This window comes from Streptomyces sp. NPDC045695 (genome assembly GCF_056432025.1).
The window spans coordinates 50514-105394 of the sequence record NZ_JBWKJU010000016.1 but is presented as its reverse complement, the minus strand read 5'-3'; the positions used below and the strand labels follow the sequence as shown (position 1 = coordinate 105394).

At 71.8% G+C, this 54881-nt stretch carries 55 protein-coding genes and 4 tRNA genes (1 of these 59 only partly in view); 28 read left to right on the top strand and 31 right to left on the bottom strand.

The features are described from left to right. Window positions 1-769, bottom strand: partial view of a GTP pyrophosphokinase gene (locus AC07DU_RS24905; protein ID WP_479113643.1) — the 5' portion only. The gene continues 212 nt to the left of window position 1, outside the view; 769 of the gene's 981 nt are visible here — the first part of the coding sequence; the start codon lies at window positions 767-769; its stop codon lies off the left edge, out of view. Window positions 770-853: 84 nt separating this feature from the next. Further along, entirely contained in the window at window positions 854-1168 is a 315-nt protein-coding gene (locus AC07DU_RS24900; protein ID WP_453373220.1) for a 4a-hydroxytetrahydrobiopterin dehydratase, read from the bottom strand. Between the two features lie 1078 nt (window positions 1169-2246). Between AC07DU_RS24900 and AC07DU_RS24895 the strand changes: the two genes are divergently transcribed. After that, window positions 2247-2807, top strand: a complete 561-nt coding sequence (locus AC07DU_RS24895) for a hypothetical protein (protein ID WP_479113641.1) — start codon at window positions 2247-2249, stop codon at window positions 2805-2807. A gap of 208 nt (window positions 2808-3015) precedes the next feature. On the opposite strand, the gene AC07DU_RS24890 is transcribed toward AC07DU_RS24895, so the two are convergent. Further along, window positions 3016-3090 (bottom strand) — tRNA-Val (locus AC07DU_RS24890). A 21-nt stretch (window positions 3091-3111) separates the two neighbouring features. Between AC07DU_RS24890 and AC07DU_RS24885 the strand changes: the two genes are divergently transcribed. The 3 genes from AC07DU_RS24885 (at window position 3112) to AC07DU_RS24875 (ending at window position 5748) form a co-directional block, all read left to right on the top strand. After that, a complete protein-coding gene (locus AC07DU_RS24885; RefSeq protein WP_479113709.1) occupies window positions 3112-4440 on the top strand; it encodes a hypothetical protein in 1329 nt (442 codons plus the stop codon). Window positions 4441-4974: 534 nt separating this feature from the next. After that, entirely contained in the window at window positions 4975-5499 is a 525-nt protein-coding gene (locus tag AC07DU_RS24880; RefSeq protein WP_453373265.1) for a DUF4383 domain-containing protein, read from the top strand. Between the two features lie 33 nt (window positions 5500-5532). Then, a complete protein-coding gene (locus AC07DU_RS24875; RefSeq protein ID WP_453286528.1) occupies window positions 5533-5748 on the top strand; it encodes an FmdB family zinc ribbon protein in 216 nt (71 codons plus the stop codon). A 106-nt stretch (window positions 5749-5854) separates the two neighbouring features. Here the strand turns inward: AC07DU_RS24875 and AC07DU_RS24870 are convergent, their stop codons facing one another. Genes AC07DU_RS24870 through AC07DU_RS24855 form a run of 4 tightly spaced genes read right to left on the bottom strand, consistent with a single transcriptional unit; the run spans window position 5855 to window position 11113 of the window. Then, window positions 5855-6517 carry an O-methyltransferase gene (locus AC07DU_RS24870; RefSeq protein WP_479034580.1) on the bottom strand — a complete coding sequence of 221 codons (663 nt, stop codon included), beginning with the start codon at window positions 6515-6517 and terminating at the stop codon, window positions 5855-5857. Continuing rightward, entirely contained in the window at window positions 6514-7335 is an 822-nt protein-coding gene (locus AC07DU_RS24865; protein ID WP_360899106.1) for an HAD family hydrolase, read from the bottom strand. Before AC07DU_RS24865 ends, AC07DU_RS24870 begins: the two co-directional genes overlap by 4 nt. Continuing rightward, window positions 7332-9914 (bottom strand): phosphoribosyltransferase, encoded by a 2583-nt coding sequence (locus AC07DU_RS24860; protein WP_479113707.1) that lies wholly within the window; start codon window positions 9912-9914, stop codon window positions 7332-7334. Before AC07DU_RS24860 ends, AC07DU_RS24865 begins: the two co-directional genes overlap by 4 nt. A 32-nt stretch (window positions 9915-9946) precedes the next feature. Next, the gene (locus AC07DU_RS24855; protein WP_479113638.1) at window positions 9947-11113 is read right to left on the bottom strand and encodes an HpcH/HpaI aldolase/citrate lyase family protein; all 1167 of its coding nucleotides are present in this window, start codon (window positions 11111-11113) and stop codon (window positions 9947-9949) included. Window positions 11114-11307: 194 nt separating this feature from the next. On the opposite strand from AC07DU_RS24855, the gene AC07DU_RS24850 reads away from it, so the two are divergent. Then, window positions 11308-12075 carry a TerD family protein gene (locus AC07DU_RS24850; RefSeq protein ID WP_479113636.1) on the top strand — a complete coding sequence of 256 codons (768 nt, stop codon included), beginning with the start codon at window positions 11308-11310 and terminating at the stop codon, window positions 12073-12075. Between the two features lie 64 nt (window positions 12076-12139). Here AC07DU_RS24850 and AC07DU_RS24845 read toward each other — a convergent pair whose 3' ends face one another. The 6 genes from AC07DU_RS24845 to AC07DU_RS24820 form a co-directional block, all read right to left on the bottom strand. Beyond that, the gene (locus AC07DU_RS24845) at window positions 12140-12880 is read right to left on the bottom strand and encodes a TerD family protein (RefSeq protein WP_360899115.1); all 741 of its coding nucleotides are present in this window, start codon (window positions 12878-12880) and stop codon (window positions 12140-12142) included. A 110-nt stretch (window positions 12881-12990) separates the two neighbouring features. Continuing rightward, window positions 12991-14106 carry a DUF475 domain-containing protein gene (locus AC07DU_RS24840; protein WP_479113634.1) on the bottom strand — a complete coding sequence of 372 codons (1116 nt, stop codon included), beginning with the start codon at window positions 14104-14106 and terminating at the stop codon, window positions 12991-12993. 25 nt (window positions 14107-14131) lie between these two features. After that, entirely contained in the window at window positions 14132-14707 is a 576-nt protein-coding gene (locus AC07DU_RS24835) for a TerD family protein (RefSeq protein WP_069920148.1), read from the bottom strand. 96 nt (window positions 14708-14803) lie between these two features. Then, window positions 14804-15379, bottom strand: coding sequence for a TerD family protein (locus AC07DU_RS24830; RefSeq protein WP_008739115.1), 576 nt, complete (start codon window positions 15377-15379; stop codon window positions 14804-14806). 102 nt (window positions 15380-15481) lie between these two features. After that, entirely contained in the window at window positions 15482-15940 is a 459-nt protein-coding gene (locus tag AC07DU_RS24825; protein WP_360899123.1) for a peroxiredoxin, read from the bottom strand. A 155-nt stretch (window positions 15941-16095) separates the two neighbouring features. After that, on the bottom strand, window positions 16096-16527 hold the full coding sequence (locus AC07DU_RS24820) for a DUF3052 domain-containing protein (RefSeq protein ID WP_030711344.1): 432 nt from the start codon (window positions 16525-16527) through the stop codon (window positions 16096-16098). A gap of 470 nt (window positions 16528-16997) precedes the next feature. Here AC07DU_RS24820 and aceE point away from each other — a divergent pair, with 470 nt between their 5' ends. Further along, window positions 16998-19730 carry a pyruvate dehydrogenase (acetyl-transferring), homodimeric type gene (gene aceE, locus AC07DU_RS24815; protein ID WP_360899127.1) on the top strand — a complete coding sequence of 911 codons (2733 nt, stop codon included), beginning with the start codon at window positions 16998-17000 and terminating at the stop codon, window positions 19728-19730. 72 nt (window positions 19731-19802) lie between these two features. Further along, window positions 19803-20615, top strand: coding sequence for a potassium channel family protein (locus AC07DU_RS24810; protein ID WP_479113632.1), 813 nt, complete (start codon window positions 19803-19805; stop codon window positions 20613-20615). On the opposite strand, the gene AC07DU_RS24805 is transcribed toward AC07DU_RS24810, so the two are convergent. Beyond that, window positions 20596-21036, bottom strand: a complete 441-nt coding sequence (locus tag AC07DU_RS24805; protein ID WP_479034597.1) for a peptidase inhibitor family I36 protein — start codon at window positions 21034-21036, stop codon at window positions 20596-20598. The two genes, AC07DU_RS24810 and AC07DU_RS24805, sit on opposite strands and share 20 nt — an antisense overlap. A 381-nt stretch (window positions 21037-21417) precedes the next feature. On the opposite strand from AC07DU_RS24805, the gene AC07DU_RS24800 reads away from it, so the two are divergent. From AC07DU_RS24800 to AC07DU_RS24790, 3 genes are all read left to right on the top strand, one after another. Then, a complete protein-coding gene (locus AC07DU_RS24800) occupies window positions 21418-22107 on the top strand; it encodes a TetR/AcrR family transcriptional regulator (RefSeq protein ID WP_479034600.1) in 690 nt (229 codons plus the stop codon). A 105-nt stretch (window positions 22108-22212) separates the two neighbouring features. Then, complete coding sequence (locus AC07DU_RS24795) at window positions 22213-23442, top strand: alpha/beta hydrolase (RefSeq protein WP_479113705.1); 1230 nt, start codon at window positions 22213-22215, stop codon at window positions 23440-23442. Between the two features lie 74 nt (window positions 23443-23516). Then, the gene (locus tag AC07DU_RS24790; RefSeq protein WP_360899139.1) at window positions 23517-24359 is read left to right on the top strand and encodes a DUF4429 domain-containing protein; all 843 of its coding nucleotides are present in this window, start codon (window positions 23517-23519) and stop codon (window positions 24357-24359) included. A gap of 40 nt (window positions 24360-24399) precedes the next feature. Here AC07DU_RS24790 and AC07DU_RS24785 read toward each other — a convergent pair whose 3' ends face one another. Next, entirely contained in the window at window positions 24400-25419 is a 1020-nt protein-coding gene (locus AC07DU_RS24785) for an aldo/keto reductase (RefSeq protein ID WP_479034603.1), read from the bottom strand. Beyond that, window positions 25416-25808 (bottom strand): MerR family transcriptional regulator, encoded by a 393-nt coding sequence (locus AC07DU_RS24780; protein WP_360899145.1) that lies wholly within the window; start codon window positions 25806-25808, stop codon window positions 25416-25418. The genes AC07DU_RS24785 and AC07DU_RS24780 overlap by 4 nt, the downstream gene beginning before the upstream one ends. A 69-nt stretch (window positions 25809-25877) precedes the next feature. Here AC07DU_RS24780 and AC07DU_RS24775 point away from each other — a divergent pair, with 69 nt between their 5' ends. Beyond that, complete coding sequence (locus tag AC07DU_RS24775) at window positions 25878-26696, top strand: serine hydrolase domain-containing protein (RefSeq protein ID WP_453373267.1); 819 nt, start codon at window positions 25878-25880, stop codon at window positions 26694-26696. A 26-nt stretch (window positions 26697-26722) separates the two neighbouring features. Here AC07DU_RS24775 and AC07DU_RS24770 read toward each other — a convergent pair whose 3' ends face one another. Continuing rightward, the gene (locus tag AC07DU_RS24770; protein ID WP_360899148.1) at window positions 26723-27379 is read right to left on the bottom strand and encodes a pirin family protein; all 657 of its coding nucleotides are present in this window, start codon (window positions 27377-27379) and stop codon (window positions 26723-26725) included. A gap of 81 nt (window positions 27380-27460) precedes the next feature. Here AC07DU_RS24770 and AC07DU_RS24765 point away from each other — a divergent pair, with 81 nt between their 5' ends. From AC07DU_RS24765 to fabF, 5 genes are all read left to right on the top strand, one after another. Beyond that, window positions 27461-28678: a PucR family transcriptional regulator gene (locus AC07DU_RS24765; RefSeq protein WP_360899151.1), complete on the top strand. Its 1218-nt coding sequence runs from the start codon at window positions 27461-27463 to the stop codon at window positions 28676-28678. A gap of 89 nt (window positions 28679-28767) precedes the next feature. Beyond that, window positions 28768-29685 (top strand): ACP S-malonyltransferase, encoded by a 918-nt coding sequence (locus AC07DU_RS24760; protein ID WP_479113630.1) that lies wholly within the window; start codon window positions 28768-28770, stop codon window positions 29683-29685. A 19-nt stretch (window positions 29686-29704) separates the two neighbouring features. After that, on the top strand, window positions 29705-30709 hold the full coding sequence (locus AC07DU_RS24755; RefSeq protein WP_360899157.1) for a ketoacyl-ACP synthase III: 1005 nt from the start codon (window positions 29705-29707) through the stop codon (window positions 30707-30709). Window positions 30710-30765: 56 nt separating this feature from the next. Further along, the gene (locus AC07DU_RS24750) at window positions 30766-31014 is read left to right on the top strand and encodes an acyl carrier protein (RefSeq protein ID WP_360899160.1); all 249 of its coding nucleotides are present in this window, start codon (window positions 30766-30768) and stop codon (window positions 31012-31014) included. Window positions 31015-31092: 78 nt separating this feature from the next. Further along, window positions 31093-32358, top strand: coding sequence for a beta-ketoacyl-ACP synthase II (gene fabF, locus AC07DU_RS24745; protein ID WP_360899163.1), 1266 nt, complete (start codon window positions 31093-31095; stop codon window positions 32356-32358). A gap of 93 nt (window positions 32359-32451) precedes the next feature. Here the strand turns inward: fabF and AC07DU_RS24740 are convergent, their stop codons facing one another. Continuing rightward, window positions 32452-32946, bottom strand: a complete 495-nt coding sequence (locus AC07DU_RS24740; RefSeq protein WP_360899166.1) for a DUF3145 domain-containing protein — start codon at window positions 32944-32946, stop codon at window positions 32452-32454. A 249-nt stretch (window positions 32947-33195) separates the two neighbouring features. Between AC07DU_RS24740 and AC07DU_RS24735 the strand changes: the two genes are divergently transcribed. Beyond that, window positions 33196-34092, top strand: coding sequence for an SGNH/GDSL hydrolase family protein (locus AC07DU_RS24735; protein WP_479034612.1), 897 nt, complete (start codon window positions 33196-33198; stop codon window positions 34090-34092). A 97-nt stretch (window positions 34093-34189) separates the two neighbouring features. Here the strand turns inward: AC07DU_RS24735 and AC07DU_RS24730 are convergent, their stop codons facing one another. Continuing rightward, entirely contained in the window at window positions 34190-36631 is a 2442-nt protein-coding gene (locus tag AC07DU_RS24730) for a beta-glucosidase (RefSeq protein WP_479113627.1), read from the bottom strand. Between the two features lie 177 nt (window positions 36632-36808). On the opposite strand from AC07DU_RS24730, the gene AC07DU_RS24725 reads away from it, so the two are divergent. Further along, window positions 36809-37396: a TetR/AcrR family transcriptional regulator gene (locus tag AC07DU_RS24725; protein ID WP_360899263.1), complete on the top strand. Its 588-nt coding sequence runs from the start codon at window positions 36809-36811 to the stop codon at window positions 37394-37396. Between the two features lie 5 nt (window positions 37397-37401). Continuing rightward, on the top strand, window positions 37402-38115 hold the full coding sequence (locus AC07DU_RS24720; protein WP_479113624.1) for a carbon-nitrogen hydrolase family protein: 714 nt from the start codon (window positions 37402-37404) through the stop codon (window positions 38113-38115). A gap of 7 nt (window positions 38116-38122) precedes the next feature. Here AC07DU_RS24720 and AC07DU_RS24715 read toward each other — a convergent pair whose 3' ends face one another. Continuing rightward, entirely contained in the window at window positions 38123-38458 is a 336-nt protein-coding gene (locus AC07DU_RS24715; protein ID WP_453373255.1) for a winged helix-turn-helix transcriptional regulator, read from the bottom strand. 97 nt (window positions 38459-38555) lie between these two features. Here AC07DU_RS24715 and AC07DU_RS24710 point away from each other — a divergent pair, with 97 nt between their 5' ends. Further along, the gene (locus AC07DU_RS24710; protein ID WP_479113622.1) at window positions 38556-39446 is read left to right on the top strand and encodes an imine reductase family protein; all 891 of its coding nucleotides are present in this window, start codon (window positions 38556-38558) and stop codon (window positions 39444-39446) included. 27 nt (window positions 39447-39473) lie between these two features. Here the strand turns inward: AC07DU_RS24710 and AC07DU_RS24705 are convergent, their stop codons facing one another. The 3 genes from AC07DU_RS24705 to AC07DU_RS24695 all read right to left on the bottom strand — a co-directional run bounded on the left by AC07DU_RS24705 (window position 39474) and on the right by AC07DU_RS24695 (window position 41914). Beyond that, entirely contained in the window at window positions 39474-40301 is an 828-nt protein-coding gene (locus AC07DU_RS24705) for an EI24 domain-containing protein (RefSeq protein WP_479113620.1), read from the bottom strand. A gap of 103 nt (window positions 40302-40404) precedes the next feature. Continuing rightward, window positions 40405-40827: an organic hydroperoxide resistance protein gene (locus AC07DU_RS24700; RefSeq protein WP_360899186.1), complete on the bottom strand. Its 423-nt coding sequence runs from the start codon at window positions 40825-40827 to the stop codon at window positions 40405-40407. Between the two features lie 64 nt (window positions 40828-40891). Continuing rightward, a complete protein-coding gene (locus AC07DU_RS24695; protein ID WP_360899189.1) occupies window positions 40892-41914 on the bottom strand; it encodes an NADP-dependent oxidoreductase in 1023 nt (340 codons plus the stop codon). 96 nt (window positions 41915-42010) lie between these two features. Here AC07DU_RS24695 and AC07DU_RS24690 point away from each other — a divergent pair, with 96 nt between their 5' ends. Then, window positions 42011-42433: a MarR family winged helix-turn-helix transcriptional regulator gene (locus tag AC07DU_RS24690; protein WP_360899192.1), complete on the top strand. Its 423-nt coding sequence runs from the start codon at window positions 42011-42013 to the stop codon at window positions 42431-42433. 72 nt (window positions 42434-42505) lie between these two features. Here AC07DU_RS24690 and AC07DU_RS24685 read toward each other — a convergent pair whose 3' ends face one another. Continuing rightward, window positions 42506-43216 (bottom strand): SCO2400 family protein, encoded by a 711-nt coding sequence (locus AC07DU_RS24685; RefSeq protein WP_479113618.1) that lies wholly within the window; start codon window positions 43214-43216, stop codon window positions 42506-42508. A gap of 78 nt (window positions 43217-43294) precedes the next feature. On the opposite strand from AC07DU_RS24685, the gene AC07DU_RS24680 reads away from it, so the two are divergent. Continuing rightward, window positions 43295-43873 carry a hypothetical protein gene (locus AC07DU_RS24680; protein WP_479113616.1) on the top strand — a complete coding sequence of 193 codons (579 nt, stop codon included), beginning with the start codon at window positions 43295-43297 and terminating at the stop codon, window positions 43871-43873. A 55-nt stretch (window positions 43874-43928) separates the two neighbouring features. Here the strand turns inward: AC07DU_RS24680 and AC07DU_RS24675 are convergent, their stop codons facing one another. Then, window positions 43929-44639, bottom strand: a complete 711-nt coding sequence (locus tag AC07DU_RS24675) for an esterase/lipase family protein (protein ID WP_479113614.1) — start codon at window positions 44637-44639, stop codon at window positions 43929-43931. Window positions 44640-44850: 211 nt separating this feature from the next. Here AC07DU_RS24675 and AC07DU_RS24670 point away from each other — a divergent pair, with 211 nt between their 5' ends. Beyond that, a complete protein-coding gene (locus tag AC07DU_RS24670) occupies window positions 44851-45888 on the top strand; it encodes a rod shape-determining protein (RefSeq protein WP_360899204.1) in 1038 nt (345 codons plus the stop codon). Then, complete coding sequence (locus tag AC07DU_RS24665; RefSeq protein ID WP_479113612.1) at window positions 45885-47447, top strand: GAF domain-containing sensor histidine kinase; 1563 nt, start codon at window positions 45885-45887, stop codon at window positions 47445-47447. The genes AC07DU_RS24670 and AC07DU_RS24665 overlap by 4 nt, the downstream gene beginning before the upstream one ends. A 60-nt stretch (window positions 47448-47507) precedes the next feature. Here AC07DU_RS24665 and AC07DU_RS24660 read toward each other — a convergent pair whose 3' ends face one another. Next, window positions 47508-47948 carry an Lrp/AsnC family transcriptional regulator gene (locus AC07DU_RS24660; RefSeq protein WP_360899210.1) on the bottom strand — a complete coding sequence of 147 codons (441 nt, stop codon included), beginning with the start codon at window positions 47946-47948 and terminating at the stop codon, window positions 47508-47510. A 69-nt stretch (window positions 47949-48017) separates the two neighbouring features. Here AC07DU_RS24660 and AC07DU_RS24655 point away from each other — a divergent pair, with 69 nt between their 5' ends. After that, the gene (locus AC07DU_RS24655) at window positions 48018-48671 is read left to right on the top strand and encodes a LysE family transporter (protein ID WP_360899213.1); all 654 of its coding nucleotides are present in this window, start codon (window positions 48018-48020) and stop codon (window positions 48669-48671) included. A 95-nt stretch (window positions 48672-48766) separates the two neighbouring features. Next, window positions 48767-50212 carry a carboxyl transferase domain-containing protein gene (locus AC07DU_RS24650; RefSeq protein ID WP_479113610.1) on the top strand — a complete coding sequence of 482 codons (1446 nt, stop codon included), beginning with the start codon at window positions 48767-48769 and terminating at the stop codon, window positions 50210-50212. 36 nt (window positions 50213-50248) lie between these two features. On the opposite strand, the gene AC07DU_RS24645 is transcribed toward AC07DU_RS24650, so the two are convergent. Then, window positions 50249-51511 (bottom strand): MFS transporter, encoded by a 1263-nt coding sequence (locus tag AC07DU_RS24645; protein WP_479113608.1) that lies wholly within the window; start codon window positions 51509-51511, stop codon window positions 50249-50251. A gap of 215 nt (window positions 51512-51726) precedes the next feature. Between AC07DU_RS24645 and AC07DU_RS24640 the strand changes: the two genes are divergently transcribed. Next, a complete protein-coding gene (locus AC07DU_RS24640; protein WP_360899222.1) occupies window positions 51727-52884 on the top strand; it encodes a carboxylate-amine ligase in 1158 nt (385 codons plus the stop codon). A gap of 155 nt (window positions 52885-53039) precedes the next feature. Here the strand turns inward: AC07DU_RS24640 and AC07DU_RS24635 are convergent, their stop codons facing one another. The 4 genes from AC07DU_RS24635 to AC07DU_RS24620 form a co-directional block, all read right to left on the bottom strand. After that, a complete protein-coding gene (locus AC07DU_RS24635; protein ID WP_479113606.1) occupies window positions 53040-53552 on the bottom strand; it encodes an SMI1/KNR4 family protein in 513 nt (170 codons plus the stop codon). Window positions 53553-53874: 322 nt separating this feature from the next. Next, window positions 53875-53948, bottom strand: a tRNA-Ile gene (locus AC07DU_RS24630). Window positions 53949-54137: 189 nt separating this feature from the next. Beyond that, window positions 54138-54210 (bottom strand) — tRNA-Asn (locus AC07DU_RS24625). A 5-nt stretch (window positions 54211-54215) separates the two neighbouring features. Then, window positions 54216-54288, bottom strand: a tRNA-Asn gene (locus AC07DU_RS24620). Window positions 54289-54433: 145 nt separating this feature from the next. Here AC07DU_RS24620 and AC07DU_RS24615 point away from each other — a divergent pair. Then, window positions 54434-54736, top strand: a complete 303-nt coding sequence (locus AC07DU_RS24615) for a YtxH domain-containing protein (protein ID WP_360899243.1) — start codon at window positions 54434-54436, stop codon at window positions 54734-54736. Window positions 54737-54881 lie beyond the last annotated feature (145 nt).

Genomic DNA, 54881 nt, shown 5'->3' with positions numbered 1-54881 from the left:
GATCGATCCACGGCAATTCCGAGATGAATTCCGACACCGCCGTCTCGCTCGCGCGGTTGCGGTCCGGGTACTGCCGCCGAAACAACGCCCGCACCGTATCGCTATTGATGGCCGAATCGAGGATCTCCTCACTCTGGAGGACCTCCCGCTCGGCGCGGGCTGCCGAATGTGCGGCGTCCCGGTTCAGTGTCTGAAACTGCCGGTCGGCCACATAGAGGAGACCGCTCAGCGCATGGAAGTCACGCACCAGGTCGGCGGGGATGCTCTCCTCGTTCTTGTAGGCCAAGTGGTGCGAGATGTTCGCCCAGGCGTCCATCAGGATCGTACGCACCTGGACTTCGAACTTGATGCCCTTGATCTCGTCATACCGGGGCCCCGAGTGCGCGGCGGAGAGCCGGCAAATGTAGTGATGTGACATGTACCCAAAAGAAGAGGCATCCCCCTGACTGACCTTGTCCTCCTCCGAGAGGACATCGAAGGTCCGATTGAGCAGCTCCTGCAATTTCGGCAGATCAGTCAGGAAGAGGCACACCAGCCGCACCCCCACGAGATCCTCAGACTCCGCGAACGGATCGGCGTAGGATTTCCGCTCGACCTTTTCGAGGAAGCTCTCGACGGACTTCACCCGCGCGGTAACGGAGTGAATCTTCACTTTCTGGAGGCTCAAGAGCGCCTTTTCCAGGGAGTGGGTGACCTCGGTCTTGAGAGCCTCGTAGTGAGGTTCGTTAGCAAGAAACGTCTGCTTTATCTCCGCACGCCCTGTCGCCATAGCGGCCATCGTAGGGACCGGCCGCCCGGGCCGCGACAGGTTCCCGCACATCCAGCCGCCGGCCGCCTCCGCGTACGCACGGGCTCAGTCCAGCGGAATCGCCTGGTGCGCGGCCACGATCTCGTCGATGCGGTGCGCCAAGTCGAAGTCCGCGGCGCTCAGCCGGTTCCCCGCGTCGTGCGTCGTGATCGAGGCACGCAAACTGTCGCTGCGCAGATCCAGATCCGCGTGATGCCGGATCCGCCGTGACCGGTCCGCGATCGTCACGATCGCAGCCACCGCAGCGTGATACCCGATGGGGTACGTCCGGACGATCGCGTCGCCCTGCTGCTCCCACCCCGGCAGCTCGGCCAGCCCCTCAGCGATCTCCTCGTGCGTCAACGGCTTCGCAACGCCCATGTCAGCTCCCCTCATCAACGGGCACCAGGACCTCAACAAGACCCCGCCTACCCTGGCATCGCGCCAAGGCCACATCTCCCGCTCCAGAGACCGCAGTTCACGAAGCCTCCCTGTGCCAGGACACTCCTCGCGCCCTGCCTGCGCCGAGGCGACGAGAGGCCGGCCACCCGGTCTGCTCGCAAACCGCCGGCACGATGAACATCTCGTGACCGACAACAACGGGCGGGACTCCACGGGCCTGTGACCCGGCCGTTGTCGGCGGCGGGTCGACGGGACCGCTCAATGCCGTCACCTGGAGCCGGGCCGACCGGCACCACGGTCACCGTCGCGGCGACTGCCAGCACTATGGCCCGGAGGGGCCGATCGCCATCATCCGACGCTCAAGGGCTGAGGCGTAGGCTCCGCGCATGAATGAGTGGATCGATCCCCGGTACGCGGACCTCGTCGAGACGATGCAATGGGTGCAGGCCAACCAGGAGCCGAGCCCCCAAAGGCCTCCGCCCGTGCGCGGTTCGTCGTAGCGGAGCCTAAGGAGAGTTAGTCCACTCCAGCCCCGGCCGGCCCCCTTCCGGCCGAGGCTACTCCCTGGCCTCAGGATGTCGAGCGGCGCACTTCTGGCGCGCGTGGAAAGCGCGCCGGCCCTGCTCCTGAGGCAACTCCCGAGGAAAAGTGGCCTCTTAGTGGATTCGCAGACAGAAGAAGGCTCCTCAGTCGATCGCGACTGAGGGGCCGAAACAAGCTCTCCCCTGCTATTTCCGACCGGTGGGCGCGCACGGTTTCGAACCGCCACATCTGCTTTGTAAGCTCGCCCGGAAGTCGGGCGCGACTCGCCCCGCCGCGGCTTTGGCTCCCCCCGGAGTTCATCGGAAGCTGCAGGCGTCTGCCATCGTTGCTGTCGGCCATGGATGTCAGCCACTGCCCATGCGCGGCCTGTGCGCCCGTGCCCTCCTGCTGCCCTCTTGCACGTCCCACCCAGCGCCTTCACCGTGGGCACGATCAGCTCGCGTTCTCACACGCAGGGGGAGGGCTACACAGAGTGACTTCAGTGACGCCTTGGGCCATAGAGACCTTCGGAGCCGTGGCAAGCCAGCTGGCCAAGACAATCCCGGCCTGCCTCGTGGAAGCCCACTCCAGGGCTCGCCACGCTCATGAGCAAGTCCGCACGCAGACCAAAGAAGCGTACGGCCATGGTCTCCACGCGGCACAGTACGAGACGCTTGCCGCCGGCCTGGCACCATTCGACGGCTCATCCTCCCTACGCATACAGGGCAGGACGGTGATGGTCATCGGCACCCACGCCATCCTGCCGATTCTCTACGCGAAGAGGGATGTCCCGGTCACGGCCGCGCGCCTCGCCAAGGCCTACGGCCCCCGCGCGGACCTGATCCGACGTCACGGCCCGGAGCCGATGCAACTGAAGCTCGACCTCGACCTGGAGGAGCTCGACGAGCAACACATTCATCCGGACGTAGCGCTCCTCCCACCAGAACTGCGGCTAGTCATCGTGGCGTACGCCTGCTCGGTCGAACAAGGCGTGATGCGGGTCGAGTGGGGCTCGGCAGAACTGCGCGACGACCGCTACCTCGTTTGGCACCACCACGAACCACTCCTCCCGCTGGCCAGGCCACGCGCCGCCTAATCGCTGAGTAGCAGACCAGCCCGCCGACCTGCGGCCAAGCCGCCACCAGTTGTCAACGTTGGTCACCAACGAGCGCCCTTCCCCGGCCCCAAGACGGCTCGGGAGGGCACACAAGGTGGTGCACCCCACTGGATGAACGACCTTCTGCGTCCTTCCGCCAACTGGATGCAAAAGGCCCCCCGCCTTGATCGGCGGGGGGCCTTTTCGCTGGTGGGCGCGGACGGTTTCGAACCGCCGACATCTGCTTTGTAAGAGCAGCGCTCTACCCCTGAGCTACGCACCCGTGGATGAGTGGACAGCCTACATGGCGGGCACACCACCCACGCAAACCCGTTCCCGTGGGGGACAATGGACCGGGGCTTTGCGGACGCGGCACGGGAGAGGGATTGTGACGACGGCATCCCGGCGGTGGTTCGGTGGGCGGGACGAGAGTCGGCGGGCGGATGCGCAGGCGGCGAAGGATGCCGCCGCCGCCGCGTTCTACGAGCTGGACACGGCGCAGCGGGATCTGCGGATCTCCATCGAGACGATCGCCGCCGCAGACGGGTCGGCGGCGGGGCGGCAGGCGGTCGAGGGGTTCGCGGCGCTGGGGCGGCGGATCGACGAGGTCAGCCATCACTACATCGAGGCGGTCGACGCGCACGACCTGGACCGGCCCGAGCTGGACGGGGCCGTTGCCACGCGGGCGCGCGAGCAGCTGACCCGGGCGCGCGATGAGCTGGTGCGGGTGCGGGGGGAGCTGGAGCGGTTCGCGCAGGGGCTGCAGCCGCTGCTGGACAAGGCCGAGACACAGCTCGCGCGGGTCGCGCCGGCCCGGGAGCGGGCCAGGGCCGCGCTGATCGCGGCCAGTGAGGCGCTGGACGCCGTACGGGCCAAGGGGATGCGGGCCGATGATCTGGCGGCGCGGCTGGCCGCGCTGGGGCCGGAGCTGACCAAGCTGAACCAGGGCGCGGCCCAGCACGGGGTTCAGGAGACCGTGCAGCGTGCCGACCGGATCCTGCGGGACGCAGAGGCGATACGGGCCGAGGCGGCGCGGCTGCCGGAGCGGGCGGCCGAGATCGACCGGCGGCTGGTGAGCCTGCGCACCCGCGCGCAGGCGTTGCGCAACCGGGCAGACCGGGTGGATCCCGTGCTGAGCGAGCTGCGCAGGAGGTTCACGGCCGCGTGCTGGCAGGACCTTCAGCACGTACCGGATCAGGCGATACGGGACGTCGCCGAGGCCGAGGACCGGCTGTTCGAGGCGGGCCGGGCGCGGGACGAGCAGCGCTGGGGCGACGTGGGGACGCTGATCGAGGCGGTCCGCGGGGCGCTGGAGGCCACGGACGAGGCGGTGTCGGCGGCGCAGGACCGGCTGACGCGGCTGGAGGCCGTGGCGCGGGACCCGCAGGCGGAGGTGGACCGGACCCGGTTCGCGATCCGGGATGCGCAGCGCCTGGCCATGGCGGGGCGCAGTGTGCCCGATCCGCGGCACGCACGGCCTCTGGACGAGGCCGTGGCGCGGGTGGGCCGGGCGCGGGAGGCCCTGGAGGGGCGGCACCCCGACTACTGGCATTTCCTCCAGGAGATGGAGGAGGTACGGGTGGCCGTGGCGCGGGTGGTGGCCGACATCCGGGGTCAACGCGCCGCAGGGTGAGGGCGGGGTGGCCGGGGAACGAGCCGCGGGGTGAGGGGTGCGCAGTCGCCGGACAACCGGTCGCGTAGTGAGGGCGCACTCGCCGGACAACCAGCCGCAGGGTGAGGGCGCAATCGCCGGACAACCAGCCACAGGATGAGGGCGCACTCGCCCGGCAACCAGCCGCGCGGTGAGACCGGAGTTGTCGGGGGCTGGGCATCGGCGGATGCTGGAGGTTCCGGGGGCGGACGCGTACGGGGTTCCGGCCATGGGGTTTCGCGTACGGAGTTCCGCTGGCGGACAGCCGGAGACGGAGCAGAGGAGGGCGGTATGGCAGCCCACACGTCCCACACGTCCCACACGTCCAGGATCTTCCACAGGCCGCGTGCGCGCCGTACGCCGCAGGCGCCGCCTCCCGTACCGCACGCCTCCTACGTGCCGCACGCGCTCTACGGGTGCACCGAGCCCCACGAGCACTACGCGCCGTTCATGCCCCATGAGCCGCATGCGGCGACCCACCCGCCGCAGGAGGTCTCCCCCGGATACCTGCAGCGCATGCTGCATCCCGTCAACGCCCGGCTCGACGAGCACCTGCCCGCCGATCACAAGCTCAGCAAGGTCTACCGGGTCGGCGCCGGCCTGACCGGGCTGCTGCTGGTCGCCTTCGGCGTCCTGGGGCTCATCGACCGGATCGGGTTCTTCGACACGGGCGGGGACACGGTGCTCGCCCTGAACACCAACGGTGCGCTGAGCGTCCTGTCGATCTGTATCGGGGCGCTGCTGTTCATCGGGATGGTGATCGGCAAGACCTTCGCCTCCACCCTGAACATCGTGCTCGGGGTGGCCTTCATCCTGAGCGGGTTCGTCAATCTCGCCCTGCTGGACAGCAGCTTCAACTTCCTGGCGTTCCGGATCCAGAACGTGCTGTTCAGCTTCGTCGTCGGCGTGATGCTGATGTGGTTCGGGATGTACGGGCGGGTGGGCAGCGCCCTGCCGCACGACAATCCGTACTGGCGCGCCCGACACCCCGAGCAGGCGGCCCGGGAGCAGCGGGTTCGCAGAGGGGTGGGGCGGGCGTAGTCGCCGGGCCGCTCGGCTGCGTAGCCTGTGCGCATGCCTCGCTACGAATTCCGCTGCCGGACCTGTGACGACACCTTCGAGGTCAGCCGTCCCATGGCCGAGTCCTCCGCCCCCGCCGACTGCCCCGCCGGGCACGCCGACACCGTCAAGCTGCTGTCCGCCGTCGCGGTGGGCGGGACCAGCAGTGCCCCCGCGCCCGCCCGGCCGGCGGGCGGCGGGGGCTGTTGCGGTGGAGGCGGCTGCGGCTGACAGCCGTACGGGCCTCAGGCGGGCTGCGCGAAAGCGTCAGGCCGTCGGGCCGTCAGGCCCTCAGGCGAGCCCGCGCGAAAGCCTCAGGCGCACCCCCGCGAAAGCCTCACGCCCGCCTGCGCGAAAGCGTCAGGCCGTCCGAGATCGCCAGCAGCACCGAGTCCATGCGCGGGTCCGCCGAGACGTGGTCGTTGAAGGCGCGGACGCCCGCCGCCGAGCCCGTGGCCGACTCGTCGAGGACCGTGCCGTGGAACAGCGTGTTGTCCGTGACGATCAGGCCGCCGGGGCGCATCCGGGGGACGAGCTCCTCCCAGTAGGCGATCTGGTTCTCCTTGTCGGCGTCGATGTAGGCCATGTCGATGTGCGGTTCGGCCGGCATCGCCCGCAGGGTGTCCAGGGCGGGTGCGATGCGCAGCTCGATGCGGTCCGCGACACCCGCCGCCCGCCAGGCCTCGCGGCCGTACGCCGTCCACTCCTCGGAGACATCGCAGGTGATGAGGCGGCCGTCCGCGGGCAGCGCCTGGGCCATCGACAGGGAGGAGAAGCCTGTGAAGGTGCCGACCTCCACGATGTGGCGGGCGCCGGTCAGCCGGACGAGGAAGGCCAGCAGCGGACCCTGCTCCTGCGCCGACTGCATGCCGGCGACGTCCGGGAAGGTGGCGTAGGTCGTCTCGACCAGCTCCTGCTGGATCTTGTCCAGCGGGGGGTTGTGGTCGAGCATGTACTGGTAGAGCTCGTCCGTGATCTTGGTGCTGTTGCCCTTGGTCATGCCGTCAGTCTCGCAACCGAACGGCCGAACGCGCGGATGATTTCCTCACCTGCCAGGACCCCCGCCGCCGTCAGGGCGGTCACCGTCGGCGCCGTCCACTGCGCGTCGGCCAGTTCGCCGTGGCCCGGCCGCCAGGCCGCGTCCGCCGCCAGCAGCAGGTCCGCGTCCAGCAGCGAGTCGCCAGCGGCGAGGGTCGTGGTCGCTCCCGTACGCCGGGCCACCTCGTGCATCGCCGCGCTCTTGGTGAGCGGGCGCGGGACGGCGTAGATCTTCCGGCCCTGGAGCGAGACCGTCCAGCCGCGGGCCCCGGCCCACTCGGTCAGCGCCTTGAGCCATTCGTCGGGGACCAGGGCCCGCTCGACGACGAGGTACGCGAACAGGTCCTCCGCCAGCCGTGCCTTGCGCAGCCACTGCGGGTCGGCCACGGCCAGCAGGTGCCGGTGGACCTCCTCCAGGGGCGCGCACTCCTCCGCGAGCCGCCCCGCCACCGCGCGCCGCCAGTCCCGGTCGGGCACCCCGTCGACCAGCAGCTGGCCGCCGTTCGCGCAGATCGCGTACGGGGCCGGGCGGCCGGGGAAGCGGATCCGCTGGTACTGCTTGCGGGTACGGGTGGTGGTGGGGACGAAGACGACCGAGGGGTCCTCGGTGAGCGCCGCCAGCAGGCCCGCCGCCGTCTCCGTCATATAGGACAGCGGCTTGCTCTCGTGGACCTCGACGCACAGCAGCCGCGGGGCCAGCGGGTCGGGCATGGTCAGCCCGAGGGCGGCCGCCGAGTAGATGAGCGTACGGTCGAGATCACTGGCTAGGAGGACAGTCACTTCGAGGCCACAGCCTTTCCGTCGGCGCCGGTGGCGCCGCGCGTGAATCGGGGGTGGATGAGCCCTACGCACGTGTAGGGGAGCCCGTCGACCTCTTCGACCGGCACCCCGCGCTGCTCGGCGAGCAGCCGTACGTGGTCCAGGTCGGCCCCGGCGCCACGCTGCGCCAGGATCTTCCACGGCACCCGGCGCAGCAGGACGCGGGTGGTCTCGCCGACGCCGGGCTTGACGAGGTTCACGTCGTGGATGCCGTACTCCTCGCTGATCCGCTCGACCGCCGCCCAGCCCTCCCAGGTCGGTGTGCGGTCGGCCGCGAGCAGTTCCTTGACCTCTTCGGCGACGGCGTCCGCGACCTCGTCGAAGTGGGCGGCGACGGTGTCGACGAACTCGACGGAGACGTCCGCTCCGGCGAGCTCGCGGTAGAACTTCGCGCCGTGGAAGTCGGCGGGGCCGACCAGGTCGGACCTCAGAACCGTACGCGAGATGAGTCCGGACACGGTGGAATTGAGACAGGCGGAGGGGATCAGGAAGTCCTCACGGGTGCCGTAGGTCTCCACGCACGAGCCCGGGTCGGCGAGGACCACGATCTCCGGGTTGAAGCCGTCGAATGCGGCGAGGGCGTCGCGCAGTTCGCGGGTGATGGCGCCCTTGCCGGTCCAGCCGTCGACGAAGACGACGTCGGCCGGGTCGTGGTGGGCGGCGAGCCAGCGCAGGGCGTTGGCGTCGATGCCGCGGCCGCGCACGATGGAGACGGCGTAGTGCGGGAGGTCCAGGCCGTGCCGGGCCCGGGCCCAGCGGCGCATCAGGACGCCCACGGGGGTGCCGGCGCGGGCCAGGGAGACCAGCACCGGGGAGGGGGAGCGCTCGGCGAGGACGGTCTCGGTGACCGTGCCGACGGCGCGGGCCATGCGGGCGGCGGAGGCGGTCAGCGCGCTGCGGTAGAGCTCCTGGTACTGCGGGGACGGCTGGTATTCGACGGGCAGGGACTCGGCGTAGTGCGCGCCGCCCGCCTGGATGGCCTCCTCGCGCTCCTCGGTCGGAGCCTCCAGCTCGACGGCGGAGAGGTCCTGGAGCAGCCAGCCGACGTCCTCGGGGGCGTACGAGGAGAAGGCGGGGCCGCGCAGGGGCTCGGGCAGGGGCTCGGGCATGATCGGCTCCTGCCGCTCGGGTATGTACGACGGGACGACGGCCAGCACGACGCGGCCGGTGTGCGGGGCGAGGGCGTCGAGCAGCCCGCTGCGCAGGTCGGGGGTGTCGCCGGCCGAGTCGACGACGGCGATGACGGTGTCGAAGCCCGCGCCCGCGACGTTGTAGGCGTACCGGTCGCCGGGGCCGTCGGCCGGGGCGTCGTGGGCGGGGAAGACGAGGCGGGTGCGGATGGCGTAGCCGGGGTCGTCCACGGCCAGCACCGGCGAGCGGGTGGTGGTCGAGAAGCGGACCTCGTCGCCCGCGCCGGCCTCCTCCAGGGCCTTGGCGAGGCGCAGCGGCGCGTACATCAGCTCTTCGTTGCCCAGTACGAGGATCCGTCCGGGCCGTGCGCCGAGCGCGGCGGTCAGCTGGGCGGTGAGGGCGGGGAGGGCGGCTTCCAGCCGGGTGCGGTGGGCCGTGGTGAAGCCGTGGCGGCCGCCGTCGGGGACACCGGCGGGCCAGTCCAGCGTGACGCGCGGCGTCGGCCGCGGCTCGTGCGCCGGGCCGGAGGCCGTTCCGTCCGGGACCTCGCTCCCCGCGGGCCGCAGCGGCGGGTCCTGCGCCGGCGCGGGCTGCTCCTGCCCGGCCGCGGTCTGGTCCTGCCCGGCCGCCGGCTGGTCCTGCCCGGCCGTCGGCTGGTCCTCCCCCGCCGCAGGCCGGTTCTGCCCGGCCTCATGTTCCTCCACCAGGGCCCGGCCCTTGGCCAGGACGCCCTCCGGGAGGTGGACCGTGCCGCTGGCCAGGGCTATGAGGTCCACCCGCGCGCCGATCTCGGCGGCGAAGGCGGTGAGCCGGTCGCGGTCGGCCGGGGAGCGCATGTCGACGAGGGCGACGACCACGTAGTGCGCGCGCGCGTGGCGGGCGTGCAGGTCGCGGATGGTGTTCAGGACCGTGTTGCCCGTGGAGAACTCGTCGTCGACGAGCACGAGCGGGCCGCCGCCCGCGAGCAGCTGCGGGTCCTCGGGCAGCAGCAGGTGCGAGGTGGCGTGCGAGTGGGCCTCCTCGAAGCCGCCCGCGGGCCGCACGCCCGGCACGGGCCGGCGGGTGGAGTGCAGGTAGGGGGCGGCTCCCAGGCCGTCGGCCACGCAGTGGCCGAGCCCGGTGGCGGTCTCGGCGTAGCCGAGGACCACCGCCGAGGCGGCCGCCTCGTCGCCGAGCAGCGCCCGCACGCGCTCGCCGAGCCCGTACCCGGCGGCGTACACCGTCCGTGGGGACTGCGGGACGTGCTTGCCCAGCACCTGCGAGACCAGCAGGTGCGCCCGCTTGGGGTTGCGCCGCAGAGCCAGTCCGAGGAGTTCGGTCAGCCTCGGGCCGCCCGGAGTCCCCTCGGCGTCCTCCAGCCGGACGCCCAGGCGGTCCGCGACCCACGTTCCCGACCACACCGTGTCGATCTTCTTGCCTTCCCTCGTCGTCACCGGCCCGCTCACACCTGGAGCCCGGCCGTGAGGAGGTCGACGAAGCCGACCTCCTCCTTCGCCACGCCGAAGACCTCGGCGCGCAGCATCGTGCGCTCCGCCCAGGCCCGGTGGGGCTTCACCTCGTTCATCTTGTTCGTATAAGCAGACCGCATCACGCCGCCGCCGTCGCGTTCGGGCCGCAGGATGTCCTGGGCGTCGCAGAACTCCTCGTGGGAGACCACCGACAGCGCGTGCACGGGGGTGACGTGTGCCGGGTGGATGCAGGTCTTGCCGAGCAGCCCGTTGGCCCGGTCGAGTTCGATCTCGCGCAGCAGCCCGTCCAGGTCGTGCTCTATGAGCGCCGTGCGCAGTTCCTCCACGCCCTCCTCCAGGAAGGGGCTGCGGCGCAGCTGGGGCTTGAAGAGGCGCTGCTGGCTGCGGAAGTACTCCCACACCGGTCCGGTGACCGTGAATCCGGTGCCGTCGGCCCGGCTGAGGACGTTGACGACGTCCGCGATCACACCGGCCACGATCTGGACGTCGTAGGCGGTCATGTCGGGGGTGCGCCGCAGGCCGTAGGCCGAGCAGAAGTCGGTCACGCCGAGCCGCAGCGCCAGGACCCGGTCGCGGTACTGGTTGACCGTGCGGGAGATGCCGGCGAGGGCTTCGACGCGGGTTTCGAGGTGGAGCAGCTCGGGGGTCTCCAGGACGGGCATGGCGTACAGGCGGGGCTGCCCGCTCGCGGCCTCCGCCTCGGCGACGGCGTCGAGGAAGGCGATGCCGCGCCTCTCGTCGAACTTCGGAAGTACGAATCCGGCCAATCGGCTCACGGACCGGCCGAGGCGCCGCACCAGATCGGGGATCTGCTCGGGCGTGCGGACGCGGATGAACAGCAGGGGGTGCTCCGCCCCGCCCGCTTCGAGCTCGGCGAACTGCCGGACGAGGTTCTCCTCGGCCCCGGCGACATCGGCGTCGCTGATGGAATCCTCCAGGCAGAGGACCATGGACACGACCCCGCGGCCGGCCTGCTTGCGGATGTCGCGGGCGAGCGTGGGGCGGGTGGCCGGGCTGTAGAGGGTGGCTCCGAGCGCCGCGGCGAGGATGCGGGCCGGTGAAGCGCCGGTGAACTCCGCCGGTTCCTGGTGGAAGAGGTCCTTACGGACCGTGGGCGATACGTGCCCAAAGTGACGCATGTGCTTCCCCCGTACTGCCTCGGCGGCCCAACTGGCATGGCCGGTAATAGTACGTACGAACGTGAGTCAAGAGTTCCTCAAGCACATGAAGTTCAGGTAACCCTCTTGCACCATGCCCAGGTCTCGCGTTCGAGACAAGGCCTTACGGGGGGCCGCATTGTCCCGCTCCACTCCGGGAGGGCAGGATGACGGGCATGACGCACGCGATGCAGAAGGGCTCGAACATCCCGGTGGCCGCCGTGGCGGTCCGGGCGGTGCTGCGCTGGACCGGCGGCCCCGAGGTGCCGGACGTGGACGCCTCCGCGCTCCTGGTGGGCCCGGACGGCCGGGTGCGTTCGGACGAGGACTTCGTCTTCTACAACCAGCCCCGCCACCCCTCCGGAGCCGTGTGGCGGCTCGGCAAGAAGCAGCTCGGCGACGCCGTCACCGACGCCGTCCAGGCGGACCTGCGCGCGGTGACGCCGGGGGTCGACCGGATCCTGGTGGTCGCCTCGGCCGAGGACGTCCCCTTCCAGCAGGTCCACGACCTGCGGATCCTGCTCTACGACGCCACCGCGACCGGCGGCTCCGAACCGCTGGCCTACTTCGACGTACGGCCCGAGACCGGCGCCGAGACGGCGCTGATCTGCGGGGAGCTGTACCGCAGGGGCGAGGGGTGGAAGTTCCGCGCGCTCGGTGAGGGCTACTCCAACGGGCTGGTGGGTCTGGCGACCGACCACGGGATCTCCGTCGACGAGAACGCGGGCGAGAGCCCCGCCGAGGCCCCGGCCGCGCCGGCGACCGGTCCCACCGCCGAGCAGACGGCGGCGATGGCCCCGCCTGCTCCGCCCACCCAGGCCCCGCCGGCCGTCCCGCCCGCCTACGGGTACCCGCAGCCGGTGTCCCCGGCGCCGGTACCGGGCCCGGGCGGCGATCCGGCCTTCCGGCTGCCGGTGCAGGGCCCGCAGTTCGTCCGCCACTGACGGCACGGCCCCGGCGGGGCTCCCGGCAGGGGTCCGCCGGGGGCCTTTTCGCCGGGGGCCGTGGTCAGCTCTTGCTGCTCTTGTAGCCCCGCCCCCACTGGAGCCCCCAGCCGTACAGCCGGTCGAGCTCCGCCTGGAACCCGTAGACGAACTTCACCTCGCGCCGCACGACGAGCTCGCCCTTGACCTTCTCCAGGGACACGACCGCGCAGGAGCGGGCCTCCGGCTGCCGCTCGTCCAGCGGGATCTCTATCCGCGGCCCGGTGACCGGGTACAGGGTCACCATGGCGTGCGTCCGGTCGAAGGCCGGGGTCTGGTCGTAGATGTAGACGAAGACGAGCAGCCGCTTGATGTCGTCGGCGTGGTCGAGGTTGATGTACAGGGTCTCCCCGGACCCCGAGCCGAACCGGTCGTCCCCGCTGAGCTTGACGAACGGCGGGTCGTTGAGGTCGCCCAGCAGGTTGCCCAGCGGCTGTACGGCGCCGCGCGTGCCGTCGGTCAGCTCGTACAGACAGCCCATGTCGAGGTCGACGTTGACCATGCCCTGGGTGTGCGCCTGCACCATGTCGGGTTTGAACAGCTTGAACGGGTGCCGCAGGAGCTGGCCGCTCTGGCCGGAGCGGCCGCCGATGTCCGAGGTGCGCATGCGCCAGGACAGGTTGACGCGCAGATTGCCGTGCACGGCCCCCTGTTTGGTGAGCGACAGCGTCGAATGTCGCTTGGTCAGCTCGATCGCGTTCGACGAGGCGCTGCCCGACTGGAACTGAACGGCCCGGCTGCCCAGAATGCCGTCGAAGAATCCCATCCCCTACCCCCCTGATCCCCTCTTGCCCGCATACGGAAGCGGGGCGGCCCCCGGGTCCGAGGACCCTTCCGGCCGCCCCGCAAGTGGAGCGTTCCGCATTAGCGCCGCGGTCATGCCTCGGCGGCGGAACCCTCCAGTTCCAGGCGCTTGTTGCGGCGCACGGAGGACCAGAAGGACCACGCGATGAGCACCACGCCGACGAGACCGGTGATGATCTCGTTGATCTCGTGCTGGATGGTGACGAGCAGGATCACGGCGAGCGCGCCGATGGCGTAGTGCGCGCCGTGCTCCAGGTAGACGTAGTCGTCGAGGGTGCCCTGGCGGACCAGGTAGACCGTCAGCGACCGGACGTACATGGCACCGATGCCGAGGCCGAGGGCCATGAGCACGATGTCGTTGGTGATGGCGAAGGCGCCGATGACCCCGTCGAAGGAGAAGGAGGCGTCGAGGACTTCGAGGTAGAGGAACATGAAGAAGGCCGCCTTGCCGGCCATGGCCACGGCCGAGACGGGCTTGCCGCTCTTCTTGGCCTCCTCCTCGGCCTCGTACTCGGCCTCCTCCTCTTCCTCCAGCTTGTTCTCGAAGTAGCCGGAGAGGCCACCGACGACCATGTAGGTGATCAGGCCGAGGACGCCGGAGATGAGGACGGTCTGCGCCTTGTCCACATGGGCGCCACCGTGCTGGTGTGCATGGGTGGCGAAGGTCATCGCGGTGACGACCAGGACGATCAGGGCGATGCACGCGGACAGCATGTCGATCTTGCCGAGCTTGGCGAGCGGACGCTCGAGCCAGGCGAGCCACTTGATGTCGCGGTCCTCGAAGATGAAGTCGAGGAAGATCATCAGCAGGAACATTCCGCCGAAGGCCGCGATGGCCGGGTGGGCGTCCGTGACGAGCTGCTTGTACATGTCCTTGTCGGTCATCGCCAGATCGACGGCCTCAATGGGCCCGATCTTGGCGCTGATCGCGACGATCACGACGGGGAAGACCAGTCGCATGCCGAAGACGGCGATGAGCACGCCGACCGTGAGGAAGATCTTCTGCCAGAAGGCATTCATCTTCTTCAGGATTCCGGCGTTGACCACCGCGTTGTCGAAGGACAGCGAGATCTCGAGGACGGACAGGATCGCCACGATCCCGAATGCGGGCCACCCCCCGTAGAACACCGCTGCGACCAGACCGAGCGCAGTGACTGCGAACGACCAGCCGAAGGTTTTGAGAACCACTGGCACCCCATCGTGTTGTACGGCTTTACGAAACGTTGACCCCGAAGTCTAGAGCGATGCCCCGGAGCCCCGACGCGTACCCCTGCCCCACGGCCCGGAACTTCCACTCGCCGCCGTACCGGTAGACCTCGCCGAAGATCATCGCGGTCTCGCTGGAGGCGTCCTCGGAGAGGTCGTAGCGGGCCAGCTCCTGGCCGTCCGCCTGGTTGACCACCCGGATGAAGGCGTTGCTGACCTGGCCGAAGCTCTGCCGGCGGGAGTCCGCCTCGTGGATCGAGACCGGGAAGACGATCTTGTCCACGCGCTCCGGCACCTTGGTGAGGTCGATGATGATCGACTCGTCGTCCCCGTCACCCTCGCCGGTGAGGTTGTCCCCCGTGTGTTCGACGGAGCCCTCGGGGCTCTTGAGGTTGTTGTAGAAGACGAAGTACTCGTCCCCCAGCACCCGGCCGCTGTTGCACAGCAGTGCGCTGGCGTCGAGGTCGAAGTCGGCCCCGGTGGTCGAGCGCGCGTCCCATCCGAGACCGATCAGAACCCTGGTGAGGTTCGGTGCGGCCTTGGACAGGGAGACATTGCCCCCCTTGGCGAGTGTGACGCCCATGTTGTGGTCCTCCCCGGACGACGGTGTGTGGTGGCAAAGCCGGTCCGGCGCCGTACACACAGTGCACGGCGCCGGACGGATGAACTGCGCTCAGGCTCAGACGTTGACGCCGAAGTCCTGCGCGATGCCGCGCAGGCCCGAGGCGTAGCCCTGGCCGATGGCGCGGAACTTCCACTCCGCGCCGTTGCGGTAGAGCTCGCCGAAGACCATGGCGGTCTCGGTCGAGGCGTCCTCGGAGAGGTCGTAGCGGGCGAGCTCGGTGTTGTCGGCCTGGTTCACGACGCGGATGTACGCGTTGCGGACCTGGCCGAAGCTCTGCTGGCGGCTCTCGGCCTCGTAGATCGAGACCGGGAAGACGATCTTGGCGACGTCGGCCGGGACACCGGCGAGGTTGACCTTGATCGCCTCGTCGTCGCCCTCGCCCTCACCGGTGGTGTTGTCACCGGTGTGCTCCACCGAGCCGTCGGGGCTCTTCAGGTTGTTGAAGAAGACGAAGTTCGCGTCGCTGGCGACCTTGCCCTGGTCGTTGGTCAGGATCGCGCTGGCGTCGAGGTCGAAATCGACACCGGTGGTGGTGCGAGCGTCCCAGCCCAGACCGACGATGACCGCCGTCAGGTTAGGTGCGGCCTTGGTCAGCGAGACGTTGCCGCCCTTGCTGAGGCTGACTCCCACGGGTCCTCCATTGGGTTCTGTGTGGGGCAGTGCCCCGTCGTGCGGTTGCAATGGGATCAACGTTTCGATCCTAGTGACGGGTTCCCGCCCCACAGGGGGTTTTCAGAGGCTGTCGAGCGCCTTGATGTACTCGTTCAGGTCACGCGCGTCGGGCAGTCCGTTGACGACAGTCCAGCGCACCACGCCGTCCTTGTCGATGATGAAGGTGCCGCGGACCGCGCAGCCCTTGTCCTCGTCGAAGACGCCGTACGCGCGGGAGGTCTCGCCGTGCGGCCAGAAGTCCGACAGCAGCGGGTAGTCCAGGCTCTCCTGCTCCCCGAAGACCCGCAGGGTCGGAACGGAGTCGTTGGAGACCGCGAGGAGCTGCACGTCGTCGTTCTGGAAGCGCGGCAGCTGGTCGCGCAGCTCGCAGAGCTCGCCGGTGCAGACGCCGGTGAAGGCGAACGGGTAGAAGAGCAGCACCACTGCCTTCTCCCCCCGGAAGTCGGAGAGCCGCACGGTCGCGCCGTGGTTGTCCTTGAGCTCGAAGTCCGGGGCCTTGTCGCCGACCTCGATCGCCATCTCTCGCATCCCTTCGTCGCTGCATCCGTGCATGGGGCTGTTCGGGTGAGGCAAAGCCTAGGGGCCGCCCGGTGCGGGGAACGCACACACCCCGCCGACCGGTGTCACCTGGTCGGCGGGGTGTGGAAGCGTGTCCGCTCGGCAGCGGGCGCGGCTCAGCGCTTGGACTTGGCGGCGGTCTTGGGCGTCACCAGCTTGGTGGCGGCCCACTCCTTGCCGACACTGATGCTCCTGGTCTGCGAAAGGCCGGCGGTCTCGGCGGCCTCGCTGATGTCGCTGGCCTCGACGTAGCCGGGGCGGCCCGTCTTGGGGGTCAGCAGCAGGATCAGTGCGCCGTCCTCGACCAGCTCTGTGGCGTCGACCAGCGTGTCAGTCAGATCGCCGTCTTCCTCCCGGAACCAGAGCAGCACCGCGTCGGCAACGTCGTCGTACTCCTCGTCGACGAGGTCGTTGCTGATGTGGTCCTGAATGGACTCACGGAATTCCTGATCGACGTCGTCGTCGTAGCCGATCTCCTGGACCACCTGTTCGGACTGGAAACCCAGCCGGGCGGCCAGGCTCTCCGCGTGGTCCGCGGTCGCGCTCACGGGGTGCCTCCTGCTCATGTTCGGTGAATGTCTTCGGGCGGCGCGCGTACGCGCAGCATTGGGCGTAGTCCACACGGGCGGGGCGGATCGCGCAAGTACCCGGCCGCCGAGACCGTCGAAACGGTGACGATTGCGGCCGTCTCGCCGCAACTTTCAGCCTTCCCGTGTGGACCTCTGGTGATTCATCCCACACCATTCCAGCTCGCTTGGCATCATCGGCGACGCTTCACGGCATTCCTACCTGTTTGAGGGACGGACCGCCCGGCGGAGGGGGCCGGCCGGCTTCGGCGTAAGGTGGCGAAGTGGCCGCGACCGCCACCGATCCCCGTCGTCCTCCCCATGAGTTCCCTGTCGCTCCAGGGATTACCCGGTGGTAAAGATGACGATTTCGGCCGAGCGTAAGACCATGGGAGGCGGCGCCCCCCCCAGACACGGGTACAGCACGACTCCCCCGACAGCGAAGGAACAGCGTGGCTTCCGCATCCGATCGCAATCCGATCATCATTGGCGGCCTCCCGAGTCAGGTCCCGGACTTCGATCCCGAGGAGACGCAGGAGTGGCTCGACTCCCTGGACGCCGCGGTCGACGAGCGGGGCCGTGAGCGCGCCCGCTACCTGATGCTGCGGCTGATCGAGCGGGCCCGCGAGAAGCGCGTGGCCGTCCCCGAGATGCGCAGCACGGACTACGTCAACACGATCGCCACCAAGGACGAGCCGTTCTTCCCCGGCAACGAGGAGATCGAGCGCAAGGTCCTCAACGCCACCCGGTGGAACGCGGCCGTCATGGTCTCGCGCGCCCAGCGTCCCGGGATCGGGGTCGGCGGCCACATCGCCACCTTCGCCTCCTCCGCCTCCCTCTACGACGTGGGCTTCAACCACTTCTTCCGGGGCAAGGACGAGGGCGACGGCGGCGACCAGATCTTCTTCCAGGGGCACGCCTCCCCCGGTATCTACGCCCGCGCGTACCTCCTGGACCGGCTCTCCGAGCAGCAGCTCGACGCGTTCCGCCAGGAGAAGTCGAAGGCCCCCTACGGCCTCTCCAGCTACCCGCACCCGCGGCTGATGCCCGACTTCTGGGAGTTCCCGACCGTCTCGATGGGCCTGGGCCCGCTCGGTGCGATCTACCAGGCCCGGATGAACCGGTACATGGAGGCGCGCGGGATCGCGGACACCTCCAAGTCCCACGTTTGGGCGTATCTGGGCGACGGCGAGATGGACGAGCCGGAGTCGCTCGGCCAGCTGTCCATCGCCGCGCGCGAGGGCCTGGACAACCTGACCTTCGTCGTGAACTGCAACCTCCAGCGCCTCGACGGCCCGGTGCGCGGCAACGGCAAGATCATCCAGGAGCTGGAGTCGATCTTCCGCGGGGCCGGCTGGAACGTCATCAAGCTGATCTGGGACCGCTCCTGGGACCCGCTGCTGGCGCAGGACCGCGACGGCATCCTGGTCAACAAGATGAACTCGACCCCGGACGGACAGTTCCAGACGTACGCCACCGAGTCGGGCGCGTACATCCGTGAGCACTTCTTCGGCGGCGACCAGCGGCTGCGCGCGATGGTCGAGAACATGACCGACTACCAGATCCAGCACCTGGGCCGCGGCGGGCACGACCACAAGAAGGTCTACGCGGCCTACGCGGCGGCCAAGGCCCACAAGGGCCAGCCGACGGTGATCCTGGCGCAGACGGTCAAGGGCTGGACGCTCGGCCCGAACTTCGAGGGCCGCAACGCGACGCACCAGATGAAGAAGCTGACGGTCGACGACCTCAAGCGCTTCCGCGACCGCCTGCACATCCCGATCACGGACGCCCAGCTGGAGAGCGGCGCGCCGCCGTACTACCACCCGGGCCGCAATTCGCCCGAGATCCAGTACATGCACGACCAGCGCAACGCGCACGGCGGCTACGTGCCGACCCGTGTGGTGCGCGCCAAGCCGCTGCAGCTGCCGGACGACGCGGCGTACGCGGCCGCCAAGAAGGGCTCGGGCCAGCAGTCGATCGCCACCACGATGGCCTTCGTCCGCATCCTGAAGGACCTGATGCGGGACAAGGAGATCGGCAAGCGCTTCGTGTTGATCGCGCCCGACGAGTACCGCACCTTCGGCATGGACGCCTTCTTCCCGAGCGCCAAGATCTACAACCCGCTCGGACAGCAGTACGAGGCGGTCGACCGCGACCTGCTGCTCGCGTACAAGGAGTCGCCGACCGGCCAGATGCTGCACGACGGCATCTCGGAGGCGGGCTGCACGGCCTCGCTGATCGCCGCCGGTTCGGCGTACGCGACGCACGGCGAGCCGCTGATCCCGGTCTACGTCTTCTACTCGATGTTCGGTTTCCAGCGCACCGGTGACCAGTTCTGGCAGATGGCCGACCAGCTGGCGCGCGGTTTCGTCCTCGGCGCGACCGCGGGACGGACCACCCTCACGGGTGAGGGCCTCCAGCACGCCGACGGTCACTCGCAGCTGCTGGCCTCGACCAACCCGGGCTGCGTGGCGTACGACCCGGCCTACGGCTACGAGATCGCGCACATCGTCAAGGACGGTCTGCGGCGGATGTACGGGCCCGAGGCGGAGGACGTCTTCTACTACCTGACGGTCTACAACGAGCCGATCCAGCACCCGGCCGAGCCCGCGGACGTCGACGTGGACGGCATCCTCAAGGGCGTGCACCGGGTGTCGCAGGGCACCGCGGGTTCCATCGGGGCGCAGCTCCTGGCCTCGGGTGTGGCGGTGCCGTGGGCGCTGGAGGCGCAGCGGATCCTCGCCGAGGACTGGGACGTGCGGGCGGACGTCTGGTCGGCGACCTCCTGGAACGAGCTGCGGCGCGAGGCCGTCGAGGTGGAGCGGCACAACCTGCTGCACCCGGACGAGGAGCAGCGCGTCCCGTACGTGACGCGCAAGCTGTCGGGCGGCGAGGGGCCGTTCGTGGCGGTCTCGGACTGGATGCGGGCGGTGCCGGACCAGATCTCGCGGTGGGTGCCCGGCCCGTACACCTCGCTGGGCGCGGACGGTTTCGGCTTCGCGGACACGCGCGGTGCGGCCCGGCGCTACTTCCACATCGACGCGCAGTCGGTGGTCCTGGCGACGCTCACCGAGCTCGCGAAGACCGGCCGGATCGACCGTTCGGTGCTGAAGCAGGCCGTCGACCGGTACCAGCTGCTGGACGTCGCGGCGGCGGACCCGGGCCCGGCGGGCGGCGACGCGTAACCGTCACCCTTACGTGGGGGCGCCAGGACACACCCGTCCCGGCGCCCCTTACGCGTTCCTTACGATGCGGGCATGAAGGAACCGTCCCGCCAGCTGCTGTGGGAGCGGCGGAGCCAGACCCCGCTGCTCGTCCTCGCCCTCGCCTTCGCCGTGGCGTACGCCGTGCCGATCGTCCTGCCCGACGCGCGTGCGGACGTGGACCGGGCCTGCACCTACGTGGAGTGGGTGGTGTGGGGTGCCTTCGCCGTCGACTACGTGGTGCGGCTGGTCCTCGCGCCGGCCCGCCGGCACTTCGTACGCACGCACTGGCTGGACCTGGCCGCGGTGGTGCTGCCGCTCGTGCAGCCGCTGCGGCTGCTGCGGCTGGTCGCCACCTTGATGCTGGTGGGCCGGCGGGCCCGGATGGCTCCGCAGATCCAGCTGACGACGTACGTGGCCGGGGCCGTCGTGGGGCTGCTGATGTTCGGCTCGCTGGCGGTGCTGAGCGTGGAGCGCGACGCCCCCGAGGGGAACATCAAGAACCTGGGCGACGCGGTGTGGTGGTCCTTCACCACCATGACGACGGTCGGGTACGGGGACCACTCCCCCACCACCGGTCTCGGCCGGGTGCTCGCCGTCGGCCTGATGCTGTCCGGGATCGCCCTGCTGGGTGTGGTGACCGCCAACATCGCCGCCTGGTTCATCGCCCGCTTCGAGCGCGACGACCAGGTGGAACGGCTTCAGCTGGCGGCCATCCGTGAGCTGCAGGAGGAGGTGCGGGCGCTGCGCGGCGAGGTCGCCCGGCTCGGCGGTGCGAGCGCCCCGGCGCCGGTGTCGGCCCCGGTGCCGGCCGCAGTACAGCAGCCGGCCCCGGAGCCGCGGGAGGTCAGTTCTCCCACACCTTGAAGGCCCGCACCTGGTAGGGGGACTGGGGCAGCCAGACCCCGTCGCCGGGGTAGGTCTGGAACTCGCCGGTCTCCGCGCAGACGTCCGACTGGTAGGTGGTCACCGGGCGCCCGGTGCGGTTGGTCAGTGACTGGGCGGTGGTCCCGGCGGGCAGCGCGATGCAGCTGTTGACGTCCAGGGTGCTCAGCTCGTGGGTCTGCCGGGCGCCCTTGAAGTCCGGTTTCGCCCACAGGCACAACTGCCCGGTCGCGCAGGCCCCGAGGGCCGGCGGGCCCGCCGCGTGGGCCGTGGTGGCCGTACTCGGGATGAGGGCGCTCAGGGCGAGGGCGGTCGCGGCCAGGACCGTGCTCACACGAGTGATGTTCACACGGCTGGTGCTGACGCTGGCGGTGCCGGCGGGGGTGGCGTTACACGTACGCATGACGGGTCAACTCCTTGTGGACGACGGGCGCCCGGACCGTTGCCGGGGCTCCGCTGACACCACGCTGACCTGCGGCGACGGGCGGGCGGAAGAGGCCCAGGACGGGTCCACCCGGATAGGCGACCTCCCGGCCCCGCCCCGCCGGCAGGGCGGCCGCTGGTGCGGAGTTGACGCTTCCGCAGGGCCCGGGACCAGCCCCGCACCGGCCCGCGCACGGGTGCGCGGCCGGACGGAGGAGCCCCGAACGTGTCATGTGCGAGCGGACCCGCGAGCCCTCCGAAGGGGGCCGCCGGTCCTTCGCGTACGGCGCGGCGCCGCGCTCGCCCCGGCGGCCGTCACCGGTACGCTGACCGCCCACTCGGCGTCAGAAGGGAGCCCCCCGTGAGGACCGACGAGCGGTCGGCGCCGCCCGCGCCGGTGGCGGGACTGCGTGAACGCAAGAAACGGCGCACCCGCAGCGCACTGCTGCGCGCGGCGCTGCTCCTCTTCATCTCCCAGGGGTACGACCGCACCACCGTCGACGAGATCACCGACGCCGTGGACGTGTCCCAGCGCACCTTCTTCCGCTACTTCGCCAACAAGGAGGAGGTCGCCTTCGCCGTCCAGGACCTGGTCGAATCGCACTTCCTCGCCGAACTGCACGCCCGGCCGGCCGCCGAGGGCCCCCTCGAAGCCCTGCGCGGCGCCGCGCTCGGCGCCTGGGACACCGTCGAGGAGGCCATCTCCGAGGCGGTCCCGGTCGACCTCTACATGCGCAGCTACCGGCTGATCGAGTCCACTCCGGCGCTGCTCGCCGTGCACCTGCGCCGCTGCGCCGAGCTGGAGGAGCGGATCTCACGGCTGATCGCGGCCCGCGAGGGCCTGGACGTGGACACCGATCCGCGGCCGCGGGTGGCCGTCGCCGCGTTCTGCGGGGTGATACGTCTCACCGGGCGGCTCTGGGGGCAGGGCGAGGACGGCAGCGTGGCCGCGATCCGGCGGATGACGGAGGCGTACCTCGACCGGATCGGCCCCGCGCTGGCCGCGCACTGGCGCCCGCCCGCCGACGCCGACCGGGTGCGCGGGAGCTGACCGGGGGCCCGGCAGCGGGCCTCACACCGTCCCACGATCGGGCGTGAGGCGTGTCACCCGGCGCGCCCGGTACGGAGGGCGTCTCCTAGGCTGGTTCCAGTGAACGTGCCCGGCCTCGCCCACCCCCATGCCCTCCGCGCCGACCCGCGCCCTGCCGCCCTGCGCACCCTGCTCGCGCTGGCGGTGGTCTTCGTGCTGCTGGCGACGACCGGCTGGACGGCCGTGCACCGCCCGGAGGGAGGCACCCCGCTGCGGGCCACCGCCCTCGCCGCCTGGGCCGAGGCCCGGCTGGACGGCCGTCCCGTGCCGCCCGCGGACGCCCCCGTACGGACGGTGGCCCGTTTCTTCGCCGCCCTGGACGGCGCCGAGCGCGCCCGGCTCGCGGAGGGCTACCCCCTCGTCGTCGGCAACCTCGACGGGGCGCCCGTCGCGACCCGCTACGAGGCCAACCTGCACGGCCTGGAGCAGGCCGCCCGGGTCGAGGACGCCCGCAGCCGGGACGTGGCGCTGACCCCGGCCGACCGCGCCCTGGCCACCCGCCGTGCGCACCGCTTCGCCTCGCTCGCGGACCCCGGCCGCCAGATCCTGGCCTTCGACCCCACCGGCGGCGGCCGGGTGGCCGAGGTCTTCGGCGACCTCGACCGGGCCCGCCGGGTCTCGGTGATCGTCCCCGGTGTCGACACCGACGCGCTGACCTTCGAGCGCAGCCAGCGCCGCCTGACCTCGCCCGTCGGCATGGCCGAGTCCCTGTACGCGGCCGAGCGCGCGGCCGCGCCGGACAGCCGTACGGCGGTGATCGCGTGGGCCGGGTACACCGCTCCCACCGGGGTCGGCATGGACGCTGCCACCGGCCGCCTGGCCTTCGACGGCGCGGTCCGGCTGAAGTCGCTGACGGTGGCCCTGCCCGGGGACGCGGACGTGGCGCTGTTCTGCCACAGCTACGGATCGGTGGTGTGCGGGGTCGCCGCGCGCGAGCTGCCGGACCGGGTGACGGACGTGGTGGTGGCGGGCAGTCCCGGGATGCGCGTTTCGAACGTCGAGGGGCTGCACACCACGGCACGGGTCTGGGCCACGCGGGACGAGGGCGACTGGATCGCGGACGTCCCGCACCTGGAGGTCGGCGGGCTGGGCCACGGCGCCGACCCGGTGTCCCCGGACTTCGGCGCGCGGCTGCTGTCCTCGGCGAGGGCCAGGAGTCACACCGGCTATTTCGCGCCAGGGACGGACTCGGTGGAGAACTTCGCCAAGATCGGAACCGGCACCTTCGCTTCCATTGTCTGCGCGACCGGCGACGACGCATGTCGCAGGGAAATCCCCGGGGCAGACCAGGACTGACGGGCCCCGGGGCGCGAAAAAGGACTCCGCAGCGAGGGGGACGCGCGGGGGCGGCGCCCTTTACGATGTGGCGCATGGGTGACGTACTGGCCGGAAACCATGCCGTCTGGGAGTTCGACTCGGACTCGGTGCTCATCCGCTTCGCACGGGGGTTGAGAACGCCGAGGACGCCGCGGCTCTTTCATGCGCTGGGCGCACGCCGGATTCCCCTGGAAGCGGTGTCGGGAGTGACCGTGACCGCCGGGAAGCGGGACACGGTGGTGCTGCGTGCCCTGCCCCGGCCGGGCGCGGATCCGCTGATGGAGGCCGCCGCCGGGCAGCTGAAGGAGAACTGCGACCCGTACCGGCTGGTGCTGCCGCGCGAACGCGCACCGCAGGCCGCGGCGTTCGCCGACGCCCTGCGCTCCCGGCTCGGGCCGGACGCCGCCGAGCCGGCGACGCGCTTCCTGGTCGGCGTGCCGCAGCCGCCGGTGCAGCTGAAGGCGTACGACGCCCGGGTGGAGTTCGACGGCTCGGCCGTCACCTTCCGCTGGTCGCGTACGGGCGCCACCAGCACCAAATGGAAGGCCTGCGACCAGCGTTACCCCCTCTCCGCCCTCACCGGCGTGGAATGGCACTCCCCCGAGCGCCCGGGCGGCCACCTGCGGCTGCTGGTGCGGGACGCGGTCGGGGACCCGCGCCCGGACCACGACCTCGCGGCGGCGGTCTTCGGCGTGGGGTACGGGGCGGTGCACGAGTCGCTGCCCTTCGCGGCGGCCGTCCTCGCCGCCGTACGGGCCCGCGCACCGCTCGCCGCGGTCCCCCGGGCCCGCTCCGGCGACGAGCGGCTGCGGCACCTGAGCGAGCTGCACACCGCGGGCCTGCTCACGGACGCCGAGTACACGGCCCTGCACGACCGTTTCACCGCGGAGGCGTAGGCAGGCGGTCACCGCGGAGGCGTAGGGGGCGAGCCGCCGCTCAGACCTCCCGGACCACCGAGGTGAAGGTCATGTCCGGGTAGCGGTCGCCCGCGACCCGGGCGGCGATCGGTTCCAGCAGGGCCAGCTGCGCCGGTGTCAGGGTGATCCGCGTGGCCGCGGTGTTCTCGCGCAGGCGCTCCGGCTTGCGGGTGCCCGGGATCGGGACCACCGTCAGGCCGTGCACCTGGGCCCGCTGCTGCACCCAGGCCAGGGCGATCTGCGCCGGGCTCGCCCCCAGCTCCCGGGCGATCTCCCGCACCGGGGCCAGCAGCGCCCCGTTCGCCTTCGCGTTGTCGCCGCTGAACCGCGGCTGGTGGCGCCGGAAGTCGCCCTGCGACAGCTCCGCGGAGGCGTCCGCGAAGGCCCCCGTCAAAAAGCCCCGGCCCAGCGGGGAGTAGGGGACGAAGGCCACGCCCAGCTCGGCCGCCGCGCCCACCGCGCTGCGCTCCACGTCCCGGCTGAAGAGCGACCACTCCGACTGGAGCGCCGCGATCGGGTGCACGGCGTGCGCCTCGCGCAGCTCCGCGCCGGTGACCTCGCTGAGCCCGAGGTGGCGCACCTTCCCCTCCCGCACCAGCTCCGCCATGGCGCCGACCGACTCGGCGAGCGGCACGGCCGGGTCGCGCCGGTGCATGTAGTACAGGTCGATGACCTCCACGCCGAGCCGGCGCAGGCTGCCCTCGACGGCCCGGCGCAGGTACTGCGGCTCGTTGCGGATGGCCCGGTACGAGGGGTCGTCGCTGCGCTCTATGCCGAACTTCGTCGCCAGGGTGATCTCGTCCCGGTGCGCGGCCACGAACGGGGCGAGGAACTCCTCGTTGCGGCCCCGCCCGTAGACGTCCGCGGTGTCGAAGAGGGTGACCCCGGCGGCCAGCGCCGCGTCCAGGGTCTGCCGGGCGGCCACCTCGTCGGTGTCTCCGTAGAAGTCGCTCATGCCCATGCAGCCCAGGCCCTGGACGCCGACCAGCGGGCCGCCCTTGCCGAGTTCGGCCTGTTCGAGCCTCGTGGTTTCCGTCATGACTGTGCCTTCCCCGAGTAGATGCCGATCTTGTAGTCCAGAACGGCCAGTGCGTCCGTGAGCTCGGTGATCCGGGCCCGCACGTCGCGTCGCGTGCGCTCCAGCAGCTCGCGGCGCTCCGCGACGGTGTCCCGGCCCTCGCGGCCCTCGCGGACCAGTTCGGCGTAGCGGACCATGTCCGCCACCGACATCCCGGTGGCGCGCAGCTTGCCCACCAGGGCCAGCCAGTCCAGGTCCTTGTCGGTGAAGCGCCGCTGCCCCGAGTGCGAGCGGTCCACGTGCGGCATCAGGCCGATCCGCTCGTACCAGCGCAGGGTGTGCTGGGTCAGACCGGTCCGGGCCTCGACCTCGCTGATCGTGTACCGCGGCTGCGTCAGGCTCTGGCTCATGGCCCCACGCTAAAACCCTGGAGTGCACTCCAAGCAAGTAGGCTCGGCGCCATGGAGAGCGCTCAGACCCTGGAAAGCCTGCGGATCATCGAGACCTGGCCGGTGGACACGGCCGCGGCGGCCGTCGTACGCGCCGACGGGAGCCAGGCCGGTTCCCACGGGCCCGTCGACCACCGCTTCGCCCTCGCCTCGGTCACCAAGCCGCTCGCCGCGTACGCCGCCCTCGTCGCGTACGAGGAGGGGGCGATCGAGCTGGACGAGCCGGCCGGGCCCGAGGGGTCGACGGTCCGTCACCTGCTCGCGCACACCAGCGGCCTGGCCTTCGACGAGCACCGGGTGAGCGCCCCGCCCGGGCAGCGCCGGCTGTACTCGAACGCCGGCTTCGAGGTGCTCGGCGACCACATCTCCAAGGCCACCGGGATCCCCTTCCCGGAGTACCTGCACCAGGCGCTCTTCGAGCCGCTGGGCATGACCTCGACCACCCTGGAGGGCTCGCCCGCCAAGGACGGCGTCTCCACCGTCCGCGACCTGCTGCGCTTCGCCGCCGAACTGCAGGCGCCCCGGCTGCTGGACGTCCGCACGGTCGCGGAGGCCACCTCCGTCGTCCACCCCGGGCTCAAGGGCGTCCTGCCGGGTTACGGACACCAGTCCCCCAACGACTGGGGGCTCGGCATGGAGATCCGCGACGGCAAGTCCCCGCACTGGACGGGCACCACCTCCTCGCCCCGCACCTTCGGGCACTTCGGCCAGGCCGGCACCTTCCTGTGGGTGGACCCGGACGCGCGCGCCGCGTGCGTGGCGCTGACGGACCGCGCCTTCGGCCCGTGGGCGGTCGAGGCCTGGACCCCGTTCACGGACGCGGTCCTGGCGGAGCTGCGCTCGCGCTGAGCCCGGCAAGATCCGGAAGAGACGGCCTAGCGGGGCAGCTCCCAGATCAGCAGCTCCCCCGGGGATCCGGCGGTGATCTCCAGGTCCCGCTCGTCGGTGATCCGTACCGAATCCCCGGGGCCCAGCTCCGCCCCGTCCAGGCGCAGGTCCCCGCGCACCACGTGCAGGTACACGCGCTCCGCCGCCGGTACGGCGACCCGCTCGCCCGCGCCCGGCCGCCGCACGCGCAGGACTGCGCCGGCCCCGGGGATCTCGTAGGGCGCGCCGTCGGCGAGGCCCGTGACCACCTCGTACGAGGGCTCGCCGCCCGCGGTGAGCGGCGCGAGCCACATCTGCACGAAGCGCAGCGGCACCTGGCCGTCGTTGCGCTCCACGTGCCGCGCCCCGGATCCGGCGCTGAGCCGCTGTACGTCCCCGGGCCGGACGAGGCCCTTCTCCCCAGTGCTGTCCTGGTGGGTGAGCTCGCCCTCGATCACCCAGGTGACGATCTCGGTGTGGCTGTGCGGGTGCTCGTCGAAGCCGGCGCCCACGGCGAGCGACTCCTCGTTGCAGGCCAGGACGGGACCGAAGCGCAGATTGTCCGGGTCGTAGAAGGACCCGAAGGAGAAGGCGTGCCGGGTGGTGATGCCGGCGGGCAGGTCCCCGCCCTCGTACCGGTCGGCGGCTCGGCGTACATCAATCATGGGGGCCACCGTAGCCCCCGGGCGTGAGACGGGAACGGGACCGGACTCCGCACAGCGTTCCCGATAAGGCAGTCTTGTCCCGTGCCCCAACCCGAACGTGAGCATTCGCCCGCCACACACGCCGCGCATCCCGCTCCGGCCCATCCGCACGCCGCGACGCTGCGCCGGCTGGAGAAGTCCTCCGGCCGGCTCGCAGCCAACGCGATCGCGCGGATGGACGAGACCCTGCCGTGGTACCGGGCGATGCCACCCGAGAACCGGTCCTGGATCGGCCTGGTCGCCCAGGCCGGCATCGCCGCGTTCACGGAGTGGTTCCGGCACCCGGAGACCCCGCAGGCGATCTCCACCGACGTCTTCGGGACGGCCCCGCGCGAGCTGACCCGGGCGATCACCCTGCGCCAGACCGTCGAGATGGTCCGCACGACCATCGAGGTCATGGAGACCGCGATCGAGGAGGTCGCGGCCCCGGGCGACGAGTCGATCCTGCGCGAGGCACTGCTCGTGTACGCCCGCGAGATCGCCTTCGCGACCGCCCAGGTGTACGCGCAGGCCGCCGAGGCGCGCGGCGCGTGGGACGCCCGGCTGGAGTCCCTGGTCGTCAACGCGGTGCTGTCAGGCGAGGCCGACGAGGGCGCGCTGTCCCGTGCGGCGGCGCTCGGCTGGAACTCCCCGGAGCACGTGTGCGTGGTGCTGGGCACCGCGCCGGAGGGGGACAGCGAGCTGACGGTGGAGGCGATCCGGCGCGCCGCCCGCCACCACAAACTCCAGGTCCTCACCGGTGTCCTGGGGGACCGTCTGGTCGTCATCGCGGGCGGCAGCGACAACCCGATGCAGGTGGCCAAGTCCCTGATCGGGCCGTTCGCCGCCGGTCCCGTGGTGGCGGGCCCGGTGGTGTCGGACCTGCTCAACGCGACGAAGTCGGCGCAGGCCGCGGCCGCCGGGCTGAAGGCCTGCACGGCCTGGCAGGATGCTCCACGGCCGGTCCTGGCGGACGATCTCCTGCCGGAACGGGCCATCGCCTCGGATCCCGCAGCCAGGGAACAACTGGTGGAGGAGATCTACAGACCGCTGGAAGAGGCGGGTTCGGCGCTGCTGGAGACCCTGAGCGTCTATCTGGAGCAGGCGAGCAGTCTGGAAGGGGCCGCTCGGATGCTTTTCGTTCACCCCAACACGGTGCGCTACCGGCTGCGACGTGTGACCGACGTCACGGGATGGTCTCCTTCTGATGTCCGCTCGGCATTCACGCTGCGGATCGCCCTGATCCTGGGGCGTCTGGCCGACGGAGATCCTCAGTCCTAGACTTTTGTCGGACATCAACAATTACCCCGACGGTTCTTCGTCCCTGTCCCCACGGGCGGCAGGGACCATCCACAAGAGAGAGTGTGAGGGTGCTCGTACTCGTCGCTCCCGGCCAAGGCGCTCAGACGCCCGGCTTCCTGACTCCCTGGCTCGACCTGCCCGGTGCCGCTGACCGCGTCGCCGCGTGGTCGGACGCCATCGAGCTGGACCTTGCCCACTACGGCACGAACGCCGAGGCCGACCAGATCCGTGACACGGCGGTGGCGCAGCCGCTGCTCGTCGCCGCGGGCCTGCTCTCCGCCTCGGCACTGGGTTCCTCCACGGTCTTCGGGGCCGTCGCGGGCCACAGCGTCGGCGAGATCACCGCCGCCGCCTACGCCGGCGTCCTGTCCGAGGCCGAAGCACTGTCGTTCGTCCGGACCCGCGGTCTGGGCATGGCCGAGGCCGCCGCCGTCACCGAGACCGGCATGGCCGCGGTCCTGGGCGGTGACCGCGACGTGGTCGTCGCCCACCTGGAGAAGCTGGGCCTGACCGCGGCCAACATCAACGGCGCGGGTCAGATCGTGGCCGCCGGCACCATGGAGCAGATCGCCGCCCTGGAAGCCGAGAAGCCCGAAGGTTCCATGAAGGTCGTCGCCCTCAAGGTCGCGGGCGCCTTCCACACGCACCACATGGCCCCGGCGGTCGCCACACTGGAGAAGGCCGCCGAGGCCCTCTCCCCGGCCGACCCGGCGCTCAAGTACGTCTCGAACAAGGACGGCCTCGTCGTCGCCACGGGTGCCGACGTCGTCGCCCGCCTGGTCGGCCAGGTCGCGAACCCGGTCCGCTGGGACCTGTGCATGGAGACGTTCGCCGAGCTGGGCGTCACGGGGATCATCGAGCTGTGCCCCGGTGGCACCCTGACGGGTCTGGCCAAGCGCGCGCTGAAGGGCGTACCGAGCGTGGCCCTGAAGACCCCGGACGATCTCGACAAGGCCGCGGCGCTCGTCGCCGAACTGACGGCCTGAGAGAAGGAGCCCACACAGCATGTCGAAGATCAAGCCTGCCAAGGGCTCCCCGTACGCCCGCATCCTCGGTGTCGGCGGCTACCGCCCGGTCCGCGTGGTGCCCAACGAGGTCATCCTCGAGACCATCGACTCGTCCGACGAGTGGATCCGCTCCCGCTCCGGCATCGCGACCCGGCACTGGGCGTCGCCCGAGGAGACCGTCGCCGCGATGTCGGTGGAGGCCTCGGGCAAGGCGCTGGCCGATGCCGGTGTCTCCCCGGAGCAGATCGGTGCCGTGATCGTCTCGACGGTCTCGCACTTCAAGCAGACCCCCGCCGTCGCGACCGAGATCGCCCACCGGATCGGCGCGGCCAAGCCCGCCGCCTTCGACATCTCCGCGGGCTGTGCCGGTTTCGGCTACGGTCTGACCCTGGCCAAGGGCATGGTCGTCGAGGGCTCGGCGCAGTACGTGCTCGTCATCGGCGTGGAGCGGCTCTCGGACCTGACCGACCTGGAGGACCGCGCGACGGCCTTCCTGTTCGGTGACGGTGCCGGCGCCGTGGTCGTCGGCCCCTCGGACGAGCCGGCCATCGGCCCCACGGTGTGGGGTTCGGAGGGTGACAAGTCGGACACCATCAAGCAGACCGTGCCGTGGGACGAGTACCTCGGCAGGGATGGTGGCGAGAAGTTCCCGGCCATCACGCAGGAGGGTCAGGCGGTCTTCCGCTGGGCCGTCTTCGAGATGGCCAAGGTGGCCCAGCAGGCGCTCGACGCCGCCGGGATCACCGCGGACGACCTGGACGTCTTCATCCCGCACCAGGCAAACATGCGGATCATCGACTCGATGGTGAAGACTCTCAAGCTGCCGGAGCACGTGACGGTCGCCCGTGACGTGGAGACCACCGGCAACACCTCGGCCGCCTCGATCCCGCTCGCTATGGAGCGGCTCCTGGCGACCGGAGCAGCGAAGAGCGGCGACACCGCGCTCGTCATCGGCTTCGGGGCGGGACTCGTCTACGCCGCGACGGTCGTTACCCTCCCCTAGGGCCGGGATCCACATCCCGGTCTGATGTACCCAGTTATCCACAGAAGGAGCGCCACATGGCCGCCACGCAGGAAGAGATCGTCGCCGGTCTCGCCGAGATCGTCAACGAGATCGCCGGCATCCCCGTCGAGGACGTCGAGATCGACAAGTCCTTCACGGACGACCTGGACGTCGACTCCCTGTCCATGGTCGAGGTCGTCGTCGCCGCCGAAGAGCGCTTCGACGTCAAGATCCCGGACGAGGACGTCAAGAACCTCAAGACCGTCGGCGACGCCGCGAGCTACATCCTGAAGCACCAGGCCTGAGCCTGACGAGCGTTTGTCGCCACCTGGCGGTGGCGCCGTGACAATTCAGCACCCTTGAGACGTGGAGAAAGAATTCCTGTGAGCCCGACCAATCGCACCGTGGTCGTCACCGGTATCGGCGCAACCACTCCGCTGGGTGGCGACAGCGCTTCGACCTGGGAAGGTCTGCTGGCCGGACGTTCCGGCGTTAAGCCCCTGGAGGGCGAGCGCTTCGCCGAACTCCCGGTCCGTATCGCCGCCCGGGTCGCCGTGGAACCGAGCGAGGTCCTGCCCCGCCCGCTGACCCGCAAGCTCGACCGCTCGGCGCAGTTCGCCGTCGTCGCGGCCCGTGAGGCCTGGGCCGACGCCGGCTACACCGGCCCGGCCGACGAGGACGGGGCGGTCGTCCCCGAGCGCCTGGGCACCGTGATCGCCTCCGGTATCGGCGGCGTCACCACCCTGCTCGACCAGTACGACGTACTGAAGGAAAAGGGTGTGCGCCGGGTCTCCCCGCACACCGTCCCCATGCTCATGCCCAACGGCCCGTCGGCCAACGTCGGCCTGGAGGTCAACGCCCGCGCGGGCGTGCACACTCCGGTCAGCGCCTGCGCCTCCGGGGCCGAGGCCATCGGCTACGCCGTCGAGATGATCCGTACCGGCCGCGCCGACGTGGTCATCGCGGGCGGCACCGAGGCGGCGATCCACCCGCTGCCGATCGCCGCGTTCGCCAACATGATGGCGATGTCGAAGAACAACGAGAACCCCGAGCAGGCCTCGCGCCCCTACGACAAGGCCCGTGACGGCTTCGTACTGGGCGAGGGCGCGGGCGTCGTCGTCCTGGAGTCCGCCGAGCACGCCGCCGCGCGCGGCGCCCGGGTCTACTGCGAGGTGCTGGGCCAGGGTCTGTCCGCGGACAGCCACCACATCGCGCAGCCGGAGCCGACCGGCCGCGGTGTCGCGGCCGCGGTGCAGAACCTGCTCGACAACACGGGTCTCGACCCGGCCGAGCTGGTCCACGTGAACGCGCACGCCACCTCCACCCCGCAGGGTGACACGGCCGAGCTGAAGGCCCTGCGCAAGGTGCTGGGCGACGACCTCGACCACATCGCGATCTCCGCGACGAAGTCGATGACCGGTCACCTGCTGGGCGGCGCGGGCGGTATCGAGACCGTCGCGACCGTGCTGGCGCTCTACCACCGGCTGGCCCCGCCGACGATCAACTGCGACGAGCTGGACGAGGACATCGACGCGGACATCGTGCGCGACGAGCCGCGCAAGCTGCCGGCCGACGGCCCGATCTCCGCGATCAACAACTCCTTCGGCTTCGGCGGTCACAACGTGACCCTCGCGTTCCGTACTGTCTAGTGCGCCAATTGATGGTTGCGGTGTTCGTCGTCTGAACACGGCAGAAGGCCCACCCGGGTGATTCCGGGTGGGCCTTCTGCGTGGGGCGGGGGTTCAGACCACCTGGTGGAGCCAGCGGACCGGGGCGCCCTCGCCCGCGTAACGGAAGGGCTCCAGTTCGTCGTCCCAGGGCTTGCCGAGCAGCTTGGCGATCTCCGCCTCCAGGTCGGTCTCGCCGCCCGCCGACCGGGCGAGGGCGGCGCGCAGCCGGTCCTCGGGGATCAGGATGTCGCCGTGGATGCCGGTGACGGCGTGGAAGATGCCGAGCTGCGGGGTGGAGCTGTAGCGCTCGCCCTCGGCGGTCGGACAGGGTTCCGCGGTCACCTCGAAGCGCAGCAGGTGCCAGCCGCGCAGGGCGGAGGCGAGCTTCGAGGCGGTGCCCGCTTCGGCCTGCCAGGAGAACTCGGCTCTCCAGGTGCCCGGGGAGGCGGGTTGTCTGATCCAGTCGAGGTTCACCCGCACCCCGAGCACGCCCGCAACAGCCCATTCCACGTGCGGGCAGAGCGCGCGCGGTGCGGAATGCACGTACAGAACTCCACGTGTCGTCACCGGGACCTCCAGTGTGGGACGAGGTCGGGAATAAACTCCAGAAAACGGACAGTATGTGACGTGATGTAATGTAACGGAAATTATTTGACATTGCGCTACGGGACCTGCGGCCGAAACGCCACGGGAAAAAGCTACCGTGCGCCAGGGGTCCTGGTGTGACGTACGGTCGCCCAGAAGCCCGTCATCACAGAGCTTTCACTCACCAGGACCCCCCGAAGGAAGTGGGGGCGACAAGGAGGCGTCCTTCCGATGCGCACCACCGCTCCGCGCCCCCGCGTGCGCCGGACCCTCGCGGGCGCGGGCACGGCGGTCGTGCTGCTGGCCGCTGCGGTCACCGGGTGCGGCTCGGGCGGGTCGGGGACGCCGGACGAACGGGGGGCCCGGGGAGCGCCGCGGTGGAACACCGCGCCCGCCTCGATCGCGGCCGTGGGCGACTCCATCACCCGCGGCTTCGACGCCTGTTCGGTGCTGGCCGACTGCCCCGAGGCCTCCTGGGCCACCGGGAACGACCCCGCGGTCCGCTCCCTCGCCGCGCGGCTCCTGGGGGACGTCGAGGCGCCCGCCCGCAGCTGGAACTACGCGGTGACCGGCTCGCGGATGGCGGACCTGCCGGGGCAGCTGGCCGCGGCCGCCGCGCACAAGCCCGACCTGGTCACGGTCATGGTGGGCTCCAACGACGCCTGCCGGCCCACGGTTTCGTCGATGACTCCGGTCGCGGATTTCCGGGCCGGATTCGAGAAGGCCCTGGCGGACCTGCGGGCCGCCTCCCCCTCCTCCCAGGTGTACGTCTCCAGCGTTCCGGACCTCCAGCGGCTGTGGGAGCAGGGCAAGGACAGCCCGATGGTCCGGCAGGTCTGGAAGCTGGGCATCTGTCAGTCGATGCTCGCCGACCCGCTGTCGGCGGCCTCGGGGGCGACGGCCCGCCGCGAGCAGGTGCGGGCGCGGGTGGTCGAGTACAACGAGGCGCTGCGCGAGGTCTGCGCGAAGGACCCGCTGTGCCGCTACGACGGCGGCGCGGTGTTCCAGTACCCCTTCGCGGCGGATCAGTTGAGCCGCTGGGACTGGTTCCATCCGGGCAAGGACGGACAGGCGCGGCTGGCGGAACTCGCGCACCGCCAGGTGACGTCCGCCGAACCGCCGCGTTGACGCCGACGCGTTTCCAAGGTCCGGGGGCGAGTGTCAGGGCTCGCCCCCGGACCGGCTTTCAGGGGTGATTTCCGGCCATTGCGGTGGTTACGGTGTGTTACGCGATCTCCAGCGCGGCCGTGAGGCGCGCGTCACCGTGCGAACGGCTCGCGCGGACCTCGTAGGAGCCGGCGATCCGCCGCCAGCCGCGGGCCTCCTCGTCCCAGATCTCGAAGGCCCGCGCGGGCAGGGGGATCTCAGTCTCGACGCTCTCGCCGGGGCCCGCCTCGACGCCCGCGAAGGCCGCCAGCCAGCTCGCCGGGCGCTCCACGCTGTCGGCCACGGGCGCCAGGTAGACCTGGACGACCTCGCGGCCGGGGCGGGAGCCGGTGTTGGTCACGCGGACCCGCACCCCGTCGGGGGTGGCCTCCAGGGACTCGTACGTCCAGTCGGTGTAGCCGAGGCCGTGCCCGAAGGGGAAGGCGGGGACGACGGCGTGCCTCTCGTACGCCCGGTAGCCGATGAAGAGGCCCTCGCGGTACTCCAGCCGCCCCTCGGCCGGCACGACGTCGGTGACCGGCGCGTCGGTGAACCGCGCGGGCCAGGTCGTGGGCAGCCGACCGCCCGGCTCGGTGTCCCCGAGGAGTACGTCGGCCAGCGCGGCCCCGCCCTCCTGCCCGGGGAACCAGGTCAGCAGCACCGCGGCGACCTCCTCGCGCCAGGGGAGTTCCACCGGGGACCCGGCGTTGACGACGACCACGGTGTTCGGGTTGACGGCGGCCACGGCGCGCACCAGCTCGTCCTGGCGGCCCGGCAGGGTGAGGTCGCGGCGGTCGAAGCCCTCGGACTCCACGCGCTCGGTGGTGGCGACGACCACGACGGCGGTGTCCGCGGCGCGGGCGGCCGCCACGGCCTCGGCGATCAGCTCGTCGGCGTCGCGCCGCGGGCCGAGGTGGAGCAGCGCGAACATGACGGCCTTGAGCGGCAGCGCGGACACGTCGGGGACCTGGTAGGTCAGGGACACCTCCACGGGCTCCCCCTCGGTGAGCGTGACGCGGGCGCGCTCGCTGGGGGCGCCGAAGAAGGCCTCGAAGAGGTCGGCCTCGTCGCCCATCTCCTGGACGCCCTCCCAGAGGGTCCGCCCGCCGACCGCGAGGGTGAAGGCACCGAGCCCCCGGGTGCCGAAGGCGTGTTCGCCGCTCTCGCGCGGCAGGAAGGTACCGCGGACCTCGATGCTCGCCATGGTCGCGTACGTGACGCCCGCGGGCAGGTCGTCCCCGATCCACTGGACCTGGCCCGTCGGCAGGCCGCCCTCGCCGAGGACGGCGCCGGAGGCGTCGCGGCAGACGGCGCGCAGCTCGAAGCCCTGGCCGGCGGGGACGAGCTCGTCGGAGGGGTCGGCGCCGACGGCGAAGGTGAGCGCGCCGGCCGGGAGGGCCGCGGCGAGGCCGTCGAGGGGGGAGACGACCCGTTCGGGGAAGACGGTGGCGGAGCCGCCGCCGAGGACGCGGGCGTCGCGGGCGGCGGCGCCGATGAGGGCGACGGTGCGGCCGTCGCCGGCGTCGAGCGGCAGGGCGCCGCCCTCGTTGCGGACGAGGACGAAGCCGCGGGCGGCGAGCTCGCGCGCCAGCGCCTGGCCGTCGATCGGGGCGGGGGGCGCGTCGACCACGGCGGGGGCGCCCTCCAAGGCGCCGACGCGGGCGGCGAGGCGCAGGACGTTGCGCACGGCCGCGTCGACGGCGGACTCCGGGACCTCGCCGGCGCGGACGGCCTCGGCGAGCGCGGGCCCGTAGACGGTCTGCGGCCCGGGCATGGCCACGTCGAGGCCGCCCAGGATGTCGCCGGTGGTGGAGCGGGCGGCCATCCAGTCGGACACGTTGAAGCCGTCGAAGCCCCATTCGCCGCGCAGGACCTCGTTCACCAGGTACTGGTGCTCGGTCATGGTCGTGCCGTTGACCTGGTTGTAGGCGGTCATGACGCCCCAGGGGTGGGCGTTCGCGACGATGGCCTCGAAGGGCGCCAGGTACACCTCGCGCAGCGGGCGCGGGGCGATGACGCAGTCCGCGGTGAAACGTTCCGTCTCGGCGTCGTTGCCGACGAAGTGCTTGACGGTGGTGCCGACTCCGCCGTCCTGGACGCCGTTGACGTAGCCACTGCCGATGGCGCCGGTGAGGTAGGGATCCTCGGAGTAGCACTCGAAGTGCCGGCCGCCCAGCGGGGAGCGGTGCAGGTTGACGGTGGGGGCGAGGAGGACGTGGACGCCCTTGCGGCGGGCCTCCTGGGCCAGGAGCCGGCCGGCCCGGCGGGCGAGGACGGGGTCCCAGGCGGCGGCGAGCGCCGTCGGGGAGGGCAGGGCGATGGACGGGTCGTCGGCGGTCCAGCGCACGCCGCGGACCCCGATGGGGCCGTCCGACATGACCAGGGACTCCAGCCCGATCCCGGGAACGGCGGGCAGGGACCACATGTCCTGGCCGGCCAGCAGCCGGGCCTTGGTATCGAGATCCAGCTTGCCCAGCGCCGTCTCGACGGCGTTCTCGCGGGCCTGATCGGCATCGGTCACGGCCGTGCCTCCTCGTGGGGTGCGGGTGCGGTGGGGATGGCGATGAGGGTGCGGTGCGGTGGGGCGCCCCCATCCTGGACCCGTTCCCTGGTGAGCGGTAGGGTTCGTCATCTATTCGTGATATTCGAGTGGCGTACGGTCCTGCTGGCAGCTGTGAACGGAAGGGGCGCCGGGGCGATGGTCAGGGCGAGGAGTGAGGAACGCCGTGCGGAGATCGTCCGCGCGGCCCTGGAGGTGATCGCGGAGCGCGGCTACCGGGGCGCCTCCCTGGGCGCGGTCGCCGAGCGCGTGGGCCTGACCCAGCAGGGGCTGCTGCACTACTTCCCGACCAAGGAGGCCCTGCTGGTCGCGGTGCTGGAGGAGCGCGACCGCTGGGACACGGGCGGCGGCTCGCGCGCCTCGGCGGACACCTGGCGCCTGGACCTGCTGGCCTCCCTGGTGGAGTACAACGCCATGCGCCCGGGCATCGTGCAGACCTTCTCGGCGCTGCTGGGCGAGAGCGTCACCGAAGGACACCCCGCGCGGGAGTTCTTCACCGAGCGCTACGCGCAGGTGCGCGGCGAGATGGCGGCGGTCCTGCGCGCCGAGTTCGGCGAGCGCCTGCCCTCGGGCCTCACCCCGGAACAGGCGGCCCCGCTCCTGACCGCGGTCATGGACGGCCTCCAGTACCAGTGGCTGCTGGCCCCCGAGTCGGTGGACATGCCGGCCGCGTTCCGCTCCTTCCTGACCCTGCTGCGGGGGCCGGCGGAGCTCGGCCTAGGGTGATCTGGATGAAGATCGCCGCAGCGCAGCTGACCTGCGTACCCGCCGATGTCGAAGCCAACGCCGCGCAGGCCGCCGCCCTCGCCGTCCGGGCCCGCGAACGGGGCGCCGGACTCGTGGTGTTCCCCGAGCTCGCGCTCACCGGCTACGAGCTGGACGCGCTGGCCGCCGACCCCGGGCTCATGACTCCCGCCGACGACCCCCGGCTGGATCCGCTGCGCTCCGCCGGCATCGCCACCGCCGTCAACGTCGCCCTGCCGGCCGGCGACGGGCGGCCCGCCATCGCGACGCTGGTCCACGACGCGGACGGGACGCACGTGACCACGTACGTGAAGCAGCACCTCTACCGGCACGAGCAGGACGTGTTCCGGCCCGGGGACCGCGACGGGCGCTTCGAACTCGGCGGGATCCGCTTCTCCCTGGGCGTCTGCTACGACAACCACTTCCCCGACCTGCCCGCCCGGGGCGCGGCGGACGGCTGCCGGGTCCACCTCGCGAGCTCGCTGTACGGGACGGGCGAGGGGGTCCACGAGCGCGCCGCCGTCCACCTGGGGATCGCCCGGGAGCAGGGCCTCTACGTGGTCCTCGCCAACCACGTCGGCCCGGCGGGTCCGTGGACGGGCTGCGGGGGCGCGGCCGTGTGGGCGCCCGGCGGCGCACTGCTCGCCGCGGCGGACGACCGTACGCCCGGCGTGGTGACGGTGGAGGTGCCCGCCGCCTGACCGTCGCTCAGGCGGTGTCGTCCAGGAGGTTCTTGGCCCCCCACGCGCCGAGGGGTTCCAGGGCCGCGTTCAGGTCCTGGCCGAGCGGGGTCAGGGAGTACTCGACGCGCGGCGGGACCTCGTCATGGACCTCGCGGTGGACCGTGCCGTCGGCCTCCAGCTCGCGCAACTGCGCGGCCAGCACCTTCTCGGACACCCCCGGCACCAGCCGGCGCAGCTCGCCGAAACGCCGCGGGCACTGGTTCAGCTCCCACAGGATCGACACCTTCCACTTGCCGTCGATCACGGACATCGCCGCCGCGATCCCGCAGTGATCCGCACCGGGCCTGCGTGTCAGCGCCATCGGACGCCCCTCCCCACCTGCTCGCTCACTTCGGGGTAACCACCCACTCCGAAGTGCGTACTTGAGTGCCTCGCGGCCTGCCACCAGGCTAAACGCCATGACCGACAACACACCGCGAAACCCGCTCACCCTGCTCGGACTGGGCGACATGGGCACGGCCCTCGCCCGCACCTGGCTCGCCGCCGGGCACCCCCTCACCGTCTGGAACCGCACCGCCGCCAAGGCCGAGGCGCTGGCCGCCGAAGGGGCCGTCGTCGCCGCGAGCCCCGCCGAGGCGGTCGCCGCGAACGCGCTGGTGGTGGTCTGCCTGCTGGACGACCCCACCGTCGGCACTGCCCTGGACGGCGTCGACCTGACCGGCAAGGACCTGGTCAACCTCACCACCGGCACCCCCGCCGAGGGACGCGCCCGGGCCGCCTGGGCCGAGGCGCGCGGGGCCCGGTTCGTCGACGGCGGGATCATGGCCACGCCCACGATGATCGGCGTCCCCGAGGCCGGCGGGTACGTCTTCTACAGCGGCTCGCGGGCGCTCTTCGACGCCCACCGGTCGGCGCTGGAGGTCCCGGCAGGGGCCCGCTTCGTCGGCGAGGACCCCGGTCACGCCGCGCTGCACGACGTGGCGCTGCTCAGCGCGATGTGGGGGATGTTCGCCGGCATCTCGCAGGCCTACGCGCTGACCGAGGGTGAGGACATCGCCCCGAAGGACCTGGCTCCGCTGCTGTCCGAGTGGCTCGGCGCGATGGGGTTCTTCGTCGGCAACGCCGCCGAACGGCTGACCTCGCGGGACTTCACCTCGGGGGTGGTGTCCAACCTGGCGATGCAGGTCGCGGGCAGCGGCACCATGCTCCGCACCGCCGAGGAGCAGGGCGTCAGCACCGAGCTGGTCGCCCCGTACGTGGACCTGCTGCGCCGCCGGCTGGCCGCGGACCCGGCCACCCACGGCGGCGAGGACACGGCGGGGGCCATCACCCTGCTGCGAGCGCGGTGACGGGACGGTGCGGTGCCGGGACGGTCCTCAGTAGACCGGCGGGGGCCCGAAGCCGTTGGCCGGCGTGGCGGACGGCTCCCGGCTTCCCGCCTCGGGCTCGGTCTCGGCCTCCGGCGCCGGACCCGGCATCAGGTCCCGCGCCATCAGGGTGGCCCCCGCCACCGCGCCCGGCATCAGGAAGACCGCGACCAGCGGCACCAGGAAGGCCAGCACCAGCGGCACCCCGAAGCCCAGCACGAGCATCCGGCGCGAGCGCAGCAGCGCCAGCCGGTCGTGCAGGTCCACCTTGCGCCGCTGGAGGGCGACGGCGGTCAGCTCCTGGGTCAGGAAGTACCCGGAGACGCAGAAACCGAGCACGGGGACCACGGTCTGACCGATCACCGGGATGAAGCCGAGGGCGAAGAGCAGGATCCCGTACAGCAGGACCCGGCCGAGCACCTTCACGCTGTCCCGGGCCGAGACCCACAGCTCCAGCCAGAGCGGGAGCCCGGACGCGGGGACCTCGCCGCCCTCGCTGCGGTCGACCTGCTCGGAGAGGGACTCGTAGAAGGGCTGGCCGATCAGCAGGGTCACGGCGGTGAAGGTGATCACCGCGAGGAAGAGCCCGAGGCAGAAGACCAGCGCGGTCAGGAAGCCGCGCACGAGGCCGAGCCACGGCGAGGACCAGCCGTCGGCGAAGGGGGTGGCCCAGGCGACGAGGTCGTCGGCGCCGTAGCCGAGGCCGATCAGCGCTCCGGCGTAGAGGGCGAAGGAGACGTGCCCGGGCAGCAGCCCGAAGCCCAGCCACCGGCCGTGGCGCACCACCCACCGCTGTCCGGCCAACAGATACCGCAGGCCCCCCGCAAGATCACGCATGAGGGGCAGTTTAGGGGGTGTCCGGTGGGTGCTCCCCGGCCCGCTCACGGCGAAGGCCGCACCCCCGGTCGGGGTGCGGCCTTCGGCGTGCGGGCGGGCCGGATCAGACGGCGAGCTCGACGGTGATGTTGCCGCGGGTGGCCTTCGAGTACGGGCAGACCTCGTGGGCCTTCTCGATGAGGTCCTTGGCGGTGGCGGCGTCCACGTTCGGGATGACGGCGGAGATCTTGACGATCAGGCCGAACCCGTCGGCGTTCTTGCCGATGCCGACCTCGGCGGTGACCGTGGAGCCGGAGATGTCGGCGTTCACGTTCTTGGCGACGACGCCCAGGGCGCCCTGGAAGCAGGCGCTGTAGCCGGCGGCGAACAGCTGCTCCGGGTTGGTGCCGGCGCCGCTGCCGCCGAGCTCCTTCGGCGGGTTCACGACGACGTCGAGCTGGCCGTCGTGGGTGGCGACGCGGCCGTCACGGCCGTTCTCGGCGGTGGCGATGGCGGTGTACGCGACGTCGGACTGCTGGATGGACATGTAAGGAAATCCTCCTGGTAATCGCCGCGACTCGCGCCCACGGTCACGACGGTGTGCAGTGAGCCTAACCGGTGAAAGAAACGATCATCTTTCCGGTGTTCTCGCCGCGCAGCATGCCGAGGAAGGCCGACGCCGCGTTCTCCACGCCCTCGACGACCGTCTCGTCGTACGTCAGCTCACCGGAACGCAGCCATCCGGCCACGTCCTGGACGAACTGCGGCTGCAGTGCGGCGTGGTCGTTGACGAGGATGCCCTGCAGCCGCAGCCGCTTGCCGATGACCTGCATCAGGTTGCGCGGACCGGGGGCGGCCTCGGTGTCGTTGTAGTGGGCTATCGCCCCGCACAGGGTGGCCCGGCCGTTCACGTTCAGGGAGGAGATCGCGGCCTCCAGGTGGTCGCCGCCGACATTGTCGAAGTAGACGTCGATGCCCTCGGGGGCGGCGTCCCTCAGCTGCTGGCCGACGGGGCCGTTCTTGTAGTTGAAGGCGGCGTCGAAGCCGTACTTCTCCGTGAGGAGCGTCACCTTCTCGTCCGAGCCGGCGGAGCCGATCACGCGGGACGCGCCCTTGATCTTGGCGAACTGGCCCACGAGGCCGCCGACGGCGCCGGCCGCGCCGGAGACGAACACGGCGTCGCCCTCCTTGAAGGAGGCGACCTCGAAGAGCCCTGCGTAGGCCGTCAGGCCCGGCATGCCGAGCACGCCGAGGTAGGCGGAGAGCGGGGCGAGCGAGGCGTCCACCTTGGTGGCGTGCTTCGCGTCGAGCTCCGCGTATTCGCGCCAGCCCAGACCGTGCAGGACGTGGTCACCGACCGCGAAGCCCTCGGCGGCGGAGGCGACGACCTCGCCGACCGCGCCGCCGTCCATGGGCCGCTCCAGCTGGAAGGGCGGGATGTACGACTTCACGTCGTTCATCCGGCCGCGCATGTACGGATCCACGGACATGTGCAGGTTGCGTACGAGGATCCGGCCGGGGGCGGGCTCCGCCGAGACGGGCACCTCGCGCAGGGCGAAGTCCTCGGCGACGGGCCAGCCCTGCGGGCGACGGACGAGGTGCCACTCGCGGCTGACGGCGGGGATCTCAGACATGCGGCGCTCCTGGGTGAGGAAGGAATTGCTTCACTAGGTGAAACAACCATGCTCCTAGATATTTCATGTTGTCAAGCAAATGGGTACGCTGGTCCCATGCCCAGTCGTCGCACAGACCCAGTGACCGTCGAGGTCGTCGAGCTCATCGGCGACGTCGTGGCCCGCTACCACATGGAGTACGAGCACGCGGCCGCCAGCCACCAGCTGACCGGCGCGCAGGCCAAGGTGCTGAACCTGCTCTCCCTGGAACCGATGCCGATGCGCCGCATCGCGCAGAAACTGCGGTGCGAGCCGTCCAACGTGACCGGGATCGTCGACCGGCTGGAGAGCCGCGGGCTGGTCGAGCGCCGCCCGGACCCGGCCGACCGCCGGGTGAAGCTGGCGGCCCCCACCGAGGAGGGCGTGCAGACCGCGGAGCGGCTGCGCGAGTCGCTGGACTTCGCGCGCGAACCGCTGGCGGGGCTGTCCCCGGCCGAGCGGGCGCTGCTGAGGGACCTGCTCAGGCGGATGCTGGGCTGATCCGGGCGGTCACGCAGGTCCCGCCGGTCCCGCCGGTCCTGCCGGTCCTGCCGGGACGGCTGGTCCGGGCGGTCACGAGCAGAAGATCCACAGCACGCAGCTCTTCGTCGGCTTGGGCGTGGGCGACGGCGACGGCGGAGGCGGCGGCTGCGCACTGCCGGAAGCCCCCGGCGAGGGCGTGCCCGATCCGCTCGCCTGTACGGACGTCCCGGGGGCCGGAGTACCGGACACCGGCCCCGACGTCGACGGGGCGGGGGGCGAGGTCATCGGTCCCGGCTGCGCGGCGCTCCCGGAGGGCGCCCCGGCTCCGGACTTCTTCGTACCACCGGCCGCGGCCTTCGTGGCCTTCCCCGCCCCCGCGCCCGTGGGCGCGCCGGAATGCGGCAGATCCGGCAACGGGGCGGGCTGCTGCGGACCCTCGTCGGTCAGCACCACCTTGGCGGCCCGGTCGGTGCGCTGCACGTCGGTGACGAGGTGGACCGCGGCCAGCGCGCCCCCGCACACGACCAGCAGACCGAGGCCGAAGGTGAGCACGGTCCGCCGGCGCTTGCGCCGCGTGGCCCGGCGGCGGGCACCGGCCCTGCGCTCGTTCGGGGCGGACAGCACGACGAGCGAGTCCGCGAACACATCGGCCAGCGCGGTCGGCGGCTCGTCGACGACCGGCGCCGCCGGGGCGGGCACGGAGCCGGGCGCGGCGGGCATCAGGTACTCGGCCGGAGTCCCGCACCCGGCGCACGCCAGTGCGCCGTTGAGGTGCCTCCGGCAGGCGTGGCAGTAGTTCATGGCGCCCGCAGGCTACGTGGTCGGCGACAACATCCGGATCCCGAGAACGTAAGGATCCTGTGTGGAATCGTTTCCTCCATGACTTTCTTCGGGCGGGACGCCTTTCAGTTGGTGCTGTTGCGGCGGATGTCCGACTTCCAGCCGGAGCTCGCCGACGAGGCCCGCCGCCGGCTCGGCGCCTCGCTCGCGGACCAGCGCGAGGCCAACAAGCGCTGGCAGGCGATGGTGCGATCGCCCCGCTCCCGCGGGGCCCTGGCCCGTTACCGCTCGGTGCTGGGTGCGCCGGAGTCCTCCGAGCGCCGCACGATCGGCGATCTGGAGTGCGAGGCCCTGCTGTGGCCGGTGTCGCTCTGGCCGGACCTGCGCTTCGAGGTGCTGGCCGCGCCGGACGGGGCGGTGTGGAACGAGTGGCTGGTGCGGGCTCCGGGCGCGCCCGGGCCCGTACTGGAGTCGCCGGAGGACCTGCGGCCCTGGTCGGCGACGGTGGACGAGGTGGCGCGGGCCTTCGCGCCGGTGCGGCCGATGGAGGGCACCGCGCCCACCCGCTGGCGCCTGGCCTTCGCCGCGCGCGGCGGGCCGTACGTCGCGGAGTTCACGTACGGCCTGCTCCAGCGGGTCTCGTCCGGCGGGAGCGACGGTGCGGACCGCCCAGCCTGATCCGGCGTGATCCGGCCTGATCCGGCGTGATCCGGCCTGATCGGCGAGGCACCGCTTAAGCGGCCAGGAAGGCGCGCACACCGGCCGAGGTGCCGTCGTCGCCGAGCAGGTCGTTGTGCTTGAGGCAGCCGACCGGCGTGTTGGCGGCTCCGGTCAGCGGGACGCTGTCGTCCGGGTTCACCACCTCGTCGCACCCGGACCAGAAGGTCGCGTACTTCACCGTGCCGGGGGTCTCGTCCCCGCCGTTGAGGTTCTTCGTGACGTACGAGCCGGGGGTCATGTCGCGGCACGCCTGGTCCCACAGGGCGCAGGCCCACGCGGTGGAGGTCCCGTGGTTGGTCCCGGCCAGCGAGACCCAGTGGTCCACGGTGGCCGCGCCCCCGCCGAACTTGACGTACCAGCGGCTGACCAGCGAACCGAAGGAGTGCGAGACGACGTCGACCCGGGCGGCGCCGGTCCGGCGGCGGACGTCCTCGACGTAGGCGGCGAGGCGTCCGGAGAGGACCTCGTTGACCGACTGGTGCGTGTCGTAACCGAAGGAGAAGAGCTCCGCGTCGTCGTACCCGTCGGCGCGCAGGTCCTCGCGCAGGGCCCCCCAGACGCCGGGGTCGGCGTTGAAACCGTGGACGAGGACCACCGGATTGCGCGGGGCCGCCCGGCCGGAGGCGGCGGCGCCGACCCGGTCGGCGGCATGGGCCGGGAAGGACGCGAGCAGGGCCAGGCAGAGCGTCAGGAGCGCCAGCGTCCCCTGGCGGGTCGTCAGCATCGGGCCTCCTTTACCTTGTTACGCGCGAGTAGCGCGTGTGGTGCGGGCATGGTGCTGCCTGTCGGTACAGAAATCCACCCCCATGCAGCCGCGCCCCACCCCCCGGCCGGAGCAGCACAACGGGCGATAAGTCTGAAATGCCCGAGATGATATGAAAGCGACCGGCAGTTCCGCCGGTCTTCTTGCGCCAGCGCTCTCGGGAGGATCTGCCGTGACCGTCAGTCTTGAGCAGTTGCGCCGCTGCCACGTCGCCGTCGACTTGGGGGCGGCTAGGACCCGCGTGTACGTCAAGGGCGCCGGCCTCGTCGTCGACGAGCCCAGCGTCGCCGCGGTGAACACCCGTACGGGTGCACTCATCGCCGTCGGGACCTTCGCCGAGCGGATGACCGGCCGCACGCCCGACTACATCCGGGTCGTGCGCCCCGTCTCCGGCGGCACCGTCGTCGACATCGAGATGGCCCAGCGGATGCTGCGTCACCTGCTCGGCGAGAAGCTCCGCCGGGCCCTGCGCCGCAAGCCCCGGCTGCGGGCCGCCGCCTGCACCCCGCACGACGCGGACCCGCTGGCCCAGCGGGCGACCGTGGAAACCCTCGTCGGGCTCGGCGCCCGCCGCGTCGAACTGGTCGACACCCTGATCGCGGCGGCCGTCGGCTGCGGCCTGCCCGTGGAGCAGCCGACCGCGACGATGATCATGGTGTGCGGGGCCGCCGCGACCCAGGTCGCCGTCCTCTCCCTCGGTTCGATCGTCACCGCCCAGCGGATCCCGGTCGGCGGCGAGGCCATCGACCACGCGGTCGTCCAGCACCTGCGCCACGCACACGAGCTGATGCTGCCGAGCCAGGCGGTGCGGCCGCTCCAGCTGGCCCTGCACGGCAACGGCATCACCGCCGAGGGACCGGCCTCCACCCTCATCCACGGCCGTGACGTGGCCACCGGACTGGCCCGTTCCGTCCACGTGGACACCGCAGCGGTACGCGACGCCATCCACACGCCGCTGACCGCCGTCCTCGACGGCATCGGCAAGGTGCTGCGGGACTGCCCGCCGGACCTGGTCGCGGACCTGACGGACAAGGGGATCATGATGGTGGGCGGCAGTGCCCTGCTGCCGGGCCTGGACCAGATGCTGCGGGACGCCACCGGAATGCCCGTCGCCATCGCGGAACGGCCGGACGTGTGCGCCGTACTCGGTCTCGGCGCGATGCTCGAAGGGAAGATCGCCCCGATGGTCCTCAACCCGCTGGCCGAATGACGGACGCCGGGCGCCGGCCCGACGCACGGCAGCCCGACCCACGCCGGCCCGATGAGCAGGGGACCGCGAGCCTGCCGCTCCTGCTGGAGGCGGTGCTCAGCGTCGGCTCCGAGCTGGAGCTGCGCGCCACCCTCCAGCACCTCGTGGATTCGGCGACCGGGCTGTGCTCCGCCCGGTACGGAGCGCTCGGGGTCATCGACCCCGAGCGCGGCCGGCTGACCGAGCTGTTCACGTCCGGAATGACCGAGGCGCAGCGGGCGGCGATCCCCCGGCTGCCGGACGGCCGCCACGACCTCCTCGGCCCCCTCGGCCCCCTCGGCCCCCTCGCAGACGATCCGCGCCCGCCGCTCCCCGACGGCTCCGGCCGCATCGGCGTCCCGATCCGGGTGCACACCGAGGTCTTCGGGCACCTCTGCCTCACCGGGAAGCGGGGCGGCCCCTTCACTGACCAGGACCTCGCCCTTCTCCGCGTCCTGGCCTCGCAGGCGGGCATGGCGATCGGCAACGCCCGGCTCCACGAGACCGCGCGCCGCCGGGAGCGCTGGATCGAGGGCGCGGCCGCCGTGACCACGGCCCTGCTGGCCGGACGCCCGGCGGCGGACGCGCTGATGTGCGTGGCCGAACGGGCCCGGCTGCTGGCGGACGCCGCCGCCGGGGTGGTGCTCCAGCCGACCCCCGCGGGCGGTATGGAGATCGTGGCCGCCTCCACGCACGCGGACCCCGGGGACCTGGTGGGGACGGCCATCGCGCCCGGCTCCCCGGTGCTGGAACAACTCCTCGGCGGCGAGCCGGTCTTCATAGAGGACTCGGCGACCGACCCCCGGATGACCACGCACGTCCGCGAGCGGTTCGGACCCAGCATGATGCTCCCGCTGCAGAGCGGCGGCCAGCTGATCGGCACCCTGGCCCTGCCGCGCGCCCGCGGCGGTCCCCCGTACGACGCGGTGGACCGGCTGCTCGCCTCGCAGTTCGCCTCCCAGGCCGCGCTGGCCCTCGTCCTGGCGGACGCCCAGCACGACCGGGAGCAGCTCGCGGTGTACGAGGACCGCGACCGCATCGCCCGGGACCTCCACGACCTTGTGGTCCAGCGGCTCTTCGCCACCGAGATGATGCTGGAGAGCACCCGGCGGCGCTCCTCGAACGCGCCGACCGCGGACCCGGTGGGCGAGGAACTGGCCCGCGCCGTCGACGAGCTGGACTCCACCATCCAGGAGGTCCGCACGGCCATCTTCGCCCTCCAGCAGCCGCCGAGCGACGCCCCGACGACCTTCCGGGGCCGGGTCCTGCGCGAGACGGGCGGGGCGGCGGTCCTGTTCGGCTTCCAGCCCTCGGTGCACTTCGCGGGCCCGGTGGACGCCCTGCTCCCGGAGCCGGTGGCGGGCGACCTGCTGTCCGCCCTGCGCGGCGCGCTGGCCGCGGCGCACCGGCGCACCGAGGTCACCGCGATCGAGGTGGAGGTGGAGGCGCTCCCGTCCCGGGTCCGCCTGACGGTGGCGGACGACGGCCGTACGCCGTCGGGGGCGCGGGGCACGACGGTGACGTGGGAGTCGGCGCTGTGACCCGCCGGGGCCGGGCGGCGAAGCGGCGCCGGACCGTCAGCGCGGGGCGGCGCCGGACCGTCAGCGCGGGGCGGGCCGGGTGGCGGCGCGCAGGGCGATGCGGGTGCTGGACTGTGCGACGCCCGCCTCCAGCTTGAGCCGCCGCAGCAGCCCGTCGAGGGCGGCGGGGTCGGCGGCCCGGGCGCGTACGAGGTAGTCGTACTGGCCCGTCACGTGCACGACTTCCGTGATCCCGGGCAGCTTGGCGACCTGCCGCTCGAACTCCTCGTTGGTGGTGTCCTGCCGCAGCGTGAGGTCGATGAAGACGACGAGCCCGCCCGCGGTGTCGGCCGCCGGATCCACCACGACGGTGAACCCGCGGATCACCCCGTCCCGGCGCATCCGTCGCACCCGGTCGGCGGTGGCGTTGGCGCTGAGCCCGACGCGGACGCCGAGGTCCCGGTACGAGATCCGCGCATCCTGCTGCAAGATGCCGAGGATTTCCCTGTCGAGGCGGTCCATACCGCGATTCTCGCAGCCGGGCCCGATATGCGGGCGCATCCGCCGGGGGCACGGGCCGAGCCTCGCCGTATGAGCGAACTGATGACACCGGCCCTGGCGGGCGCGGTCGCGGGTCTGGGCGTGGCCATGCCGATGGGTGCGATGAGCGTGCTGCTGCTCCAGGAGGCGATGCGCGACCGTCGCACGGCGGTGGCCGCGGCCGCGGGCATCGCGACGGTCGACCTGGGCTACGCGTCCCTGGCCACCGCCCTGGGCCCCTGGGTCGCCTCCCACGTCTCCCCCGTGGAGGCCTGGGTCCGCCTGGCCTCGGCGGCGATCCTCCTGACCATCGCCGCCCACGGCCTGACCGGGGCCCGCCGCTCCACCCCGCCCCCAGGGCACACCCCGTCCCCGCCTCCCTCGGGGGCGCGGGGTTCCGAACCCACGGCCCGCCCGGCCACCACCTTCGCGCGGTACGTCGGCCTCACCGCCGTCAACCCCACCACCGCCCTCTACTTCGCCGCCCTCACCACCGCCCAGGGCGCCACCCTCACCACCGGCGCGGCCGGGGCCGCCTTCCTCCTCGGCGTCGGCGGCGCCTCCCTCCTGTGGCAGGAGACCCTCGTCGTGTTCGGCGTCCTCGTCGGCGCCCGCATCTCCGACACCGCCCGCGTCTGGACCTTCCGCCTCGGCTACGGCCTGGTCGCCGCCTACGCCGTCAAGATCGCCCTGCCGTTGCCGTGACGGCCCGGGGCCGGGACCTTGGGCCGTCTCTTCCGGATCTTGTCGGGCCCGCGCCCAACCGACAAGATCCGAAAGAGACGGCCTAGGGTGACCTCGTGACGACGACCCGCCTCTCGGCCCGTGCGGCCATCGCGTCCGTGACCGACGCCGGCAGCTTCACCGAACTCCCCGCGCCCCGGCGGGAGTCACCGGCCGACGGCCCCCTCGCCTGGGCCGGCTACGACGACTCGCGGGCCCGCGCCGCCGAGCGGACCGGCGAGCAGGAGTCCGTCGTCACCGGCACCGCCCGCATCGGCGGCCGCGAAGCCACCCTGATCTCCTTCGAGTTCGGCTTCCTCGGCGGGTCCCTCGGCGAACGCACCGGCGACCGGCTCGAAGCCGCCTACGCGCACGCCCGCGCGCACGGGCTCCCCCTCGTCTCCCTCATCGCCACCGGCGGCTCCCGCATGCAGGAGGGCATGCTCGCGCTGACCCAGCTCCAGCGCGTGGCCCGCCAGTGCGTCCTGACCCGGGCCGCGGGACTCCCCCAGCTCGCCGTCCTGCGCGATCCCACCACCGGCGGCGGCTGGGCGACCCTGGGGGCCGGGGCCGACGTCGTCCTCGCGCTCCCCGGCGCCCAGGTCGGCTTCGCCGGGTCCCGGGTGCGCCCGGCCGACGCCGACCCCGCGGCGTACTGCGCCGAAGGGCAGTACGCGGCCGGGCACGTGGACGCCGTCGTCCCCCCGGCCGCGCTCGCCGGGACACTGGCCGACTGGCTCCGCGTCCTCACCGCGCCCCGCCCCGCCGGGCCCGTCGAGCCCCCGGCCGCGCTGGCCGGCGTAGCACCGCCGCACACCGGCTGGGACGCCGTCCGGCAGGCCCGTCACCCGGACCGGCCGCACGCCGAGGCGTACCTGGACGCGTACTTCGACCTCCGCCTGCCCCTCTCAGGGGACCGCGCGGGCGGCACCGACCCCGGCATGCTGTGCGGATTCGGGCTGCGGGAGGGCCGGCCGGTGGCGTACGCCGCCCAGTGCGGCACCGCCACCCGCCCGGCGGGGTACCGTACGGCCGCCCGCGTCATCCGCCTCGCCGACCGGCTCGGCATCCCCGTGCTCACCCTGGTGGACACCCCGGGCGCCGCCAACGACGCCGCCGCCGAACACGCGGGGGCGGGCGCCGCCATCGCCGACACCTTCGCCGCGGTGGCCGCGGCCGCCGTCCCCATAACCACCCTCCTCATCGGCGAGGGCGGCTCGGGTGGCGCGCTCGCGCTGGCGGCGCCGGGCAACACCTGGGTCACCCCCGACAGCTACTTCTCGGTGATCGCCCCGGAACTGGCGGCGGCCATCCTCAAGCGCCCCCCTTCGGCCGCCCCGGCGACGGCCGACCAGCTCCGCATCCGGCCCCAGGACCTGGTGTCCCTGGGCCTGGCCCGCGGCATCGTTCCCCCCGCGGCCCCGTCCACCCCGGCCCCGTCCACCCCGGCCCCGTCCACCCCGACCCCTTCCACCCCGACCCCTTCCACCCCGGCCCCACCCTCCGGCCCCGCCGACGTGTGAGGCGCGGGCGCAACCACCCTGCGTACGGCCCGGCGATCAGGCCTGCGGGGAGCGCGCGTCGTACCGGGCGAAGCCCCGCCACCGGAGCGCGAGCAACCCCAGCACGGCCACGCACGCCAGCCCGCCGCCCGTGACGGCCACGGTCGGCGAGGTCAGGTCGGCGACGGTCCCGGCGAAGAAGTCCCCGAGCCGGGGCCCGCCCGCGACGACCACGATGAAAACGCCCTGGAGGCGGCCGCGCATCTCGTCCGGCGTGGCGGCCTGCATCATCGTGCTGCGGAACACCATGGAGACGGTGTCCGCCCAACCGGCCAGGGCCAGGAACAGCAGCCCGAGCCACAGGTTCCGCGTGAGCCCGAAGACGGCGATGGCCAGACCCCAGGCGGCGACGGAGATCAGGATCGCCAGCCCGTGCCGGCGCACCCGCCCCTGCCAGCCGGAGACCAGCCCGCCCAGCAGCGCCCCGGCGGCGATCGCGGACACCAGCAGGCCGACGGTCTTCGCGTCGCCGTCGAACCAGAGCACGGCCACCGCCGGGAAGACGGCCTTCGGCTGCGCCAGCACCATCGCGGCCATGTCGGAGAAGAAGGTCATCCGGATGTTGGGGCGGGTCCCGAGGAAGCGCAGGCCGTCGACGACCGAGGCCCTCCCCCGCGTGCCCTCGGCGCGGTCGGGCTTCATCGACGGCAGCCGCCACATCGCGTACAGCGCGGCGGTGAAGGTGACCACATCGATCAGGTACGCCGCCTGGTAGCCCCACCAGCCGACGATCAGCCCGCCCAGCATGGGGCCGACCGTCGCCCCGGAGGTCATGGTCACGGAGTTCAGCGCGTTGGCGGCGGGCAGCTGTTCGGCCGGCAGCAGCCTCGGAATCATGGCGGAGCGCGCCGGTCCGGTGAGCGCCCCGCACACCGCCTGGAGCGCGACGACGGCGTACAGGAACCAGACCCGGTGGTAGTCGAGCAGCGCGGCGGCGGCCAGCGCGACCGAGAGCCCGGCGGCGCCCAGCGAGCTGTAGAGGCCGAGCGTGCGCCGGTCCACGGTGTCGGCGATGGCCCCGCCGTAGAGCCCGAAGACGACGAGCGGGACGAGGGAGAAGAGGCCGACGAGTCCGACGGAGAAGCTGGAGCCGGTGATGTCGTAGACCTGGAGCGAGATCGCGAGGGTGGTCATCGCCTGGCCGATCCAGGAGATGGTCCCGCCGACCCACAGGCGCCGGTAGTCGTGGGACGTGCGCAGGGGGGTGAGGTCGGCGAATATGCGACGGCGGGGGCGGGTGGGTGCGGTCGTCCGGGTCACAGCGGATGATAACCGTCGGCCGTCCGCCGCCCCGGGGCATTTTTCCGCCGTTCCGCTCTGCGGCCCCAGTCGCCCCATCCGGCCCCGGGACCCCGCCTCGGGCGGTCGCTTGCCGCTAACTCGCCACTGTCACCTGACATTTGACCGAATCGGCGTGCGCTCCTCACCTCCTGTTCAGCTCATGATGAAAAGACTCGTATGTCCAGGGAGGCGTAGTGATCGAACCTGGCAAAGGCACCACGAGCACCAGCACCGGGCAGAACGCGGTGCGCCCCACCGTCCCCCTCACCGTCGGCGTCGAGGAGGAGTTCCTGCTCGTCGACTCCCGCACCTTCCGGGTGGTCCCCGCCGCCCCGCTCGTCCTCGCCACGGCCGGCGGACTGCCCGGCGAGATCCACCCCGAGGGCACCCGCTACCAGGTGGAGATCTCCACCCCGATCGCCCACTCGGCGGCTTCGCTGCGCACGGAACTGGCCGCCCTGCGACGCACCCTCGGCCGGGCGGCCCGTGCGCACGGCTGCCGACTGCTCGCCGCCCCCTCGCCGGTCCTGCCCGTGGAGGCGCCGCTGCACCTGACCGACGACGAACCGCGCCAGCGCGAGCAGCACCGCCGCTTCGGCGCGCTCACCGACACGCTCGTCAGCTGCGGCCGCCACATCCACATCGGCACGCTCGACGTGGACACGGCGGTGGCCGTGTCGAACCGGATCAGACCCTGGCTGCCCACCCTGATCGCGCTGGCCGCCAACTCGCCGTTCTGGGGCGGCCGTGACACGGGGCACGCGAGCTGGCGGGCCATGGCCTGGTCCGGCTGGCCCTCGGCGGGGCTGCCCCCGCACTTCACGTCCACGGCCCACTTCCGGCGCTCGGTGCAGACCCTGCTCGGCTCGGGGGCGGCCCTGGACACCAAGATGGTCTATTGGGACCTGCGCCCGTCCGGGCACTGGCCGACGCTCGAAATCCGGGCGCCCGACATGTCCCCGGACATCGACTCGGCGATCCTGCAGGCCGAACTGGCCCGAGCCCTGGTGACCACGGCCCTGCGGGAGATCGCGGAGCAGCGCCCCGATCCCCCCGTACGGGACGACGTCCTGCGCCTCGCGCGCTGGCGGGCGGCCCACGACGGCCTGGAGGGCTTCGGCCTCGACCCGTACACCGGCGCCGAACTCCCGGCGGCCGACCTCGCGGAGGCCCTGCTGGACCTGGTCGCTCCGGAACTGGCCGCCTCCGGCGACCTCGACCACGCGGCGAAGACCCTGGGCGGCCTCCTGCGCGACGGCTCGGGCGCCCACCGCCAACGGATGGTCTTCGCCCGCCGCCAGGACCTGACGGACGTTCTGCGCCACCTCACGGACGAAACGGAGGACTTCTGACCGCGCCCTCCCCGCTCCCCCCGAATACACCAAAGCCGCAGGTGCAATCGTTTCCGCACCTGCGGCTCGCGGCGAGCTGCCGGGGTGACCTCGGGGTCAGCGACCGCGCCCGTCAGCCGGCGCATCCCCATCACTCGACGAACCGACGTCTTGGCTCAGAACGCGCTCTCCGGGGCGGGCGCGAAGAAGGGCTCCGGCACCAAGGCGGCGATCGAGAAGGGCTCGAACTCCGGATCGGCCACCACGCGGTAGATGAACTCGGGCGTCGACATATCGACCTGACGCCATTCTCGGTAGCCTCGCCCCCGCGTCACGATGGGCCACGTGTCCGCCGCCTCGTCACCGGCCAGCCAGTAGTACTCGCCTTCGGTCTGGCTGAACCCCCAGGGGATGAGCCCGCCCTGGCCGGGCTGGTAAATCCGGTACGGCGCGTACAGCGGATCTTCCCTCTCGGCCGGAGCGTCGGCGCTGAGACTCCGCCAGGTGGTGGAGAGGTCGAAGGCCCCTCCGGGCGCGACGGAGAGAATCTGGAGGAAGTCCGAGAAGAGCCCCTTGCCGAAGGTCGCGGCGAGGCGCTTGTAATCCTCCGGCAGGGCCAGACCGAGCCGCTCCTCGGTCTCACCCCAGGGCATATCCGTGTGCCGGGGCGCCCACTGGGTGACTTCCACAAGCCTATCGATCCACATACCAAACCTTCGGCTCCGCCTATCGCGTTCCGCGGCTTCGCCGACGGCTTGACCCAGCCCATGAGCCGGTCCATCGTCGCCTACGGCTGCCGAATCTGCGGCACGCGCAGGCGTCGCTGCTGCTCGCCGCCGGGGTCGGCATGGCGATCGTGACGAAGTGTCTCGTGCACTCCACGGTGACGATCACCACACCCGTACCCACACCTGCTGGGCGGGGTCGGGCGCGCGGCTCGCCTGATGGCACGACAGACCCCGGACATGCCAAAGCCGCAGGTGAGAACGTTTCTGCACCTGCGGCTCGCGGTGGGGCGGGTGGGACTCGAACCCACGGCCGACGGATTATGAGTCCGCTGCTCTAACCGGCTGAGCTACCGCCCCTTCACGGCGTGGCGCGTACACCTGTGCGCGCCGTCTGCCGCAGCATAGCCGCTCATACGATCTCCTGCCTCGGATGCCTCGCATGATCGGCTTCGCCTGTTCAGAGAGACCGCGCCGAGGGCTGCCCGGTTCCCGGACGGGCGGCAAAGAAAAGAAGAGGACCCCTCGGGGCCCTCTTCTTCTTCCTTGCTCCCCCGGCTGGACTCGAACCAGCAACCCTCCGGTTAACAGCCGAATGCTCTGCCAATTGAGCTACAGGGGACCGCGCTCCCCCGACTGGACTCGAACCAGTAACCTGCCGGTTAACAGCCGGCTGCTCTGCCAATTGAGCTACAGGGGATTGCTGCGGTGCATCGAACAGCCCACCTCCGGCCTGGCCGGGGGGCGAGCGCCCGCTGCGAGTCATAGATTAGCGCAAGCAGGGGGGTGCTCCGCCAATCGGTATCGGCAGCAGGCCGGGCACCACACGACGAAGGGTGACAGGCATGCGGTACAAGGTCACGTTCGTGGTCGGACTGACCCTCGGGTACGTGCTCGGGACCCGGGCCGGGCGCGAGCGCTACGAACAGCTGAAGAAGTCCGCGCGGGAGATCTCGAAGAACCCCGCGGTGCGCAACGCCGCCGAGAGCGCGGGCCAGACCGGGCGCCAGTTCGCCGGGAAGGCCTTCGCCGCGGTGAGTGACAAGGTCGGCGACGCCGTCCCGCAGGCCCTGGCCGGGCGGGTACGGGCGCTGCGCGACCGCGCGGGCGGCGGCGGCGAGGACGACTGGGGCACCAGCAACACCTAGGTCGTCTCTTTCGGATCTTGTCGGTTGGGCCCGCGTCGTCCGGTGCCGTGCATCGCAAGGCGGAGGGGGGGGGGGGGGGGGGGGGGGGCCGGGGGGGGGGAAAAAAAAAAAAAAAGGAGGGGTGGAAGGAAAAAGAAAAAAAAAA

Coding starts and splice junctions, on each gene's coding strand:
- AC07DU_RS24900 (WP_453373220.1), bottom strand. CDS start 1,168: ATGGGCGTTGCGAAGCCGTTGACGCACGAGGAGATCGCTGAGGGGCTG.
- AC07DU_RS24885 (WP_479113709.1), top strand. CDS start 3,112: ATGGCGGGCACACCACCCACGCAAACCCGTTCCCGTGGGGGACAATGG.
- AC07DU_RS24880 (WP_453373265.1), top strand. CDS start 4,975: ATGCTGCATCCCGTCAACGCCCGGCTCGACGAGCACCTGCCCGCCGAT.
- AC07DU_RS24875 (WP_453286528.1), top strand. CDS start 5,533: ATGCCTCGCTACGAATTCCGCTGCCGGACCTGTGACGACACCTTCGAG.
- AC07DU_RS24870 (WP_479034580.1), bottom strand. CDS start 6,517: ATGACCAAGGGCAACAGCACCAAGATCACGGACGAGCTCTACCAGTAC.
- AC07DU_RS24855 (WP_479113638.1), bottom strand. CDS start 11,113: ATGCGTCACTTTGGGCACGTATCGCCCACGGTCCGTAAGGACCTCTTC.
- AC07DU_RS24850 (WP_479113636.1), top strand. CDS start 11,308: ATGACGCACGCGATGCAGAAGGGCTCGAACATCCCGGTGGCCGCCGTG.
- AC07DU_RS24845 (WP_360899115.1), bottom strand. CDS start 12,880: ATGGGATTCTTCGACGGCATTCTGGGCAGCCGGGCCGTTCAGTTCCAG.
- AC07DU_RS24835 (WP_069920148.1), bottom strand. CDS start 14,707: ATGGGCGTCACACTCGCCAAGGGGGGCAATGTCTCCCTGTCCAAGGCC.
- AC07DU_RS24825 (WP_360899123.1), bottom strand. CDS start 15,940: ATGGCGATCGAGGTCGGCGACAAGGCCCCGGACTTCGAGCTCAAGGAC.
- AC07DU_RS24810 (WP_479113632.1), top strand. CDS start 19,803: ATGAAGGAACCGTCCCGCCAGCTGCTGTGGGAGCGGCGGAGCCAGACC.
- AC07DU_RS24805 (WP_479034597.1), bottom strand. CDS start 21,036: ATGCGTACGTGTAACGCCACCCCCGCCGGCACCGCCAGCGTCAGCACC.
- AC07DU_RS24790 (WP_360899139.1), top strand. CDS start 23,517: ATGGGTGACGTACTGGCCGGAAACCATGCCGTCTGGGAGTTCGACTCG.
- AC07DU_RS24785 (WP_479034603.1), bottom strand. CDS start 25,419: ATGACGGAAACCACGAGGCTCGAACAGGCCGAACTCGGCAAGGGCGGC.
- AC07DU_RS24780 (WP_360899145.1), bottom strand. CDS start 25,808: ATGAGCCAGAGCCTGACGCAGCCGCGGTACACGATCAGCGAGGTCGAG.
- AC07DU_RS24770 (WP_360899148.1), bottom strand. CDS start 27,379: ATGATTGATGTACGCCGAGCCGCCGACCGGTACGAGGGCGGGGACCTG.
- AC07DU_RS24755 (WP_360899157.1), top strand. CDS start 29,705: ATGTCGAAGATCAAGCCTGCCAAGGGCTCCCCGTACGCCCGCATCCTC.
- AC07DU_RS24750 (WP_360899160.1), top strand. CDS start 30,766: ATGGCCGCCACGCAGGAAGAGATCGTCGCCGGTCTCGCCGAGATCGTC.
- AC07DU_RS24735 (WP_479034612.1), top strand. CDS start 33,196: ATGCGCACCACCGCTCCGCGCCCCCGCGTGCGCCGGACCCTCGCGGGC.
- AC07DU_RS24725 (WP_360899263.1), top strand. CDS start 36,809: ATGGTCAGGGCGAGGAGTGAGGAACGCCGTGCGGAGATCGTCCGCGCG.
- AC07DU_RS24720 (WP_479113624.1), top strand. CDS start 37,402: ATGAAGATCGCCGCAGCGCAGCTGACCTGCGTACCCGCCGATGTCGAA.
- AC07DU_RS24715 (WP_453373255.1), bottom strand. CDS start 38,458: ATGGCGCTGACACGCAGGCCCGGTGCGGATCACTGCGGGATCGCGGCG.
- AC07DU_RS24710 (WP_479113622.1), top strand. CDS start 38,556: ATGACCGACAACACACCGCGAAACCCGCTCACCCTGCTCGGACTGGGC.
- AC07DU_RS24705 (WP_479113620.1), bottom strand. CDS start 40,301: ATGCGTGATCTTGCGGGGGGCCTGCGGTATCTGTTGGCCGGACAGCGG.
- AC07DU_RS24700 (WP_360899186.1), bottom strand. CDS start 40,827: ATGTCCATCCAGCAGTCCGACGTCGCGTACACCGCCATCGCCACCGCC.
- AC07DU_RS24695 (WP_360899189.1), bottom strand. CDS start 41,914: ATGTCTGAGATCCCCGCCGTCAGCCGCGAGTGGCACCTCGTCCGTCGC.
- AC07DU_RS24690 (WP_360899192.1), top strand. CDS start 42,011: ATGCCCAGTCGTCGCACAGACCCAGTGACCGTCGAGGTCGTCGAGCTC.
- AC07DU_RS24685 (WP_479113618.1), bottom strand. CDS start 43,216: ATGAACTACTGCCACGCCTGCCGGAGGCACCTCAACGGCGCACTGGCG.
- AC07DU_RS24680 (WP_479113616.1), top strand. CDS start 43,295: ATGACTTTCTTCGGGCGGGACGCCTTTCAGTTGGTGCTGTTGCGGCGG.
- AC07DU_RS24675 (WP_479113614.1), bottom strand. CDS start 44,639: ATGCTGACGACCCGCCAGGGGACGCTGGCGCTCCTGACGCTCTGCCTG.
- AC07DU_RS24665 (WP_479113612.1), top strand. CDS start 45,885: ATGACGGACGCCGGGCGCCGGCCCGACGCACGGCAGCCCGACCCACGC.
- AC07DU_RS24660 (WP_360899210.1), bottom strand. CDS start 47,948: ATGGACCGCCTCGACAGGGAAATCCTCGGCATCTTGCAGCAGGATGCG.
- AC07DU_RS24655 (WP_360899213.1), top strand. CDS start 48,018: ATGAGCGAACTGATGACACCGGCCCTGGCGGGCGCGGTCGCGGGTCTG.
- AC07DU_RS24615 (WP_360899243.1), top strand. CDS start 54,434: ATGCGGTACAAGGTCACGTTCGTGGTCGGACTGACCCTCGGGTACGTG.